The organism is Nonomuraea sp. NPDC049141 (assembly GCF_040648415.1).
In the GTDB taxonomy this organism is placed as follows: Bacteria; Actinomycetota; Actinomycetes; order Streptosporangiales; family Streptosporangiaceae; genus Nonomuraea.
In genome coordinates, this window is sequence record NZ_JBEZDR010000007.1 from 1 (window position 1) to 57671 (window position 57671).

Below are 57671 nucleotides of genomic sequence, written 5' to 3' on the forward strand. Positions count from 1 at the left end.
CTTCGGCCATGGTCTTCACCATGGATCGCAACATGTCGGGGTCGTCGGTCTCGATCTGCCGCGCCAGCCACTGCGCGGGCGTCACACTGTTGTCTACGGCCATCGCCTGATCTCCTTCGATCTTGATCTTGCTACTCGAAGGATCACGCGATGGCCGCCTTCATTTCACGACGCCACGCCTATGACCAGGCCAAACTCGTACACCACTCCCGTGGACGCAACCTCGCCGTCCTACGTCGTCAGGTCGCCAGGCCGCGACCGGACTGGGCCGACCAGGCGCTGCTGGCGGCGCTGGCACGGCAGTTGCCCAAGCGACTTCGGCTCCATCGGACCGTGACGCCGGGCACCTGTCGGCCTGGCACCGCCGGCTGGTCACCATGAGAACCGGACTCTAGCCATCCGAGCCTTCTGTGCGACACCGAATATCGCCTGCGGTTTCTCGCCGGCCTTGGCAGACAACGAGTAACCGAACGCCTTCAGCTACCCAACCGAAACGGAAGGATCACGACGACTCTGTGCCTGCCGATAATGTCATCCGCGCAGGTCATCCAGCTTGCCCAACAGGCGGACCCGCGTGCTCGGTACCACCCCTCACCCGACCGCGGCCTGGGTCAGTCAGGTGTTCAAGAATCTCGTGATGGACCTACAGGACGCCGGCTGCCGGGCGCACTATCTGATCCGAGACCAGGACGGGAAGTTTCCGGCCCTGATGGAGGAGATCCTCGCTGACGCTGGTATCCACACGGTTCTCACCGGCGTCCGCGTGCCGCGCATGAACGCGCTCATGGAGCGATGGGTACAGTCCTGCCACCGCGAACTCCTGGACCGCTGCCTGCTCTGGAACGAACGCTACCTGCGGCATGCCCTACACGAGTACGAACACTTCTACAACGAGCACCGAGCCCATCAGGCCTTGGCTCAGGCAGCACCGCTACGTCCTGTCCCGCTCGAAAACACGATTTCGTACTGTGAGCTGGGCTTTCGCTGCGCGATCAGGGCAGCGGCTGCGACCATCTCAAGGTGGTGTTGTCGCTTGTCTACCGGTTGGTGAAGGGCTTGTTCGGCCTGCTGGCGGTGTTGGTCCGCTCGGACCTGTCCAAGGACATTGAACTGCTAGTGCTCCGTCACGAGAACCAGGTGCTGCGCCGTCAACTCGGTGACCGGCCGCGGTGGGATCACGCCGACAAGGTCTGGCTTGCGGCGTTGTCAGGATTGGTCCACCGCCGCCGGTGGGCGGAGGTATTCACGGTCACCCCGGCGACAATCTTGCGCTGGCATCGCAACCTCGCAGCACGCAAATGGACCAGCACCAACCGGCAGCGTCCGGGACGGCCCGGCACCCGTCGGCCGATCAGAGGACTGATCGTGCGAATGGCGCGGGAGAATCCGACCTGGGGGCATAGGAGAATCCAAGGCGAGTTGGCCCGCCTGGGCTACAACATCGCGGCCTCCACCGTGTGGGAGATCCTGCACACATCAGGTATCGATCCGGCGCCCCGCCGGGCCGGCCCGAGCTGGCGGCAGTTCCTGGCCGCTCAAGCCCACGCGATCATCGCGTGCGACTTCCTGGTGGTCGAGACCGTGCTGCTCAAACGGCTGTATGTGCTGGTCTTCATCGAGCACGGCACTCGGCGACTGCACCTGGCCGGAGTGACCGCGCACCCGACCGGGGCATGGACGGCGCAGCAGGCCCGCAAACCTCGCCATGGACCTGAGTGACCGCATCGCCGAGCTGCGGTTCTTGAACCACGATCGGGATCCGCTCTCCACCTCCGCCTTCAGGGCGGTCTTCGAAACCGAAAGACTACGGATCATCACCACGCTGCCGCGGACGCCGAGGATGAACGCCATCTGCGAGCGCGTCATCGGCACCCTGCGGCGTGAGTGCCTCGACCATCTCCTCATCTACGGAGAGCGGCACCTCCGGCACGTGCCGGCATGCTACGAGCCTCACTACAACCATCACCGACCGCACCGCGCTCGAGAACCAAGGCCGCCACTGCATGACTCTCAGAGGTGGTCGACCTGAGGGCCCGCCGCGCGCATGCTCGCCCACGACGCCGACCTCCTCGTCATCGACGACCTCTCAGCCGCTCTCGACATCACCACAGAAACCCTCCTGTGGCAGCGCATCCTCGACCACGAGCCTGACCGCACCGCCCTTGTCGTCTCCAACCGCCGATCCCTCCTGCGCCGCGCGGACCACGTCATCGTCATGGATGATGGCCGTATCGCCGCACAAGGCCCGTACGAAGAGCTCTTCGCTTCTTCTGACGACGTCACGAACCTGTGGAAATAGCCCGGATGTCGTCGCTGGTGAAAATCCAGAGACGTGGGTGGCGACGACCGGTAAGTTCCGGGACCGGTTCGCGCACGAACTCGAACAGGCTCTGTGCTATTCAGTGCACATGAGCCGTTCGGCTGCGGCGATGGCGTCGGCCGGTTGGCCGGAAGCCAGCTGGACGACCACCTCCGTCTCGCCGTCCGCACTGCTCATCGCCATCCCGCTGTAGCCGAAGATCCACCCGGAATGGCTGAACACGCGCCGCCCGCAGCCGAGCGTCTCGGCGAAGATTCCGAACCCGCCGGTCTGCAGTTGCCTGCCCACCCCCTGAGTGAACACCCAGTGGTAGAAGCTCGACACGTCGGCCGCGGTCGAGATCAGCCCGCCCGCGGTCCAGAAGATCGACGAGTCTAGCTCGGCGTTGTCCACTCCGTCGGTGTGGTTTCCGTGCGCGAGATCCTTGGGCAGGTCGTCGGTGGGCAGCTCGGTCGCGGTCAAGCCCTGCGGGCCCGTGATGCGCTCGCTCAGCAGCTCCCTGTACGACTTGCGGGACACCTTCTCCAGAATCATGCCGAGCAGGATGAAGTTGGTGTTGGAATAACCCTGCGCCTCTTTATCCGCATATTTCAGCAGTTCTCGGGGTGGCCAGTGCCGGAGGTGGGCGCCGTTGCCTAAGTCCTTGACGAAACGCTCGTCGCGCAGGTAGTCGGAGATGCCGCTGGTGTGCCTGAGCAGGTCCGCCACGGTCGCCTTCGTCTTGATGACACCGGGCAGCAGTTTGTCCACCCGGTCGGTGAGCGCCAGCCGCCCCTCCTCGACCTGCTGCAGAACGAGCGTCGCGGTGAACGTCTTGGTGATGCTCGCGATCCTGAACCGATGATCCGTCCGCATCGGCACCCCGGTGTCCGCCTGCCCTGCCGCCGCTTGCCACGTCTGATCCCCCTTCCTGACGTGCACCACCGCGCCCGACGATCCGGCCTCGACCAGCCGCGTGGCCTCCGCCTGCACCCCTGGCGCCGGGGAGGGCCGTACGGACGGCGTCCGGGGGACGGGAGAGCTGCACGCGACCGCGCAGAGCAGGGCGAGGATGGCTGTGATCCGCATGACTTCATAATGATGTTCGAGCTCTTCGGGGGAAGGCCGGCACGGTCATCGTCTCCCGGCAAGGGAACGGGGCTTGAGGGTCCCCGCCCCCTCGGCCGTCGGGTACTGCGCTATTACCACCGGGCCCCTCGATCAGGCACCGCCACCCCCGCCCCGCACCGGACGCGGAAGGATCCCTGACATGCGCTTCTACGAGGGAGCGTGCCTCACTTGTCCCCAGAATAGGGCAGCGCTTGGCGCAGCAGAGGTGCTCATTCTTGAGCATCTGATCAGGCCACATCTCGACCCCTCGCATGGGCGGACCGGCGGCTGTCAACATCCCGCAAGGCAACTGCCAGCAAGATCACCGATTGTCTGACCGATATGCCGGATAAAACTCGACTCAATCAGTCAATGCGGTCGGACGTCGCATGACGCAAAGACCGAAACACTGATTACGGACATTCCGCAAATGAACAAGATCCTCACGCAGCGTGACAGGCGCCCCTGACGCAGGGGTGGGGTAGAGATCATCCGCCCAGCCTGAGAGGTGCACCTCCCACCGACGCGCCCGCAGGCAGCGAAATTTCCCGATAGCCGAAACCTCCATTCCGTCATAGATTGAAATTTCGCCACTTGACTGGCTTTCGGACAACCCAATAGGAATGGCGTGGCTTTAACCGGTCCTCGCCAGGACGAACCCCTGACGAGCGGTCCATACTTCCTGCTGCCCGCGCGACGACCTCGCACGGCGCGGCGGACCTGTCTGGGGGGGGTGACTTGGCGTAACAATGCGAGACGAACACGTGCTGGCCGAGACACCGTTCACCTCGCTGAGGCGATACCCGCCCGGCGTTCCGCTCCTCTTCTGCCTCCCCTACGCCGGTGGAGACGTCTCCGCCTTCTGGCCATGGAGGCAGGCGTTCGACGGAGTCTTCGACGTACGGGTGGTGATGCTCCCCGGTCGTGAAGGCCGGGTTGCTGAACCCGGGGCCCTCTCCCCGGAGCTGATCGCACGGTCCATCGCCGCCCACCACCGCACGCCGTACTCGATCTATGGGCACAGCATGGGCGGCCGGGTCGCCTTCGAGGTGGTGCGCGAGCTGCGGCGGCTGGGCGTGCGAGCGCCCGAATGCCTCTACGTCGGCGCCGCGCACCCGCCGGAGCGCCAGGAGACGCTGGGGCGGTGGACGGGCCTGGGTGACGAGGACCTGATCGAAGAGCTGATCCACCGGCTGGGCGCGCCCGCGGAGTTACGGACGCAGCCCGAGGTCAAGGCTGTGCTCATCCCCGCCCTGCGGACGGACATGGAGTGGCTGCGCCGTTACCGCTTCGCCAGGCAGGAGCCGCTCGACGTCCCCATCGTCGCCTTCGCCGGCGCTCATGACCGAGAGGTCACCCATCCCGCCATGCTCGGCTGGGCCCGCCACACCTCCTCGACCTTCCGCCTGCACACGCTCGACGCCGGGCACCTCTTCCTCGCCACGCACGGCGATCAGGTGGCGCGGACGATCGCAGCGGGCCCCCAGCAGCGCCTAGCCTCGGACGAGGTGCACGTGTGGCTGGCCAACCTCGAGGAACTGCCCGAGATGTGCGCGGCCGTCGACGAGCTGTCGCCCAGGGAGGTGGCACGAGCGGCCAGGTTCCGGCAGGAGGACCACCGGCGCTGGTTCGTCGGCAGGTCGGTGCTGCGGCGGCGGCTGCTCAGGGAGTACGGGGTCGAGCCGGGCGTCGACGAGCTGCCGACCCGGCCCGGCGGCAAGCCGTACACCGGGACCGAGCTCACCTACAGCCTCAGCCAATCGGGCGGGCTCGTGCTGGTCGCGCTGGCGACGGGCCGGGAGGTGGGCGCCGACCTCGAGCGCTTCCGCCCGCCGGCCGACGAGCAGGCCTTCTTCGAGGGCGTGCTGGACGAGCGGGAGCGCGATGAGTTCGCCGCGCTGCCCGAGGAGCTGCGGTTGCACAGCGCGCTGCGCACGTGGACGGCGAAGGAAGCGGTGCTGAAGGGTGACGGGCTGCGGGTGGATCCGGCGCTGTTCGGGTTCGCCGGGCAGCGACCGGGCACGACCTGGGCGCCCGAGGCGGCGCCTGAGGCGGCGCGGCTGGCGGAGTGGCGGGTGACGCACCTGCCGCTGGGCCGGGCGATCGCCGCGATCGCCGTCCGCGCGCCGCGCTTCCTGCTGCGTTTCGAGACGGTACGGCAAGGCCGGCTGGTACGGCAGAGCGTGGAGGCCGGAGGATGACGCTCCTCAGCAGTCTGATCACGGCCCAGGCCGCGAAGACCCCGGATGCCCCGGCGGTCCGGCAATGGGAGAACGTGCTGACCTACGCCCAGCTGGTCGAGCAAGCCGGGGCGCTGGCGGGCCGGCTCCGCGAGCTCGGCGTCGGGCCGGAGACGCGGGTGGGCCTGTGCGCCCGCCGTACCCCGCTGATGCCGGTGGCGGTGCTGGGGATCATGCTCGCCGGCGGTGCCTACGTGCCGCTGGATCCCGGTCATCCGCGCAAGCGCCTGGAGGAGGTGCTGGAGGACGCCGGGATCGCGGTGGCGGTCGTGGACGGGCGCGGCCGTGAGCTCCTGGACGGCTGCGGCCGTACCCTCGTCCCGGCTTCGGCCGGCACCGCGGCACCTCAGGAGAGCGACGCCGTGCCGGGCAATGCCGCCTACGTCATCTACACCTCGGGCTCCACCGGCCGTCCCAAGGGCGTGGTGGTCAGCCATCGCAGCGCGGTCGCCTTCGTCACCTCAACGGCCGCGCACTTCGGCCTGGACGCGAGCTGCCGCTCGGTCGCCTTCTCCGCGCTGGGCTTCGACGTTTCGGTGCTGGACATGCTGGCCCCGCTGACCACCGGTGGCTGCGTGCAACTGGTACCGGACGAGGACCGGGTGGATCCGGCTCGGTTGCAGCGCTTCCTGGAGGAGCACGACGTCACTTGGGGATTCATCCCGCCTGCGTTGCTGCCGCTGGTGGATCCGGCGCGTCTGCCGTACCTGAAGGACGTGGTGACGGCGGGCGAGCCACCCGGGCCCGAGCAGGTGGCGCGGTGGTCAGCGCACGCGCGCTTCCACAACTGGTACGGGCCGACCGAGTCGACCGTCTGCGTGGTGGGCGGCGAGTTCGACGGCGTGTGGGAGCGGCCGCTGCCGATCGGGCGGCCGCTGCTCGGCTGTCGGGCGCACATCCTCGACGAGGACCTGAACGAGTGCCCGCCCGGTGTGCCCGGTGAGCTGTTCATCGGTGGGCCGCAGGTAAGCCGCGGGTACCTGGGCCGGCCCGGGCTGACGGCCGAGCGTTTCGTGCCCGACCCGTTCGCGGCGGAGCCGGGCGCGCGGTTGTACCGGACCGGCGATCACGTGGTGTGGGAGGAGGATGGCCAGATCTCGTTCATGGGCCGCCTCGACCGCCAGGTGAAGGTCCAGGGGCAGCGGGTGGAGATCGGCGAGGTGGAGTCGGCGCTGCGCGCGCATCCCAGGGTGCTGCAGGCGGTGGTGGACTTCGCGGGCGAGCTGGTGGCCTACGTGACGCCCGAGGACGCGCCCGACCTGGCCGAGCTGCGCAAGGAACTGGCCGTGCGGCTGCCGACGTACATGCTGCCGAGCAGGCTGGTACGGCTGGCCATCCTCCCGCTGAACGCCTCGGGCAAGGTCGACCTCGCCACGCTCCGGGCGCAGTCCCAGCCGGAGCGGGGAAGCGGCACAGGACTGGCCGGGATCTGGGCGCGGGTGCTGGAGGCGCCCGCCCCGGACGACGGAGACGACTTCTTCCAGCGCGGCGGGCACTCGCTGCGGGCGATGCGGCTGGTGGCCGCGGTACGCGCGGAGCTGGGCCGGGCGGTGTCGGTCGAGGACGTGTACGCGGCCAGGACCTTCGGCGAGCTGCGTGCGCTGGTGGAGCGCGCGCCGCGGGAGACCGCTGCGGCGCCGCCTACCGGGAGCCCTGCCGCGCTCTCCCCCGCCCAGCGCCGGATGTGGTTCGTCGAGCAGCTGGCGCCGGCGTCCACCGCGCACAACATCGCGATGGCCGAGCGGATCCGCGGCCCACTCGACACCGCCGCACTCCAGCGCGCGCTCACGGCCGTGGTGGTGGTCCACGAGGCGTTGCGCTGGCAGGTGGGCACGCGCGCAGGGGTCCCCGAGGTGACGGTCGCGCCGCCGGGCGAGGTGCCGCTGCCGATCGACGACCGCTCCCCTGAGGAACTGGCCGAGGCGTTGCAGGCGGAGGCGCGGGCGCGTTTCGACCTGGCCGCCGGACCGCTGTTCCGGGCGCGGCTCATCCGGCTCGGCCCGGACGAGCACGTGCTCTGCCTGACCGCGCACCATCTGGTGTTCGACGGCTGGTCGCAGGATGTGCTCTACCGGGACCTGGCCGTCGCCTACCGCGGCGAGCAGGTCGAAGCGCCAGGGCACGGGTTCGCCGACTATGTGCGCTGGCTGCGCGGGCACGGCGACGGCCAGGCGCTGAGCTGGTGGCGAGAGCACCTGCGCGATGCCCCGCTGGTGCTGGATCTGCCGAGGGATGGGGCCAGGCCGCCCGCGCAGACCTTCCACGGCGCCTCCTGCGGGGGTGTGCTGGATGCGACGCTCGCCAAGCGGGTGGCCGAGCTGGCTGCGAGACTGGGGGCCACGCCGTACGCGGTGCTGCTGGCGGCCTTCGGCCGGCAGCTGTCCAGGCTGTCGGGGCGGGACGACCTGGTGGTGGGAGCGGCGTACGCGGACCGGCCGAACGTGGCGTTCGAGTCGTTGGTGGGGATGTGCGTGCAGGTCCTGCCGCTGCGGCTACGCCCTCAGGGGGACTTCGCGGAGCAGGTGACGGCGTGCGCGGCCGAGCTGGGTGCGGCGATCAGGCACCGGGACGTGCCGCTCGGGCAACTGTTGGAATCGCTGCGGCAGCCGCGCGACCTGAGCCGCAACCCGATCACGCAGGTCATGTTCAACATGTACAACTTCGCGCAGGCCCGGCTGGAGCTGGCCGGTTGCGCGAGCGAGCCGTTGCGGCCCGGGCTGCCGGGGGCGCTGTTCGACCTGACCATGTACGTGAGCGAGCAGCGCGACGGTTACGCGCTGGAGCTGGTCTACAACCCCGACCTCTATACGGCCGAGCGCATGGCGGCTCTGGTAGACGGCTACGTCGAGCTGCTCGATGAGCTGCTGACGGGGCGGGTGGGACACGACTCCCCCGACGTGGAGCTCCCGGGCTGGGCCGGGCCCGGACTGCTGGAGCTGGTCGGCGACGCGCATGCGGGCGCGCGGCGGCGGACCGAAGCGGCGCTTCGGAAGGCGGGTGTCGAGCCGGGAGCCGTGGTGGCCGTCGTCGCCTCTCGGGTGCCCGAGCTGCCGGGGATCCTGCTCGGCGTGCTGGCGGCGGGGGCGCGGTGGGTGGTGATCGACTCGGCTTATCCTCCTGCCGTACAGGAGAGGCAGATCACCGCCGCGGGAGCCCGGGCGGTCCTCCGGGACCACGAGATCGAGCTGCGCGAGGGCAGCGCTGATCTGCCGGGGCCCGGTTATCTCTCGATGACCTCAGGCACCACAGGGGATCCCAAGCCGGTTGTCACCGCCGAGAGGCCACTGGCTCATTTCATCTCCTGGTATGTCCGCACCTTTGCCATCGAGCCGCACGATCGGTTCGCACTCCTGTCCGGGCTGGCCCACGATCCGGCGCTGCGCGACATGTTCGTCCCGGCCGCGGCGGGCGCCGAGCTGTTCGTGCCCGAGCAGGAGCTGACCCGCGATCCCGCCAAGCTCGTCACCTGGCTGCGCGAGCATGCGATCACCGTCCTCCACCTGACGCCACAGCTCGCGGCGATGCTGGCGGGCACCGGCGCCACGCTGCCCGACGTGCGGCTGGCCGGCGTTGGTGGCGACCGCTTCACCGGTGCCGAGGCGGGCAGGCTGCGCACGCTCGTGCCCCATGCCCGGCTCGTCGCGTTCTACGGCACGACCGAGACGCCACAGGTGCACGCGTGGCACGAGCTCGCGGAGCCGTATCCGGAGATCGTGCCGATCGGGCGGCCCGTCGAGGGCAGCGAGATCATCGTGGTGGCGCCGGACGGCAGGCGGGCCGGTGTGGGCGAGCTCGGCGAGGTGGTCGTCCGCAGCCACCATCTGGCTACAGGCTACCTGGATCCGGCGCTGACCAGCCGGCGCTTCGCCGGCGACCGCTTCCGCACCGGGGACCTCGGCCGGCGCAACCCCGACGGCACGATCACCCCGGCGGGGCGCGCCGACGACCAGGTGAAGGTGCGCGGGTTCCGGGTCGAATTGGGCGAGGTGGAAGCGGCGCTCGCCGCCTGCCGGGACGTGCGTGCCGCCGCGGCCAGGGTCGAGGGCACCATGCTCATCGGCTACGTGGTGCCCGCCCGACCGGGGCTGGCGGCGCATCGAATCCTGGAGGAACTGCGCCGCGTGCTGCCCGAGCACGCTGTACCCACCGAGGTGGTGGCGCTGCCCGCGCTGCCGCTGACGCCCAACGGCAAGGTGGACCGCGCCGCGCTGCGCGGACGGCCGTTCGAGCAGCCGAAGGCCAACGGCCGCCTCGGCGGTCCCACGCAGAAGGTCGACGGTCCCACGCAGAAGACGGTCGCCCAGGTGTGGCACGCCGTGCTGGGCCTGCCGCGGCTCGGCCCCGACGACAACTTCTTCGAGATCGGCGGCCACTCGCTGGCCATGGCCGCCGTGCAGGCGCGGCTGAAGGCGGCGACCGGCCGCGAGATCCCGATCATGGAGCTGTTCAAGCACCCCACGATCCGGACACTCGCCGCGCATCTCGATGGCGCGGGCGGCAGTCCGGGGCTGGACCGGGCGGCGCGCCGCCTGGCCGTACGACGAGACAGGTTGAGGAACCGCAACGAGAAGGGGACTGCCCCATGACGGACGAGCCCACGGCTGAGCCGATCGCGATCATCGGCTTGTCGTGCCGGGTCCCGGGAGCAGGTGACGCGCAGCAGTTCTGGCGCAACCTCGCCGACGGCGTGGAGTCGCTGACCACCTACACCCTGGAGGAGCAACGGACGCTGGGCGTCGCGGAAGGCATGCTGGCCGACCCGAATTTCGTGCCGGCCGCCATGGTGCTGGAAGACCATGAGGACTTCGACGCGGCGTTCTTCGGCATGTCGATCAGGGAAGCAGAGGTCCGCGATCCACAACATCGGTTGTTCCTCGAGTTGTCGCACACGGCGTTGGAGGATGCGGGCTACGACCCGTTCCGCTATCCGGGCGAGATCGGGGTCTACGCCGGGACCGGGACGGACGCCTACCAGTGGCGGAACATTCGCAGTAACGCCCAGGCCCACAAGAACGCCGGCTGGCTGGCGGTCATGGTGGGCAACCACGTCGACTACTGCGCGACCCTCACCTCCTACAAGCTCGACCTGCGCGGTCCCAGCTACACCGTGCACACCGCGTGCTCGAGCGCGCTGGTGGCGTTCCACATCGCGTGCGAGGCGCTGCGCAACGGCGAATGCGACATGGCGCTGGCCGGCGCGGCCATGCTGGACCTGCCGCAGGGCGAGGGGTACGTCTACGACCAGGACGGCATCGTCTCGCCCGACGGGCACACCCGCTCCTTCGACGCCGACGCCGGCGGCACGATCTGGGGCAGCGGCGGCGGCGTCCTCGTGCTGAAGCGGCTGTCCGAGGCGATCGAGGACCGCGACAACATCCGCGCGGTGGTCCTGGGCAACGCGATCAACAACGACGGCGCGAGCAAGGTGGGCTTCTCCGCGCCGAGCCTGGACGGGCAGGCCGCAGTGATCGCGCAGGCGCTGGGTGTGGGCGGCGTGGATCCTCGTACGGTCACCTACGTCGAGGCGCACGGCACCGGCACGGGGCTCGGCGACCCGATCGAGGTGGCCGCGCTGTCCAGCGTGTTCGCGGAGCATACGACCGACACCCAGTGGTGCGGCATCGGCTCGGTCAAGAGCAACATCGGCCACCTCGGACAGTCGGCTGGCATTCCCAGCGTGATCAAGACAGTGCTGGCGCTGGAGAACAAGCTGATCCCGCCGACGCTGCACTACACGAGTCCCAACCCGAAGATCGACTTCCCGGCGAGCCCGTTCTACGTCGTCTCCTCGCCGACGAAGTGGGAGCGCGACAGCTTCCCGCGCCGCGCCGGGGTCAGCTCGTTCGGTATCGGCGGCACGAACGCGCATGCCGTGCTGGAAGAGGCGCCGCCGCGCCCGCCCCTTCCCCGCGAGCAGCCCGCGCACCTGTTGAAGCTGTCGGCCAGGACGGAGTCGGCGCTGGCCGCCGCGCGGGAACGCCTGGCGGCGCACCTGGCCGCGCACCCCGAGACGGACCTGGCCGACGTGGCCTTCACGCTGCGCGTGGGCCGCCGCGAGCTCAAGCACCGGGCCGCCGTCGTCACCACGTCACCGGCCGACGCGGTGGCCGCGCTGGCCGACCCCAAGCGGATCGTCGCCGGTGCCAAGCCGAAGCGACCTCCGCAGGTGGCCTTCCTCTTCTCCGGTCAGGGCTCTCAGTACGGCGGCATGGCCGCGGAGCTGTACCGGAACGAGCCGGTCTTCCGCGAGGCGATCGACGAGTGCGCGGCCATCCTGGACGTGCGTGAGCAGATCTTCGCCACCGGCGAGGAGGCGGACGAGGCGCTGAGGCAGACCTCACTCACCCAGCCCGCCCTCTTCACGGTCGAGTACGCGCTGGCCAGGCTCTGGCTCTCGCTGGGCGTCGAACCGGCCGCGATGATCGGCCACAGCATCGGCGAGTACGCAGCGGCCACCATCGCCGGCGTCTTCACACTGCCCGACGCATTGCGGCTGGTCGCGGCGCGCGGGCGGCTGATCCAGGGCATGCCGCCGGGCTCCATGCTGGCCGTGCAGCTCATGCCCGACGAGATCGCGCCGATGCTGCCCGACGACGTCTCCGTGGCCACCATCAACGGCCCCGGCACGTGCGTCGTGTCCGGTCCGTCCGAGTCGATCAGGGAACTGGCCGAGATGCTGGAGGAGGAGGGCATCGGCTGCACCCCGCTGCGCACCTCGCACGCCTTCCACTCGGCGATGATGGAGCCGATGCTCGGCGAGTTCCGCGAACTGGTCGCGGCCACCGAGCCGGCTGCCCCGAGCCTGCCGTTCCTGTCCAACGTGACCGGCACCTGGATCACCGCCGCGGAGGCCACCGACCCGTCCTACTGGGCCAGGCACGTGCGCGAACCGGTCCGCTTCGGCGACTGCGTCTCGACGCTCCTGGCCGACGGCGAATGGATCATGATCGAGTGCGGGCCGGGACGGCAACTGTCCGGCCTGGCAGGCACCCAACTGCCGGCCAGTGCGATCGCCCCGCTGCCGTCGCTGCCCGGCCCGCGCGATCGGGCCGGTGACGTCGCGGTCTTCTCGCAGGCCGTGGGCACGCTCTGGGTCCACGGCATCGAGCTGGACGACTTCGGCGGCCCCGGCTTCCGCGTGTCGCTGCCGGGTTACCCGTGGGAGCGGCAGCGCGCCTGGATCGAACCCGACCCGCAGGGCGCCTTCGTCGGCGGCGTCGCCCGCCCGCAGCAGGCCGACGGGCCCCTGCCGCCCGAGCAGTGGTACGGCGTGCCCGTCTGGCGCCAGGCACCCGCCCGTCCGGCCCAGGCGACGGCGGGGCCGTCGCCGATCACGCGCTGCCTGGCCTTCGTGGACGAGGACTCGGCCGCGCTGGCTGACGCACTGCGCGCTTCCGGGGCCGAGGTTCTGGAGGTACGGCCGGGCACGGCGTTTGACACCGCGTCCGGCGCTTCCGACGGATATTTCACCGTACGGCCGGCCGTACGGGAGGACTACGACGCGCTGCTCGAAGCGGTCGGCGAGATTCCCGAGCGGATCGTGCACGCCTGGGCCCTCACCGGCGGCGAGCAGACGTGGGCGGCACAGGACCGCGGCTTCTTCGGTGTCCTGGGTCTCGTGCAAGCGCTGTCGGCGGCCCAGCCTCCGGGGGGTGTGCAGCTCGATCTGGTGACCGCGGGCACGATGGACGTCGTCGGCGACGATCTGACCAGGCCGGAGCACGCGACGCTGGCCGCCTTCGCCCGGGTCGTCCCCCTGGAGACGCCGTGGCTGCGGGTCCGCCACATCGACGCGCCGGATCGGGATGCGGTGCGTGGCGTCGCCGCCGAGCTGGGCCGCGAGGCGGAGCCCGGCGAAGCCGGGCTGCTGGCCCCGGTCGCCCTGCGCGGCGGGAAGCGGTGGCTGCTCGGATACGAGCAGGTGGAGGTGGCGAGCGAGCCGGGTGAGCCGCGCGACGGCCAGGTGTATGTGATCACCGGCGGTCTGGGCGGCATCGGCATCTCGCTGGCCGAGGATCTGGCGGCGCGTGCCCGCGTCAACCTCGTCCTGTTGTCCAGGACCGGGCTGCCCGACGGCCCGCCGCGGTCGGCCCGCGAGGCGCGCGCCGTCGAGGCGATCCGCCGGATGGAGGCCGCCGGGGCGCGGGTGCTGACCCTCGCCGCCGACGTGACGGATCCGGCGGACATGCGCCGGGTCAGGGACGAAACGCTCGCCGCCTTCGGCCGGGTGGACATGCTCGTGCACGCGGCCGGCCTGCCCGGCGGCGGCATGGCCCAGATCAAGGAGAGGGAGGCGGCGGAGGCCGTGCTCCGCCCCAAGGTGCTCGGCACGCTGGCGCTCCAGGAGGCCTTCGGCGACCTGGAGCTGGAGGCCGTGGTGCTCTGCTCGTCGATCACCGCGGTGGCCGGCGGGTTCGGGCAGATCGACTACTGCGCGGCCAACAACTTCCTCGATGCGCACGCCCGCGCCGGACGAGGCTGGAACGCGGCCCAGATCGTCAGCGTCAACTGGGGCAGGTGGCTGGAAGTCGGCATGGCGGCGGAGACCGCGGCGCCCGCCGGATTCGTCGCGTTGCAGCGCGGCGACCGGATCAAGGCGATCGACCACCCGGTCCTCAACGCGCGGCACGCCGGGGAGGGAGGCAACGGACTCGACTGGTGCAGCGGCACGCTCTCGCCGAGCACGCACTGGGTTCTGGACGAACACCGCATCGCCGACGTACCGGTGCTGCCGGGCACCGGTCACCTCGAGCTGGCCAGGACGGCGGCTGAGGCGGTGCTGCCCGGCAGCGGGCTCGTCGAGCTGCGGGACGTGGTGTTCGTCGAACCGCTGTCGGTGGCCGACGGGGCGACCGCCGAGGTACGGGTGATCTTCACACCGGAGGCGGACGGCGCGGAGTTCCAGGTGCAGAGCATCATCGGCGGGTCACACCGCACCCATGCCAGAGGCATCGCGGCCAAGGTGAACCCGCCGCCTGCTGACCGCGTGGACCTACGCGCGGTCATGGATCGCTGCGTGCCTTCGGCGGATGGGCAGGGCGGCGTCCCGCTGTCGGGTCTGCTCACGCTGGGCGGGCATTGGAGCAGGACCCTGACCGCCACGCATATCGGCCAGCAGGAGGCGCTCGGGCTGTTCGAGGCCAACGACGTGATGCTGGTCGATCTCGACCGCTGGGGGCTGCACCCGGCCCTCCTCGACGCCGCCACCACCTTCAGCTGGGTCCAGGTCGAGGGTCACTACCTGCCGCTCGGCTACGGCCGCATCACCGTGCGCGGGAGCCTGCCCGAGGCGTTCTGGAGCCACCTGCGTATCACCAGCACCGACACCGACGAAGTGCTGGTCGTCGACGTCACGTTGATCGCGCCCGATGGCACTGTGCTGGTGCAGGTCTCCGACTACGTCCTCCGGAGGATCGACACCGATGCCGTGGTGTCCGGGGTCGTCGCCAGCGCCGACTCTCAGCGCGCCGCCACGGCCCCGTCGGCCGACGACGCGGCCGGCATCAGGCCGGCCGACGGGGCCGTGTCCCTGCGCCGGCTGCTCGCCGCCCCGCTCGGCCCTCAGGTCGTGGTGGCAGCCAGTACGGTGGCCGAGCTCGTCGCCGGCGTCGGCTCGCTGACCCAGGAGACCGTCGAGACCGAACTCGATCCGGCAGCGATCGCCGACCGGCAGGACAAGGCGCCTGCCGAGGGTTACGTCGCTCCGCGCAACGACGCCGAGGCCACGATCGCCCGCCTGTGGGGCGAGGTGCTCGGCGGCGACCACATCGGCATCGACGATGACTTCTTCGAGCTGGGCGGCAACTCGCTCATCGCGGTCCAGCTCATCGCCCTCGTCCGCAAGGAACTGGGGGTGCGGCTGCCGATGCGCAGCCTCTTCGAGGAGCCGACCGTGGCCGGGGTCGCAGCCCTGATCGACGCCGCCGCTCAGCCCACTCCTGGGCCCACCCCTGGGCCCGCCGCCCAGACCATCCCCCGCCTTCCCCGGAGTTCCGCATGAGCGCAGATACCAAGGTCGTTCTCAACGACGAGGAGCAGTACTCCATCTGGCCCGCCGACCGGGACAACCCCTCCGGCTGGTACGACGCCGGCTTCTCCGGCACCAAGGACGAATGTCTGGAACACATCGAGCAGGCGTGGACCGACATGCGGCCGAAGAGCCTGCGAGAGGCGATGAACAGTGAGTGATGCCTTTCCCGCATCCTCCGGCCAGGAGCGGATGTGGTTTCTTTCGCGCTTCGAGCCCGACCTGGCCGTCTACAACATCGGGATGCTCATGCCGATGGCGGCCAGGCAGCCGGTGGACCCGCGCCGGCTGGAGCGGGCGATCGATCTGGTGGTGCGGCGCCATGAGGCGTTGCGCACCACGTTCGAGTTCCGGGACGGGCAGGTGGTGCAGATCGTCAGCCCCGACGCGCCGCCCACGGCGCTGACGGAGACAGACCTGACCCACCTTCCGCGGGCCGGCGCCGAGGCGGAGCTGGCCCGCCTGGCCAGGACGGACGCGGTCCTGCCTTTCGACATGGAGCGGGCGCCGCTGTACCGTGCCAGGCAGGTCAAGCTGGCCGAGGACGATCTGCGGCTGATCATCGTCTTCGATCACACGGTCTTCGACGGCGTCTCCTCCATGATCTTCATGGACGAGGTGGGGGAGTGTTACGACGCGCTCGGCGAGGACCGGGTGCCGAAGCTGCCTGAACTGCCGATCCAGTTCGCCGACTTCTCCGTGTGGCAGCGCGGCAGGTTGTCCGGCGAGTTCCTGGAGACCGAGCTGGCGCACTGGCGCAAACGGCTGGCCGGGGTGCCCGCCGACCTCGCTCTGCCGGGCGATCGGCCGCGGCCGGCTCGCCGTACCTATCGGGGCGAGATGCGGCTCGGCGTCTACTCCCCCGAGCTGTCGGCGGGCGTGGAGCGGCTGGCCAAGGACCTCAACACGACGTTGTTCACGGTGATGCTCACCGCGTACGCGGCCGTGCTGTCGCGCTGGTCCGGGATCGACGACATCGTGGTGGGCACGCCGATCGCGGGACGGCTGCTGCCCGAGACCGAGCCGGTCATCGGCATGTTCGTCAACGCGGTGCCGCTGCGCGTGGATCTGTCGGGCGCGCCCAGCTTCCGCGAGGCCGCCGCCCGCGTGCGGGCGACGGTGGCCGAGGCGCTGGACCATCAGGAGCTGCCGTTCGAGCGGCTCGTGGAGGACCTGCAGCCGACCCGGGATCTGAGCGTGCCGCCTCTCTATCAGGTGATGTTCAACCTGGCCGTACTCACCAACGAGGGGCAGATCGCCAACGGCACCGCGAAGGTGGACATCCAGCTCGACCTCAACATGCGCGACGGGCAGCTGCACACCCGGCTGGAGTACGCCACCGACCTGTTCGATCCGGAGACGATCGAACGCTTCGAGACGAACCTGCGGACGCTGGTCGAGTCGGCCGTCGCCGACCCCGACCGGACGGTTTCCGCGCTTCCGGTGCTCGCGGGGGAAGAGCGTGAGCAGGTGTTGGCCCTCGGGGCCGGTGCGCCCCAGGATGCGCCCGGGACCCTGCACGCGTTGATCGAGGCCCAGGCCGCCGCGACTCCCGACGCTCCCGCGGTGCTCTTCGGCGATGTCACGCTCACCTACGCCGAGCTCAACGGCCGCGCCAACCGGCTCGCCCGGTGGTTGCGGCACATCGGCGTCGAACGTGGCCGACCCGTCGCGGTCTGCGCGGAACGCTCGCCCGAGCTGGTCGTCGCGCTTCTCGCCGTCCTCAAGGCGGGCGCGGCGTACGTGCCGCTGGATCCCGACTACCCGCGGGACCGGCTGGAGTTCATGCTCTCCGACTGCGGCGCACGGGTGCTGCTCACCCAGCGCCACCTGCTGCCCGGCGGGTCGATCAAGGCGGTGCTGCTGGAGGACGACTACGACCTCGACTCCGGTGATCTCGAGCCGGTGACCGGACCGGACGACGCCGCGTATCTGATCTATACCTCGGGCTCGACCGGCCGGCCGAAAGCCGTGGTCAACACGCACCGCGGCATCGTCAACCGCCTCGCCTGGATGCAGGAGACGTTCGGCCTGACGGCCGGCGACGTGGTGATGCAGAAGACCCCGACCAGCTTCGACGTGTCGGTGTGGGAGTTCTTCTGGCCGCTGCTGCAGGGGGCCTGCCTCGTCCCGGTACGGCCGGGCGGCCACCGCGACCCCAGCCACCAGCGCGACCTGATCAAGCGGCACGGGGTCACCACGATGCACTTCGTGCCGTCGATGCTCGCCCTCTTCCTGGAGGAGGCGAACATCGAGTCGTGCACGTCCCTGCGGCGCGTGGTGTGCAGCGGCGAGGAGCTGCCGCCCAGGATGGTGGCCCGCTTCTTCGACCGCCTACCCGGCGTGGAGCTGCACAACCTCTATGGCCCCACCGAGGCGGCCGTCGACGTCTCCTGGCACGCCTGCCGGCCGGGCGAGACGGTGATCCCCATCGGCCGCCCGATGCCCGGCTGCCGCCTGCACGTCCTCGACGAGCACCTGGAGCCGATGCCCGTCGGCGTACCCGGTCACCTGCACATCGGCGGCGTCCAGGTGGCCCGCGGCTACGCAGGACAGCCGGGGCTGACGGCCGAGCGCTTCGTCCCCGACCCGTACGGCCCGCCGGGCGCGCGCCTGTACGCCACCGGCGACCTGGCCAGGCTGCGCGCCGACGGGGAGCTGGAGTTCCTCGGCCGCATCGACGACCAGGTGAAGGTGCACGGCTGGCGAGTCGAGCTAGGCGAGATCGAGGCGGCGATCGCCGAGGACACCCGGGTGCGCAGGGCCGTCGTGGCCCTGCGTAATGACGCACCGGGCGGCCGCGGGCTGGTGGCCTACGTGGACTGGACGGGCGAGGCGAACCAGCTGTCGCACGAGATGCGGACCGGGCTGGCGCGCAAGTTGCCGCCGGCGCTGGTGCCGCAGGCGTTCGTGCAGGTCACCGAGTTCCCCCTGGGCCCGAGCGGGAAGCTCGACCGCGCCGCGCTGCCGCCGCCCACCGGGCCCGGCCGCAGCGATCTGGGCACCACATACGTCGCGCCGGAGACGCCGCTGGAGGAGGAGCTGTGCGCGCTCTGGGGCGAGCTGCTCGGCCGTGACCGGGTGGGCATCGAGGACGACTTCTTCGCGCTCGGCGGGCACTCCCTGCTGGCCGTCCTGCTGATCACCAGGTACCGGGAGGCGTACGGGATCGAGATGGACCTGCGGGTCTGCTTCGAGCTCACCACGGTGGCCGAGCACGCGCTGGCCGTACTGGAACTCCAGCTCGGCGACGTCGAGCTGGACGATCTCCTGGCGGAGGACGCGGACGGATGAGTGAGGTGAGAGGGCGGCTGGCCCGGCTCAGCCCGGAACAGCGTGCGGCGCTGGAGCGCAAGCTCCTGCGGCAGCCGAAGGCGCGGCCCACCGGCATTCCCGCGCGCAGCGATCCGAACGCGCCGGCGCCGCTCTCCTACGGACAGGAGCGGCTCTGGTTCCTGCAACGGCTCGACCCTGCCGATACCTCCTACAACATGTACATGGTGCAGCGGCTGCGCGGTGAGTTGTCCACCCAGGACCTCGCCAGGGCGCTGACCGCCGTGGCGGCGCGACACCCGATGTTGCGGGCCCGCTTCCCCGCCGTAGAAGGCAGTCCGGTCCAGGTCGTCGAGCCGGAGCTGAGGCTCGATCCGGTGCTGGTGGACCTCGCGGACCTGCCTGCGTCCGAACGCGAGGCGCGCGCCACGGCGATCGTGGCCGAGCTGACCAATACGCCGTTCGACCTGGCCACGGGCCCGCTGGTGCGGGTGCACCTGATCACGCTGTCGGCAACCGATCATGTGCTCTGCCTGGTCCTGCATCACCTGGTGGCCGACGGCTGGTCCCTTAAGATCATCTTTTCCGAGCTGGCCGCCTGCTACGCCGGGAACGCGGCCGGGCTGAGCGCTCCCTCGGTCGACTACCGCGACTATGCGGCCTGGCAGCGTGGCCGCGAGCCGTCGCTGGCGTCTCTGGACTACTGGCGCGCCCAGCTCGACGGCGTGGAGCCGCTCGACCTGCCTACGGATCGGCCGCGGCCGGCCGTACGCCGACCCAGTGGCGACTACTGCGCGCGCCGCATCGGCCCCGAGCTGACGGCCCGCCTGGAGCAGCTGGCCAGGGAAGAGCGCGGCACGCTCTTCATGGTCCTGCTGGCCGCCTACCAGCTCCTGCTGGCGGCGCACTGCGGCACGAACGACCTCACGGTCGGCTCGGTCATCGCCGGGCGCGATCGCCCGGAACTCCAGGACGTCGTCGGCTTCTTCCCCGAGACGCTCGTGCTGCGCGGTGATCTGTCCGGCGACCCGTCCTTCCGCACGCTGCTCGCGCGGACCAGGGCAACGGTCCTGGACGCCTTCGCGCACCAGGACATCCCCTTCGAACGCCTGCTCAACGACCTCGGCATCCGCCGCGACCTGAGCACGACGCCGCTGTTCCAGGCGATGCTCGTGATCCAGGACAAGGAGGCCTCCGCCCTTCCGCTGCCCGGCATCGAAGTGGAGATGTTCGACCCGGGGGCGACACAGGTGAAGTTCGACCTGATGCTGGACATCACCCAGTTCGACGGCTCCCTCTGGGCGATGCTGTCCTACGCCGGCGACCTGTTCGAGGAGGAGACCGCGACGCGGTTGCTGCGGCGGTGGGAGCGGGTGCTGGAGACGGTCGCGGGCGACCCGGGCGCGCCGCTGTCCGCGCTGCGCGCGGCGATGATGCTGCCCGAGGACAGGCTGCCGGTCCTCGACACCCCGCAGCCGCCCGCGCGCGACGTGCTCGACCTTTTCCAGGAGCGCGTACGACTGACGCCCGGCGCGCCGGCGGTGAGCCACGGCACCCGCCGGGTCACCTACGCCGAGCTGGACGCCATGGCCACCGCGCTGGCGGGGCGCCTGTCCGAGGCCGGAGTCGGCCCGGACACGGTCGTGGGCCTGCGCGCCAAGCGCTCGGTGGAGCTGATCGCCGGGATGCTCGCCGTCGGCAAGGCAGGCGGCGCCTACCTGCCGCTCGACCCGGCCTACCCGCCGGAGCGGCTGCGGTGGATGGCGGCGGACGCGGGCGCGGCCCTGGTGCTGGACGAGGACGATCTACGCGAGTCGGGAAAATCGCTCAATGGCACAGCGCCGGGCTCGCTGGCCTACGTGATCTACACCTCGGGTTCGACCGGGCGCCCCAAGGGCGTGGAGGTGCCGCGCGAAGCACTCGCGTCGCGGGTGAGCTGGATGCGGAAGCACTACGAGCTCGGGCCGGGCGACCGCGTCCTGCAGTTCGCCTCGCCGAGCTTCGACACGCACGCCGAGGAGATCTACCCGGCGCTGGCCGCCGGCGCCGAGCTCGTCCTGTGCCCGGACGACCCGCTGCCCGACTTCCTGAAGACTCCGGAGGGTTCCGCGCTCACCGTGCTGGACCTGCCCACGTCGTACTGGCAGGAACTGGTGGCCATGGGCGTCGCCTGGCCGCCCGGTCTCCGGCTGCTCATCCTGGGCGCCGACCCGCTGCCCGGCCCCGCCCTGGCCACCTGGTACGAGTCCGGGCCCCCGGGCGTTCGCCTGATCAACAGCTATGGCCCCACCGAGACCACGATCATCGCCGCCACCGCCGAGATGGACCCCGCCGAGGCGCTGCGCCGCCCGACCGTGGGCGTCGCCCTGCCTGGCACCACGCTCCAGGTGCTGGCCCCCGACGGGCTGCCGGTTCCGCCCGGTGTCGCAGGCGAGCTCCACATCGGCGGCAGCGGCCTGGCTCGCGGTTACCGGGGCGCACCCGCCCTCACTGCCGAGCGCTTCGTCCCCGGCCCTGACGGCTCGCGCCGCTACCGCAGCGGCGATCGGGCCCGCTTCCGCCTGGACGGCAGGCTGGAGATCCTCGGCCGCCTGGACCGGCAGGTGAAGGTGCGCGGTTACCGCGTGGAGCCGGGCGAGGTGGAATCCGTGTTGCTCGCCCACCCGTCAGTACGGCAGGCCACCGTGGTGGTCCGCGACGACCGCCTGATCGCCTACGCCGTCCACGACGCCGGAGACGCGTTACGCGATCACCTCGCCGCCGAGCTCCCCCCGCACATGGTGCCCAGCGCGATCGTCTCGCTCGATCGCATCCCGCTGACCCCCGGCGGCAAGGTCGACCAGGACGCCCTGCCCGCACCGGGCCAGCCGCAGAGCGCGACGTACGAGCCGCCGGCCAGCGCGGCCGAGGAGCTCGTCTGCATGGTCTGGTCCGAGGTGCTGAGGCTGGAGCGGGTGGGCGTGCTGGACGATTTCTTCCAGCTCGGCGGCCACTCGCTGCTGGCCACCAGGACCACGGCCCGCATCGCCGCGGCCACCGAGCTGGAGGTGCCGCTCAAGCTGGCCTTCACCCACCCGACGCCACGCCTGCTGGCCGCGGCGCTGGAGCACCTGGCCGAGGAGGCCGACGAGCGTGGATGAGCGGCGTGCGCGCATGGAGGCCCGCTTCCGCAAGGCGGTGGCGGGCTTGGGCGCTGCGGAGGAGATCCCGCGACGTACCGAGGGCAGCGATCCACCGCTGTCGTTCGCGCAGGAGCGGCTGTGGTTCATGGAGCAGTTCGCCCCCGGGACGAGCGCCTACGTGCTACCCGTGTCGGCCAGGCTCCGAGGCCCGCTCGACACCGAACGGCTGCAGCAGTCGCTCGACACCGTGGTCGCCCGGCACGAGAGCCTGCGCATGACCTTCCCCGCCGGCCCCGATGGGCGGCCGGAGGTGCAGGTGGCGGATCGGGTGCATGTCCCGCTGCGCGTCGTGGACGTGACGACGGAGGCGGCGGCCAGACAGGTGCTCAGCACCGACGCCGCGCTCCCTTTCGAGCTGGCGACCGGTCCGCTGCTGCGCGCCACCCTGGTACGGCTGGCGCCCGACGACCACGCGCTGCTCGTCGCCGTCCATCACATCGTCGCCGACGGCTGGTCGGCCGACCTCATCCTCCGCGAACTCCTGGCGCCACCGGAGAGCGGACCGCGGCTGGGTTTCGGCGACTACGCGTTGTGGCAGCGTGAGCGGCTGAGCGGTGCGCGTTTGGCCGATGACCTGGCGTTCTGGCGCGGCGAGCTGGACGGGTTGCAGGTGCTTGAGCTGCCCCTGGATCGGCCACGCCCGCCTCGGCAGGGCTTCCGGGGCGGCTGGCACGACCTCGAGCTGGACGTGGCGGCGTTCCGCGAGCTGTGCCGGGCCGAGGGGGCAACGCTCTACATGGGGCTGCTCGCCGCCTTCCAGGTGCTGCTGGCCCGCTGGTCCGGCATGACCGGCTTCGCGGTGGGGTCGCCGGTGGCCGGGCGGACCAGGCCGGAGTTCGAGGAGATGGTGGGGCTGTTCGTCAACCTGCTTCCGCTGCGGGCGCGGCTGGCGGGCGATCCCGGATTCGCCGAGTTGCTTCGCCGGACGCGGGATGGGGCGCTCGAGGTCTACGACCACCAGGAGTTGCCCTTCGAGAAGCTGGTCGCCGAGCTGGACCCCGAACGCGATGTCAGCCGCTCGCCGCTGGTACAGGTGCTGTTCGCGCTGCAGAGCTATCGCGAGGGCGGCGAGGGCTTCGAGCCGGACAGCACGACCACCCGGTTCGACCTGGAGCTCTACGCCGCCGAGCGGGGTGAGCTGCTGGAGGGGCGCTTCGTCTACAACAGCGAGTTGTTCCAGCCGGAGACGATCGAGCGGCTGGCGCGGCGGTTCGCCGCACTCCTGCGTGCGGTGGTGGCGGCGCCCGACGTGCCAGTGGGGCGCCTGGACATCCTGCCGGCCGAAGAGCGAGAGCAGATCTCGCGGTGGAACGCCACTGCCCAGGAGCATCCGGGCGTGACCCTGCACGAGCTGGTCTTCGAGCAGGCAGAGCGGACACCGGAAGCGACGGCGCTGGTCTTCGAGGGCGACCGGCTGACCTACCGCGAGCTGGCCGAGCGGGCCCGCGAAGTGGCGGCGAGGCTGGGTCCTCGGGTGGACCAGCCGGTCGGCGTGTGCATGGAACGGTGCCTGGACCTCCCGGTTGTGCTCCTCGGGGTGCTGGCGGCCGGTGGCGCCTACCTGCCGCTCGATCCGGGCCACCCGGCGGAGCGGACGCGCGGCATGCTGGCCGACGTGGGGGCCGACCTGGTGCTCACGGCAGCGGACGTGCATGCGGCCCCGGCACCCGTCGTGCGGGTGCACGAGGACAACCTGGCCTACGTCATCTTCACCTCCGGCTCCACCGGACGGCCCAAAGGAGTGGGCGTCTCCCACCGGGCGATCGTCAACCGGCTGCGCTGGATGCAGGACACCTTCCAGCTCACCCCCGAAGACCGCGTCCTGCACAAGACACCCACCACCTTCGACGTCTCGGTCTGGGAACTCTTCTGGCCACTCATCACCGGCGCCACCATGATCATCGCCCGGCCCGGCGGCCACCGCGACACCGCCTACCTCCGCGACCTCATCAAGACCGAGCAAGTCACCACCGCGCACTTCGTCCCCTCCATGCTCCAAGCCTTCCTAGAGGAAGAAGACATCCAGCCCCCGCCACGGATCATCTGCTCCGGCGAAGCCCTCCCACCCGGCCTCGACCTACCCGGGCTGCACAATCTCTACGGCCCCACAGAGGCGGCCGTCGACGTCTCCTGGCACCCCTGCCAGCCGGAAGAGACCGTGGTCCCCATCGGCAGACCGGTGGACAACACCACCCTCCACGTCCTCGACCGGCACCTCCGCGAAGTCCCCATCGGCACACCCGGTGAGCTCTACATCGGCGGCGTCCAACTCGCCCGCGGCTACCTCAACCGGCCCGGCCTGACCGCTGAGCGATTCCTGCCCGCGCCCGGAGGCGGGCGGCTCTACCGGACCGGTGACCTGGCCCGGTGGCTGCCCTCGGGCGAGCTCGAATACCTCGGCCGCACCGACCACCAGGTCAAGATCCGCGGCATGCGCGTGGAGCTCGGCGAGATCGAAGCCGTCCTGCGCGGACAGCCCGGCGTCACGGGAGCGGCGGCCAAGCTCGTGGACGGCCGCCTGGTCGGATACATCGTCGGCGACATCCCCGATTTATCCGATTTGCTGCCAGATTTCATGATCCCGACGGCGTGGGTGCGGCTGGACCGCCTGCCCATCACCCCCAACGGCAAGCTCGACCGCGCCGCCCTCCCCGCCCCCCACCGCCCGGCCGACCTGCCGTGGGAGCCGCCATGCGGCGAAGCGGAACGCGCCGTCGCGCGGGTCTGGCAGGAGGTTCTCGACCTCGACCGGGTCGGCAGGAACGACACCTTCTTCGCCGTGGGCGGCGACTCGATCAGCAGCCTCAAGGTCGTGGCCCGGCTGCGCGCCATGGGCTACGGCGTGGAACTGCAGCACCTGTTCACCCACCAGGCGGTCGCCGAACTGGCCACCGTCCTGCGGCCGCGGCAGGCCGTACCGGAACCCACGGCGGGAGCCTTCGACCTGCTCAGCCCGGCGGACAGAGAGAGGCTCACACGATGATCATCGACGCCTACCCGCTCAGCGCCCTCCAGGCCGGGATGCTGTACCACAGCGAGCTGGACGGCGTGACCTTCCATGACCACACCACGCTCACCCTGCGCGGCACGTTCGATGAAGTGGCGCTGGTCAGGGCGCTGGGCGAGCTGTCGGCTCGGCACGAGGTCCTGCGGACCTCCTTCGACCTGACCGGGTTCAGCGAGCCCGTCCAGCTCGTGCACGACCGCGCGGAAATCCCGCTGACCGTTTCCGACGGCGAGCCGGAGTACGGGCCGTTCGACTGGACGCAGGCTCCCCTGCTTCGCGTCCATGTGCGGTCCGAAGCCGACAGGTTCGCGCTGACCGTCTACTTCCACCACGCGATCCTCGACGGGTGGAGCGTCGCGACGCTGGTCAGCGAACTGCTGGCGCGCTATGCGACACCGGGGCTGCCGGTGGAACCGCCGGGGGCGCGCTTCCGCGACCTGGTGGCGGCCGAGAAGGCCGTGCTCGCCCGGCCGGAGGCGGCGGAGTTCTGGCGGGAGGCGATCGACGAGGCGCCGGAAGGCCGGCTGCCCCGGATGCCCGGCTACCCCACCGGCGGACCGCGCAAGGTCGAGGTCCTCGCCACGGCACTCCCCGACGACCTGGCGAAAGCGCTGGCGGAGGAGGCGGCCGCCGACCGGGTGCCCTTGCGCTCGGTGCTGCTCGCGGCGCACGTGCGCGTCATGGCACTGCTGACCGGCGACCCGGACGTCCTCACAGGGATGCTCACGCACAGCCGCCCGGAGAGCGAGGCGGGCGACGAGGTGCTCGGCCTGTTCCTCAACACCGTCCCGCTGCGCGTGCGCGCCGACGCTCCCGAACTAGTCCAGCGGGTTTTCCAGGCGGAAGTGGCGGCGCTGCCGTACCGGCACTTCCCGCTCTTCGAGATCCAGCGGGCCAGCGGTCGCGCGCGCCTGCTGGACACGCACGTCGACTTCCGCGACTTCCACGTGTACGGCGACGCCGCCACGCCCATCGAGGGCCAGGACTTCTTCGAGCAGACCGACTTCGCGTTCAGCGCGGCCTTCGTCCGGACTCCCGGCCAGGGACTGACGCTGACCATCTCCTACGACACCACGCAGTTCCCCACCGACCAGATCGCGGCGATCCGGGATCACTACCTCCGCGCATTGTCAGGAAATATTGGCATCTCGCCGGAGAACGCGGCTCTGCTCGCGCTCTGGAACTCCACCGCGTGCGACCACCCGGGCGGGATGCTGCACGAGTTGGTCTTCGAGCAGGCAGAGCGGACACCGGAAGCGACGGCGCTGGTCTTCGAGGGCGACCGGCTGACCTACCGGGAACTGGCCGAACGGGCTCGCGACGTGGCGGCCGGGCTGGACGTGCGGGTGGACCAACCGGTCGGCGTCTGCATGGAACGCGGGCTGGACCTCCCGGTCGTGCTCCTCGGGGTGCTGGCGGCCGGTGGCGCCTACCTGCCCCTCGATCCGGCCGACCCCGAGGAACGGCGCCGCGGCATGCTCGCCGACGCCGGAGCCGAGATCGTCCTCACCGCCGCGGGTTCCGGGGGTTGCTTCACTCGGCCGCTGGTGCACGAGGACAACCTGGCCTACGTCATCTTCACCTCCGGCTCCACCGGACGGCCCAAAGGAGTGGGCGTCTCCCACCGGGCGATCGTCAACCGGCTGCGCTGGATGCAGGACACCTTCCAGCTCACCCCCGAAGACCGCGTCCTGCACAAGACACCCACCACCTTCGACGTCTCGGTCTGGGAACTCTTCTGGCCACTCATCACCGGCGCCACCATGATCATCGCCCGGCCCGGCGGCCACCGCGACACCGCCTACCTCCGCGACCTCATCAAGACCGAGCAAGTCACCACCGCGCACTTCGTCCCCTCCATGCTCCAAGCCTTCCTAGAGGAAGAAGACATCCAGCCCCCGCCACGGATCATCTGCTCCGGCGAAGCCCTCCCACCCGGCCTCGACCTACCCGGGCTGCACAATCTCTACGGCCCCACAGAGGCGGCCGTCGACGTCTCCTGGCACCCCTGCCAGCCGGAAGAGACCGTGGTCCCCATCGGCAGACCGGTGGACAACACCACCCTCCACGTCCTCGACCGGCACCTCCGCGAAGTCCCCATCGGCACACCCGGTGAGCTCTACATCGGCGGCGTCCAACTCGCCCGCGGCTACCTGGGCAAACCGGCGCTCACCGCCGAACGATTCCTCCCCGCACCCAACGGTCAACGCCTCTACAAGACCGGCGACCTCGCCCGCTGGCTCCCCACCGGCGAACTCGAATACCTCGGCCGCACCGACCACCAGGTCAAGATCCGCGGCATGCGCGTCGAAACCGGAGAGGTCGAGGCCGCCCTGCGCGCGCAGCCGGGAGTCCGCGACGCGGCCGTCACGGCGTACGAGCACAGCCTGGTCGGCTACATCGTGGGCGATGTACCCGACCTCCGCGACGTCCTGCCCGCCTACATGATCCCGCGCCGGTGGGTGCACCTGGACGCCCTCCCCCTCACCCGCAGCGGCAAGCTCGACCGGGCCGCGTTGCCCCCGCCGGAGGCAGCGAGCGGCCGGCCGTACGTGCCGCCTCGTGATGAGGTGGAAGCGCGCCTTGCCACGCTCTACGAAGAGGTGTTGAAGGTGCCCGCGGCCGGGATCCTTGACGACTTCTTCGAACTCGGCGGCCACTCGCTGAGCGCCCTGCGGCTGGCTGCCCGCATCCGCCAGGAGCTGGGGCGGAGCCTGCCTGTCGCCACCGTCCTGACCGCGCCGACGATCAGTGCGCTGGCCAGGGTGCTCCGCCAGCCCGAAGACCTCGCGCCACCGAGCCACGTCGTGCCGCTCAACCCGGACGGTGACCGTACGCCGATCTTCTTCATTCACGCGCTCGGCGGCCAGGTCTTCCGCTACCACCCGCTGGCCCGCCGCCTCGGCCCCGACCAGCCGGTGTACGCCATCGCCGCGCGCGGGCTCGTACCCGGCGAGGAGCCGCACGCCACGCTCGCCGAGATGGCCGACGCCTACGTGGCCGACCTGCTGGAGGTACGGCCGGCGGGGCCGTACGTGCTGGGCGGATTCTGCATCGGCGGGAACATCGCTCTGGAGGTGGCCAGGCGCCTGCGCGAGCGCGGCGAGCAGGTGCCACTCGTGGTGCTCTTCTACGCCAATGCCGAAGAGCCCGTGGCCAGCGCGTCGCTGGAGGACGACACTGTCCTGCTGTTCCATGCGCTGGCCGGCGGACCCGAGGAGACCCTCGGGCTGGACCCGGCCGAACTCGCCGCCCGGCCACCGGAGGAGCGGCTGCTGGCGGTCATGGGCGCCGCCTCGGCCGCAGACCGGCTGGCCCCCGACACCACCGAGGTCGAGCAAGCGCGCCGCTACCTGGCCGTGTTCCGGGCCAACGCGCACGCGGTCGGCGGCTACCGGCACGAGCCCTACGACGGCGACGTCGCGCTCTTCGCGCCCAAGCGCGAGGACGGCAGCTGGTCCTCCGTCGCCAAGGGGCGATTCGCTCACGTCCCGATCCCCGAGGAACGCGTCCCGATCCTGTACGAACCCCTGGTCGCGGGAGCGGCCACCGAGATCAGAAGATGGATGGATCATGGCATCCCCGACCAGTGAACAAACCAGCCTGTGGCGCAACGCCGACTTCATGCGCCTGTGGTCCGGGCAGAGCCTGTCGCAGTTCGGCTCGGCGATCACCTACTTCGCGATCCCCGTCATCGCGGTCACCGTCCTGCACGCCTCCGAGGAGGAGATGGGCGTCGTCGGCTTCCTGCTCCGGGTTCCGATGGTGCTCTTCCTGCTCTTCGGCGTGCTGGCCGACCGGGTGCGCAAGCGGCCCATCCTGATCTGGACGGACGTGGCGCGCTTCGTGCTGCTGATGTTGATCCCCGTCGCGTGGTTCGCCGACATGCTCACGCTGGCCTGGATCTACGGCGTCATCTTCGGTATCGGGCTGCTCAGCACGCTCTTCCAGACGGCCTACCGCAGCTACTTCCCGTTCCTGGTGCGGCCCGAGAACTTCCTGGAGGGCAACTCCAAGCTGCAGCTGACCGAGTCGGTCGCCCAGACGTTCGGCCCCGGCCTGGCCGCGGCGCTGCTGAAGGTGCTCGCCGCGCCCGCGCTGCTGGTCATCGACGCGATGTCGTACCTGGCCTCCGCGATAGCGGTGGCGCTGATCAAGCGGCCGGAAGCGCAGCCGGAGCCGGATGACACCACCGCCGGGCAGGTGCACAAGGCGATCTGGCAGGGCATGGGCTGGGTGTTGCGGCACGAGCTGATCCGGCCGCTGGCCATCTCGTCGGCCGTGTACTCGCTGTTCATCCTGGGCTCGATGAACTCGATCTACGCCCTGTACGTGATCCGCGACCTGGGCGTGCCCGCAGCGTGGTTCGGCAGCATCCTGGCCGGTGGCGGCGTGGGCTCGATCATCGGGGCGTTGCTGGCCGTAAAGGTGATGCGGCGCTTCGCGATCGGCAAGGTGCTGCTGTGGTCGATCGTGTACGGCAACCTCGCCCTCTTCCTCATCCCGCTGGCCACCGGGCCGGTCTGGGTCTCGGTGACCATGCTGGTCGCCGCGCAGCTGATCAGCGGTATCACCTCGCAGATCTTCTTCGTCACCAACACCACGCTGGTGCAGACGGTCACCCCGCCGCAGTTGCAGGGCCGCGTGGTGGCGTCGATCTACTCGCTGGGCCTGATCCCCGCCCCGCTGGGTGCCCTGGGCGCGGGCCTGCTGGCCGGCGCCCTGGGAACGCGTACGACGCTGTGGGTGGTCGTCACCATCGGCGCGCTCGTGCCGATGGCGGCGATGGCCTGGTCGCCGCTGGCCAAGCTCAAGGAGATGCCGGAGCCAGGCCGGCAATGAGCCGCAGCTGGCGGCTGCGCAGCCGCCGGGTGGGCGTGACCAGGCCAACGATCAGCGTGGTCGCGCCCGCCTCCTGGTAGGCCGCCATCCGCTCGCGCACCTTGCCCGCGGGGCCGCACATGGTCATCGCGTCGACGAGCGCGTCGGGCAGCATCGCCATGGCCTCGCCCTGCCGCCCGTCCAGGAAGGCTTCCTGCATGCGGGCGGCCTCCTGCTCGAAGCCGAGCGTGGTGGCCAGGCGGTTGTAGAAGTTGGTACGGCGCGAGCCCATGCCGCCGAGGTAGAGGGCGAGCATGGGCCGCATCATGTCGTAGGCCAGCTCCTGGTCCTCCTCGACGTGCGTGAGCACCATGGGCGCGATGTCGAGGTCGCCGCGGTTCAGGTGCGTGGCCATCTTGGCCAGGTGATCGGGCGGGAAGTGGATGGCCAGCCAGCCGTCGGCGAGCTCGCCGGCCAGCGCGACGGTCCTGGGTCCCATCGCGGCCAGGTAGACCGGCAGCCGTTCCTGCACCGGCGAGACGGCCAGCGTCAGCTCCTTGCCCTCGCTGCCGGGCAGGGGCAGCGTCATCGTGGCTCCGTCGTGCTGCACCGGCTCGCTCCGCAGCGCCTTGCGCACCACCTGGAGGTAGTCACGAGCGCGGGCCAGCGGCCGGTCGAAGCGCTCGCCGTGCCAGCCCTCGACCACCTGCGGGCCGGACAGGCCCACGCCCAGCCGGGCGCGGCCGCCGGAGAGCTGGTCGATGGTGGCCGCCGTCATCGCGGCGACCACGGGTTTGCGTCCCGACATCTGGAGCACGCCGGTGCCCAGCGCGATGCGCTCGGTCTGGCCCGCGATCCAGGCCAGCAGGCTCGCCGGGTCGGTCCCGTAGGTCTCGGCCGCCCACACGGACGAATAGCCCAGAGCCTCCGCTTCTCGTACCAGCGCCAGGTGGTCGGCCGGGCCGAGGCCCGCGCCGCCCCAGTAGCTCATGCTGTAACCGAGGCGCATCCCATCTCCTCAACGATCGCGGCTGCCAGGGCGTCCGGAGTCTCCTCGGCCAGCCAGTGAGTGGAGTCGAGCCCCTTCAACGCGGGCCTGTGCACACTCTGCCGCCGCCAGCCCAGCAGGCCGCCCCTGGTCAGCGAGGCGTCCCGGATGCCGTACAGGACAGAGACAGGCACCGGCAGCGGTAGCCCGGGCCGGTGGTGATATTCGGCCAGTAGCCCGAAGTCGGCGCGGAGCGCCGGTTCCAGCACCGGCCAGAGCGCCTCCCGATCGGCCAGTTCCGGCGGGACACCGCCGAGAGCGATCAGCTGCTCCCAGAACAGCCACGACGGCAGCGACGGCAGGCGGCGCAGCAGCAAGGTCACATCCGGCGCGGCGAACGAGCCCACGATCAGCCGTTCAGGCCGCCCGCCCAGCTCGACCACGCGACGGCAGACGAGGAAAGCCAGCAACGCCCCGCTGCAGTAGCCGAACAGCGTGTACGGCTCGCGCCACCCGGCAAGGTCGCGCGCCAGGTCCTCGACCAGCCCGTCGAGGTCAGTCCGTGGTTCTTCGGCGAGCCTGGCCTGACGCCCCGGCAGGTTGACCGACCACAAACCCACCTCGGGCGGGAAGTGTCCGGCGAGCTCACCGAGCGAAGCCGGACCGCCACCCGCGTGCGGGAAGGTGACCAGCGCCCGCTCCCCCTCCTTGACCTGAACGAACCACGGCGTCATCGGGCGTCCCCCAGGTGTTGGGCCAGTTCGGCCGGCGTCGGATGGTCGAACACGGCCCGTACCGAGACGGCACGCCCCGCCAGCTCCTCCAGTGGACGGATCAGCCGGACGGCCAGCACGGAGTGGCCGCCGTTGAGGAAGAAGTTGTCGTGCGGCCCCAGCCCAGGCCGCTTCAGCGCGTCGCGCCACAGCGCCACCACCTGCTGGACCAGCCCGTCGCCCACCTCCTGCGCCGGGGCGCCACCCTCGTCAGGCACCACCAGCTCGCGATAGGCGATCTTCCCGTTGGCGGTGGTGGGGAGCCTGTCGGTGACGATGTAGCGGGTGGGGACGGCGTAGTCGGGCAGCCGCGTCCTGGCGAAGCGCCACAGCTCCCCATCAGCGGCTTGGTCGGTGACCTCGAGAAAGGCGACGAGCCGTCCGTCGGTCTGCGGGTCGCCGTCGAGGATCACCGCGGCCGTCCGTACCGCCTCGTGCTCGTGCAGCGCCGCCTCGACCTCGCCGAGCTCGATGCGGTGGCCGCGTAGCTTGATCTGCCTGTCGTCGCGGCCGAGAAGCTCGAGCGTGCCGTCGTGGCGGATCCGCGCGCGGTCGCCGGTCCGGTAGAACCTGCCGTACCGGTCGTGGCGCCCGAAGCGCTCCGCCGTCAGCTCGGGCCGGTTGAGGTAGCCCGCACTCACCCCCGCACCGGCGACGCACAGCTCACCCGGCACGCCCGGCGGCAGCTCGCGGCCCGCGGCGTCGGTGACGAAGATCTGGGTATTGACCAGCGGCTCCCCTGCGGGGACCGGATCGAGCGGTGGCTCGCGCAGCTCGGCGGCGGTGGACCAGATGGTGGTCTCCGTCGGGCCGTAGACGTTGAACACCCGGCAGCCCAGCTCCAGCAGGTCCCGGGCCAAGGCGGCGGGCATCGGCTCGCCGCCGCACAACACCGTGCGTCCGGCCAGCTCCGGCCCGGCTTCCGGCGCGATCAGCCGCCACGCGGTCGGCGTGGCCTGCACGACCTGGATGTCGGCCGCGGCGATCAAGTCCAGGAACTTGCCCGGCTGCAACTGGTCCTCGTCCGAGGCCACGACCACGGTGCCTCCAGAGGCCAGCGGCAACAGCAATTCCAGCCAGGAGATGTCGAAAGAGGTGGTGGTGGACCACAGAACGCTCGTGGGCGCACCGAGCCGGTCGGTGAAGTCGAGCACCAGGTTCGTCAGGTTTCCGTGCGTGACCTGCACACCCTTGGGCCGCCCGGTGGAGCCGGAAGTGTAGATGACATAAGCGATATTTCCGCACTCGGGTGGTACGGGTTCCCCCAGCGTGCTGGGCATCGGCGCGACCGGCGTTTCACCCGCCCACTGCGGCGTGCCCGCCGCGACGACCAGCCGCGCACCCGAGTCGGCCACCTGGTAGGCGAGACGCGACTCCGGTTGCCGCACGTCCAGCGGTAGAAACGCCGCTCCCGCCTGCCACACTCCCAGCACCGCCGCCACCAGGTCCGCCGAACGATCCAGGGCCAGGGCGACGACGTCGCCGTGCCGTACCCCTCGCTCGTGCAGCAGGTCGCGGACCGCGGCCGCGCGCCCCAGCAGTTCGTCATAGCTGACCTCGCGCCCGCCCTCCCGCACGGCCACGGCCGGCCCTGGCACGATGCGCTCGACCAGCGTGCCGGGCCAGGTGCGGCGCGTGTCGTTGACCCGGTCGAGCAACTCCCGGTCCGCCGGCGAGAGCACGTCCAGCACCCTGCCGCGCGCCGCCTGCCGCACCACCGCGCACATCCTGGCCGCGAACGCCGCGATCTCGTCCTCGTCGTGCACCTCGGTGCTGTGCCCCATGCGGATGGTGAGCCGATCCGGCTCCTGGATGACATTGCACTGCATGTCCAGGCGGCTGCGGTCGATGAGGTTCTCGACGTACCCGGGCACCTCACCCTGGATGTGTACCTTCTCGTCGCTCCAGGGCCGGTAGTTGAACATGTGCCGGAACAGCGGGACCCGCCAGTCGTCCGTGCCGTGCCCGCGGCGGGTCAGCACCGCCTCCACCGAGGCGTCGGCGTGCTCGATCCCCTCCGCGAAAGCCTCCTCCACGCGCCTGGCGACCTGCTCGAAGTCGTCGTCCAGCTCGACGTGGACGCGCAGCGGCAGCGTGCTCACGGCGTAGCCGACGTGCTTGCGCTCCTCACCCGTCCTGGTGCTGACCGGCATGCCGATCACCAGGTCCGGGCCGGCACCGTGCCCGCGCAGCGTCAGCAGGAAGGCGGTGGCCAGCACGATGTTGCCGGTGGTGCGCAGACTGGCCCGCAGCTCGTCCAGGGCCGCCACCGTCTCGGCGTCGACCCGCCACGAGCAGGTGTGGCCGGCGAACGTCGGATGGGGCGGCGAGTGCCTGCTCCCCGGCAGCACCATGGCGGCGGGGTCGACGCCGTCGAGCCGGTCCAGCCAGTAGCCGATCGACTCATCTGACGGCTCCCCCGCCTCCAGCACCGGCGCGGGCCCCGCCAACTCGGGCGGCAGCGTGCCGTGCCCGGTCTGGCTGTCGTAGAAGCGGCCCAGTTCCTCCACCAGGAGCTGCAGGGAGGCACCGTCGATGATGATGTGGTGGCCGACCAGGCACACCACGGTCCCGGCGCCGTCGGGCAGGGTGAAGTGTCCCACCCTGATGAGGAGGTCGCGGCCCAGGTCGAAGGGCTCGTCCAGAAAGGACTGCAGGTCTGCGACCAGCGTCTCCTCCGTCGTGGCCCGCGTCTCGACCTTCAACTGGGCTTCCTGGGGCGCGACCAGGTGCCTGACGGGCGCCCTGCCCACCACGGGGAACCGCAGGCGCAAGGCCGGATGCCGCTTGACCAGCCGGCTCACCGCGATCTGCAGCGGCAGCCTGCGCAGCGGTGTCTCGAACCTGAGCGCCACCGCCAGGTTCGACACGCCGCTTTCCGGCGCGAGCTGCTCCAGAACCCAGAAGGAGTACGGCACCGCCGACAGCGGATGCGGCTCCTCCACGGAGGCGGGCAGCTCCGGCTGCGGCCTCGGGATGGGGATGCGTTGCAGCGGGTGATCGGGATCGAGCGCGGCCCAGTCCACCCGGCCGCCGCCCGTCCAGAACCTGGCCACGGCGGCCAGCAGCCCCGCGAGATCGTCACCCACCCGGACCTCGGCTCCGGCCGTTTCTTGCGTGAGGCCGGCGAGCGCCTCCTTCAGCGGAGGGTCACTCGCGAGGAGGGCCGGGTCCGGTGCTTCCGCGCGGATGCCCCAGGCGGCGAGGGTGGCGGCCAGCCCGTAGGCGGTGGCGAAGGCGGGTGGCACCTCGACGCCGCGCGCTTCGAAGGCCTCTTCGCACACGTCCACGGCCTCGGTGAACACGCGCTCCACGCCGTACAGACCGGCCGCCTCATCGGGGAAGGACAGGCGGACCGGCCCCTGCTCGTAGATGTGCTCGCGGCCCAGCGCGAGAGCGGCTTCTGCGGCGCTCCGGCAGACCAACGCACCTCTCACGGGGTGGTGGACGCGTCCCTGCTGCAGGGTGCCCGCCGCGTCGGCATAGCGATCCTCCGACAGTCCGGCGAAGAAACCGGCCAGGCTCCTCCGTGCTGACTCCGCCTCTTCGTGGGTGCGGCCGGACCACACCACCACGCGCGGGCGGCCGTCACCCAGAGCGTGCACTGGCGGATAGCCCTCCTCCACCTCGAGGTCGTCGGGCCAGATCACCCGGTGTACCAGGTCGCCGTCGAGCAACGCCCGGTCGAGGAGCCGCAGGACCAGGGTGCCACGCAGCGTACCCGGTGGCAGCTCGCCGACGTCGGTCACGGCCAGCTCGCACTCCCCGGCCAGCAGCGCCGCGCAGGCCTTGCCCACTCCGCCGTACAACCGGACGACCTGCGTTCCAGGATCGTGTCCGGCCTCCTCGGCCGCCCCCACCTCCTGCGGGAAGCGCCCTATCGCGATCACAGCGATGGGCTGTTCGTGAGGGGTCACCGACCGTCCTTACGGATCCTGGCACGCACGTCGCGGCGGCTGCCGCCCAGCGGACGGCGACGGGCGCCGTCCTGCCTGGCGGGCGCCTGGGCCTGCGTGATCAGGTGCGAGAGGGCACGCAGGTTCGGGTGGGTGAACATCGCGGTGGCCGGCAAGCTCAGGCCCAGCACGCTGGTGATCTCCTCGTGCAGCTCGACCAGGGCAAGCGAATCGAGACCGGCTTCGAAGAAGTTGAGATCGGGATCGAGAGCGCGGCCTAACCTTCGCTCCACGAGAGATGCAACCGCGTCGGCCTGGGTCATCCGCGTCCTTTGTCTAGCCTGCGATTGGACGGGATCGCCGTCCGCCTCCCAGCATCCTTGCCGAGCGCCGTAATCCACCACAAGCCCGTATTTTTCGGGCTTCCGGAGCCACGCGCATGGCTCCGCAGTCCGGTGGGCTACTGCCTGGTAGCGCCCGAGGGCTTGCGGTAGGAGCATTATGTACTTCGTGGGATGAGGTGGCGCTGGTGCAGCCCAAGTCCAAGGTCGCACTCACCGCCTCCTCGCGGCGAGGCGGGGCCGCTGCTCTTCCTGCAGAACCGCAGGTCAGGCCATGATCAAAGCGCGCCCTGCAGGATTCGAACCTGCGACCGTCGGATTAGAAGTCCGATGCTCTATCCAGCTGAGCTAAGGGCGCTCGAATTCGGCGTCTGACCAGCACGTCAGCCGACCAGGTGAGACGGTAGCATAATCATACACCGATCGAACAGTATCGGATTTGGAGAGGCCCATGGCGCGATCCCGAAGACAGCTGCCCCCTTCGCCTCCCCTGCTCGACATGGTCCCCTCCTGGGAATTGTCCCTTCAGGCGGCTGACAAGTCACCCGGAACGATCCGCAGTTACCTCGACAGCGTACGCGTCCTGGCCCGGTTTCTCTCCGAGCGCGGGCTGCCCGTGGAGGTGGAGGCGGTCGAGGCCGCGAACGTGCGGGCGTTTCTCGATGCCAGTACGGCCACGACCAGTCCGGGGAACGCGCACAAGCATTTCCGGAACCTGCGGGTGTTCTTCAACTGGCTGATCGCGGAGGAGGAGCGGACCGCGGGGACGCCGATGGCCGGGATCGATCCGCCCAAGGTGGCCAGTCGTACGGTCGAACTGCTGGCTGATCGGGAGCTTGAGGCGTTGCTGGAGGTGTGTTCCGGGGGGTCTTGGGTGGATCGTCGGGATACCGCGATCGTGCGGGTGCTCATGGACAACGGGATGCGACTGTCTTGGCTGGCCGGGCTTCGGCATAGTGCCGACGTCAGCGACGAGGGCGGGGACGTGTGGTTGGATCGGCGGCTGCTGCGGATCGTCCGTAAGGGGGAAGACGCGCATCTGGTGCCGATCGGGCCGAAGACCGCCGCGGCGATCGATCGGTATCTGCGGGCCCGCGCGCGGCATCCGCACGCGGCCTCGCCCTGGCTCTGGCTTCCGGTACGCGGCATCACGGCCGAAGGTGGGGAGCGGCGGCTGACCGCCACGGGGATCCAGCAGATGCTGGAACGGCGGGGACGGCAGGCGGGGATCTCGGGGCGGCTGCATCCGCACCGGTTCCGGCAGACGATGGCCGACGACTATCTGGGCAAGGGCGGCGATCCGCTCGATCTGATGCGGATCACCGGGTGGAAGAGTGTGGAGATAGTGCGCCGGTACCTCGAAGCTGGGGCAGGCGTGCGGGCACAAACTGACGTCGCCCTCGGCGACCGCCTCTGACCGAAGTCAGTCCGTCAGCGCGATCACCACCCACATGAACGCCGTCCCCGCCAGCGTGGCCAGCAGCGTCGGAGCGGCGGCACGGCTCGTGGTGTGGGCCTCGGGCAGGATGTCGGACGTCGCCAGATACAACAGGAACCCGGCGAACATCCCCAGGTACGCCCCCAGTATCCCGGCCGGAATCGCGATCAGGGACGTCAAAGTCGCCCCGGTCACCGGTGCGAGCGCATCCAGACCCAGCAGAAGCACCGCCCGGCGGCGCGCGTTCCCGTACAGGGAAGTGATCGTGTACGTGTTGAACCCGTCCGTGAAGTCGTGCGCGATGACGCCGATCGCGACGGCGACGGCGAGCGTGGTGTCGGTCTGGAAGGCGGCGCCGATCGCGGCACCGTCAAGGAAGCTGTGGACGACGAGCCCAGTGCCGGCGACGAGGCCGACGCCCGCGTGCGAGTGGCGGTGTGAGGCGTAGTCGCCTTCGTGGGCGTCGTGCATGCCCATCGAGCGTTCGACGGCGTGGATGCCGAGGAACGCCAGCGCGAACATGAGCATCGGCACCGGCACCCCGCCGAGCTTGGCCGGTTCGCGTGAGAGCGCCTCAGGCAGCAGGTCGAACGCCACCACGCCGAGCATGACGCCGGCGGCGGCGCCGAGGACGAGGTGACGGCGTTCCTTGACCCGATGCGCGACCAGCCCGCCGAGCAGCGTCATCAAGAATGCCGCGAACGACAGCAGGATCGGCATGACGCTCCAGGCTAGGGGGCGCGGGTGCGCCGCAGTGTCTCGACACGCTAAAACGCCAGGCGGGAGGGTTATAAAAGGGTCTAAGCTCTCTTGGCATGGTCGCGACGCTCCTGCACGAGATCCCCTTGCAGGGCGGGGATGTGACAGACGGGGTGGTCCGGGTCGGTGACACCGTGCGCAGGCCGGTGCGCCCGTCGACGCCCGCCGTGCACGCCCTGCTCCGCCACCTGGAAGCCGCCGGGTTCGACGGCGCGCCGCGCGTGGTGGGCGTGGACGGGCTCGGGCGGGAGATCCTCACCTATGTTCCGGGTACGACCGGGCTCGGCCTGGTGACGGTCACCGACGAGGCTCTGGTACGCCTGGCCGAGCTGCTGCGCGACTTCCACGACGCGACGGAGGGCTTCCCGCTGACCCGCGGCGGCTGGGAGGGCGGTTCGAACGACGACGCCGCCCCCGAGGTCATCGGTCACTGCGATATAACCCCCCAAAACGTGATATTTCGTGATGGAAGACCGCGGGCGTTGATCGACTTCGATCTGGCCCGGCCGACGACCCGGCTGTTCGACGTCGTCACGACGCTCAGGCACTGGGCTCCCATCGCCGACCCCGTGGACCTGGCTCCGCTCCAGCGCGGGCTGGACGTAGGGGCGCGGCTCCGCTTGTTCTGCGACGCGTACGGAGTGCCGCCCCGTGATCGCCGACGGCTGCTGGAGCTGGCCAGGCTCCGGTTCCAGCGCTCGTACACGGTCATGCGTGGCCGGGCGGCGGCGGGCGGGAGCTGGGCCAGGATGTGGGCGGGCGGCGCGGGCGAGCGCATCCGCCGGGCGGCCGCCTGGCTGGACAAGCACGAAGATAAGCTCCATGCGCATTTGGTCAGCTAAGTCCCACCCAACCAGGCCGCTGGGCATCGCGTTGGGGGTCGTGCTCGACGCCGTTGTCGGCGATCCGCGCACGGGCCACCCCGTCGCGCTGTTCGGCCGCGCCGCCACCAGGCTGGAACAGGCCCTGTACGGCGATGCCAGGCCGAACGGCGTCGCCCACGTCGTCGTCTGCGCGGGCACGGCCGCGGGCCTCGGCGTGCTGGCCGAGCGGGTGGCGAACCCGGTCGTCCGTACGGCGTTGACGGCCGTCGCCACCTGGGCGGTGCTCGGCGGCACCACGCTGGCCCGCGAGGGCGCCTACCTGGCCGAGGCGCTGGAGGACGACGACCTGACCAGGGCACGCGCCCGGCTGCCGCACCTGTGCGGGCGCGACCCGGCCCGGCTGGAGGCGCCCGAGATCGCCAGGGCCACCGTCGAGTCGCTGGCCGAGAACGCCTCCGACGCCGTCGTGGCCCCTCTCTTCTGGGGCGCTGTGGCGGGCGTCCCCGGGCTGCTGGCCTACCGGGCGATCAACACGCTCGACGCGATGATCGGCCACCACTCGCCGCGTTATGAGCGTTTCGGGTGGGCGGCGGCCAGGCTCGACGACGTGGCCAACTACCTGCCGGCTCGGCTGACGGGTCTGATCACCGTACTGGTGGCCCCGAACCGGGCGCGGGCGCTGGCCGTACTGCGCAGGGACGGCCACCGCCATCCCAGCCCGAACGCGGGCAGGTGCGAGGCCGCGTTCGCCGGGGCGCTCGACCTCACGCTGGGCGGCACGAACGTCTACGGCGGCCGGACCGAGCACCGCCCGACCATGGGCGACGGCCCCAAGCCCGAGGCCGGGGACATCCGGCGCGCGGTACGCCTCACCCGAGCGGTGAGCCTGACCGCCGCCGGCATCGCGGTGCTGGCCGCCTGGGGCCTGCGCCGCCGAGGATGAGGTGCTACGTCAGGCTCTGCAGGTTCGTCACGAACCAGAACGCGATCACCACGACCACGCCCAGCCCGAGCATCACCTTGACCGAGCTGCCCGTGGACTGCCGCCTGATCGGTACGGCCCGCATGGAGTGCCGCCAGGCCTGCCGGGCCGAGACCATCGACTGGAAGCGGCGTCCCGCGACGAACAGGGCTAATGCCACGATAATGAATAAGACGACAACGCGGCTGTCGGACGTGTCCATAGAGCCGCTCCTCCGTAAGTCAAGGAGATGTGCCCCCGCACAAGCTGAAAGCCCCAGAATACTCAGCTGTGCCGCTTTGTGAAGTTGTCAATTCCGAGGGTGCAAGAGCAGGAGAAGGGCGGGCAACCCGGCCAGTGCGGCCATGAGGACGGCGGTCAGCGTCAGGTTCCCGGCCGCCAGGAGCGGGGCGACGGCCGCGGCGCCGAGGGGCGGCGTGGCCTGCATGAGCGTACGGAGCACACTGAACGCGCGGCCGCGCAGGGCGGGCGGGATGAGCTCCATGCGCAGCGACTGGGCCCAGACGGTCATCACCACCCCCGCCGCCCCGATCAGCAGGAAGCCCGCCGCCAGCACCCACCGGTCGGGTACGGCCAGCACCGCCAGGAATCCGGCCGCGGCGACGAGCTGCGCCAGCCCGATGGCCCGCATCCGGCCGGTGTTCGGCTTCCATGATCCAGCCAGGAACCCGCCCGCCAGCTCGCCCACCGACAGGGCGCTCAGCAGCAGCGCCAGCGTGGCCGGTCCGCCGGGCAGCCGGTCCTTGGCCAGCCACGGCCCGGCGACCAGCACCAGGGCGCCCTCGGCGATGTTGAACGCCATGAACGCCAGCGTCGTGCGTACCAGCGCCCGGTCCCGCAGCAGGTGGGCCAGTCGCGGCCGGCCCGTCTCCGCCGTCACGTGCGGCCGCAGCGGGGTGCGGACCAGCAGCGCGGCCACGGCGAAGCACAGGTAGCTGGCCGCGTCGAGCGCGAGCACGTTCACCGCGCCGATGGCGTCGATCAACGTTCCGGCCAGGGCGTAGCCCACGATTCCGGACACGGCGTACGCCAGGGACTCCAGCGCGTTGGCCTTGTCGAGCTCGTCCGGCTCGACGAGGTCCGGGATGGCCGCGGGTACACCGGCCATGGGCACCATCTTGAGCAGGCCGTGCAGGGCGGCCACCACGAACGGCAGCCAGCCCGGCATCCCGCCACCCAGCACCGCCGTCAGCGGCACGGTGGCCACCGCGACCCCTCTGACCAGGCTGTCGGCGGCCAGCACGTGCCGCTTGTCGAAGCGGTCGAGCAGCGGGCCCACGGCCAGCCCGCCGGCCAACACCGGGGCGGTGTAGCAGGCGGCCAGCAGGCTCAGCGCGGCGACGCCGCCGGGGCCGTTGAGCACCAGCCAGGACAGGGCCACCAGCGTCATGCCGTCGCCGACCAGCGAGATGGACGAGCCGATCCACAGCCGGCGGAAGTCCCGCGTGGCCAGAACGGTGAGCGTCATGCCGCGGCCCACAGGTGGTGCAGGGCGTAAGAGCGCCAGGGGCGCCAGCTCGCGGGCGCCTGCCGTACCTGCCGGGTGGGCAGGAAGACGTCGGGGTCGGCGAGCGCGCGCATGCGGATGTAGGCGGCGGTCCGCTCGTCCACACCGGGCACGGTACGCAACTGCCGCTCGGCCGCGTCCCGGTCGGCGCCCGGATCGAGCGTGAGCCGCCCGGTGGCCAACGCCTTCGCGAGCGGGGCGGCCTTGGCCAGCGCCGTCACCGGCGGGAAAAGCCGGATGACGCCACCCGCCGGGCTGCCGAGCGGCTCGCCGAAGCGTTCGACCAGCTCCGCCAGTTCGTCGCCCGGCCCGCACACCGCGCGCACGGCCAGCTCGGCGGGGTCCACGTGACCGGGCGCGCGCAGCCCCGGACGGGCCGCGACCAGCGGGGCGAGCATCGGGTCCGCGCCGAGCACCTCCGCGATCTCGCGCGGGTCGGCGTCCAGGTCGAGCAGCACCCGGCACCGCCGTACGGCGACCGCCAGGTCCCTGACGTCCGCCAGCAGCAGCCCGCACCGCATGTGATCGCCGCCGTCCGTCACGTCCACCACGCCGGTCCCGTACGGCAGACGCAGCGACCTGCGGTAGAAACCGGCCCCACCCTCCTCGACCCCGGGCACGGCCCGCGCGGCCAGGTAGCCGAACAGCGCGTCCGCGTCCAGCGGCGGCCGATAGGCCAGCCGCACCTGGACCCGCACCGCCCGCGAACTCGGCACTCCCGCCGAGCCCAGCACTCTCGGTGAGCCTGACGCGGCCTCCGGGCCCAGCGCGGTCGCTGAGCCCAGCTCAGTCTCCGAGCCCAACGCGGTCGCTAAGCCCAGCGCGGTCGCTGAACCCGGCACAGTCGCTAAGCCCGGCACGGTCGCAGAGCCCGGCCGGTTCCCGCCTTTTCCTGGGACGCGGGACCGCAGCTCGGTCGGGGTCAGACCGTACAGCTGCCTGATCGTCTGGTTGAACTGCCTGATGCTCGCGAACCCGGCCGCGAACGCCACCTCCCCCGCCCCCAGCCCCGTCGACTCCAGCAGGATCCGCGCGGTCTGCGCCCGCTGCGCCCGAGCCAGCGCCTGCGGCCCGGCGCCGAGCTCGGCCAGCAGGAGCCGGTGCAGCTGCCGCTCGCTGTAGCCGAGCCGGGCGGCCAGCCCCGAGACGCCCTCCCTGTCCACCAGCCCGTCGGCGATCAACCGCATCGCCCGCCCGGCCACGTCGGCCCGCAGGTTCCACTCGGGCGAGCCGGGCGCCGCGTCGGGACGGCAGCGCTTGCAGGCCCGATGTCCCGCCTGCTGGGCGGCCGCCGCCGAGGGGTAGAGGCGTAGGTTCTCCGGTTTGGGCATGGCCGCCGGGCAGCTCGGCCGGCAGTAGACGCCCGTGGTGGCCACCCCGACGAAGAACCGCCCGTCGAAGCGCCGGTCGCGGCTCCTGAGCACCGCGTACAGGTTGTCAGCATCCATCACCCGACCCACTGTGACGTGCGCCGGGGCGCGGCGGCTAGCCACGATCGGACGCCAACGGCAACGCCCTACAGGAGCCCGGTACGGCGGGCCAGGGCCGCCGCCTCGACCCGCGAGCCCACGCCGAGCTTGGCCATGATGTTGGACACATGGACCCCCGAGGTCCTGGCCGAGATGAACAGCCGCTCGGCGATCTGCTTGTTGCTCAGCCCCTCGGCCACCAGCTCCAGCACCTCCAGTTCCCGCGCCGACAGCCCGGGATCGGCCGTCAGGCTCACCCTGCCGCTGGCCGCCGCGGCCTCGACCTCGCGCCGCAGCGGCTCCGAACCCAGCCGCCCGGCGATGGCCGCGGCCTCACGCAGCAGTTCGCGCGCCGCCTCGGTGTCCTGTTCGGCCGCTCTGACCAGGGCCTGCCCCAGCGCGTACGGCTGACCGACCGACCGCCACGCGGCCACGGCGGCCGGCCACGAGCCCCCGCACTCGGCCTCGAAGGTCGCCCGGTACGCCTCCTGGACCCGGCCCGTCGTCTCCATGCCAGGAGGCGCCTGCCGTACCCGGCCCGTACGCGCGGCGATCACCAGCAGCGGCCAGGCATAGCGGCGGCTGAGCGTCACGTCGTGCGCGGACAGCACGTGGTCGGCCAGCCGCCCGGCCCGCTCCACATCACCCGCGGCGACGGCGAGCCTGCCTTCGAGCAGGTCAGGCTCCAGGCACGAGTCATAACCGCGCGAACGCCCGCGCATCAGCGGCCTGGCCCGATCCAGCACGCCGGCCGCCTCCTCCAGCGAACCCTCCCAGACCGCCACCGTGCCGAGCACCATCAGCAGCCAGGCTCGGTGGATCGGCGGCGGCTCCAGCGCCAAGGCCGCGTCGATGACCTCGCGCGCCTCCTTCCAGCGACCGAGGGAGGCCAGGGGCTCGGCCAGGTTCGCGGCGATGTGGGCGCCGCGCGAACGGGCCATGCCCATGCGCCTGGCCTGCGCCATGCCCCGGCGCGCGATCGCCTCCGCCCTGATGTGCTCCCCCGCCGCCTCCAGTACATCGGCCTCGCCGGCGTACGCGACCAGCACCGTATCGTCGTCGGGAGCGGCGGCCCGCGCCTCGGCGTGCAACCTCGACGCGGTCGCCAGGTCGCCTTCGAGCGCGGTGAGCGCGGCCAGGGTGACGAGGGACCTGGCGTCGCCGAGCGCCAGCGCGTCCTCGGCGCGGGCACGGGCCTCGGCGTCCTGGCCGTTCCAGGCGAGCGTGTTGGCGAGGGCGCCGATCAGCCGGGCCTCACGCGGCGCCAGCCGTACCGCTTCGCGCAGATCCGCCAGGCCGTCCTCGCCGAGCAGGTCACGGATCGCCACCCGCAGCTCCAGCAGATGCGCGGCCCGCAGCGGATCGCCGCCCACCTCGTCGAGCGCCAGACTCGCCAGCTCCTCGGCCCGCTCGGCGTCACCCACGTGCAGCGCGTCCTTGGCCGCCAACTCCAGCACCGCGGCGTGATCCATGCCATCGCCGCCGTGGTGCCCTTCTGGGTCGGCGTGGTCCCACAGTTCCAGTACGCGGTCCCAGCGGTGTGCCCGCCAGGCCGCCTGGAAGGCGCGGCGTCTGTCGCCCGCCGCGTACCAGTGGTCGGCGGCCAGTTCGGGCCGCGCCTCGGCGCAGCGGATGTGCAGGCGGATGCGCTCGCCCGGCAGCAGGTCGTCATAGACGGCGTCCCGGATCAGCGTGTGCCTGAACACGTAGCCGTCACCATCCACCAGCAGCAGCCGAGCCCGGACGACCGGCCGCAACGCCTCGTCGAGTGCCAGGTCGTCCAGCCCGGCCACGGACCGCAGCACCTCGTGCGGCGTCCTGCTCCCCTCGTACAGCGCCGAACGCGACACCGAAGACGACACGGCGGCGATCCGCAGCACGTCCAGGCTGGCCCGGCCGAGCCGCTCCGCACCGGCGAGCAACAACTCGCGCAGCGAGGCGGGCGTGGTCGGCGTGGCGGTGCCCGCGTCGGCCAGCGCCTCAGCGAACAGCGGATTGCCCTCACTACGCGCCACGATCCGCTCGATGTCGGTACGGGCAAGCCCAGGCACTTGATCGCCGTCGGTGCCGCCCAGCATGCGCGCCACCTCATCGCGACCCAGTGGCGGGACCTTGAGGACCTCGGCCACAGGCAGACGCAGCGGCTCACGCGAGGTCGCGATCACCAGCACGCCGGGCCGCGTCAAGTTACGCAACAGGAACACCAGCAGGTCGCGAGTGGCCTGATCGGCCCAGTGCAGATCCTCCAGCACGAGCACGACGGGCCGCCGCTCCGCCACCCGCTCGACCAGCAGCAGCACCTCTTCGAACAGCCTGGCCCGCCCCAGCTCCGGGTGTTCCTCCAGTTCGCCGAGCTCGGGCAGCAGCCGCGCCAGCCCCATCCGGCCACCGCTGGGGATGAGCTCGGCACCGTACTCCCGGACCAGGCGGCGCAACACCGGCACGAACGGCGCATACGGCATCACACTCGGACCAGCCATCGGCTGAACAGCCGTTCCCGGGTCGGCGCCGCCCTCGGCCACCAGCGCGTCGACGCCGCGCGTGAACTCGCGTACCAGCGACGATTTGCCGATCCCCGCCTCGCCGACGACGAGCACCGCACCTGGCGTCCGCTCCAGGGCGGCCGCCAGCGCGGCAAGCTGCTTCTCACGTCCGACGAACACATTCCCACACTATGAAGAGGTGGCTACGCATCATGCCCGATGTGCCTGAGGCGAGCCTCCGGCACTGTCGGAATTATGCTGACTCACCCAATGTCGTCACCTTCTGGTTCGCTGCTCACCCGCCCGCTGCTCCTGGCCATGGCCGCCGCGGCCAGTGGGCTGCTGGGGTTCTATCTGCTGTTCGCGACCATGCCGCTGTACGCCGCGTGGGGTGGCGCGGGCGAGACCGGCGTGGGCCTGACGACCGGCGCCATGATGCTGTCCACGGTCCTGCTGGAGCTGGCCGTCCCGTGGCTGCTGTCGAGATACGGCTACCGTGCCGTGCTGGCGCTCGGGCTGGTGCTGCTCGGTCTGCCCGCCTTGCTGCTGCCCCTGTCCGCGGGGTTGCCGCTGGTCTTGGGGGTGGCGCTGCTGCGTGGCGGCGGGCTCGGCATCCTGGTCGTCGCGGGCACCGCGCTGGCCGCCGAGCTGGTGCCGGCCGAACGGCGTGGCGAGGGAATGGGCCTGTACGGCGTGGCGGTGGGGGTTCCGTCCGTCATCGGGCTGCCGCTGGGCCTGTGGGCGGCCGGAGCGCTCGGCTTCACCCCGGTGCTCGTCGTGGGCGGCCTGATCCCGCTGGCCGGACTGGTCACGGTGCTCGCGCTGCCTGCCATAGCACCCAACACCGGAAGGACCGGAAACACGGAAAATGCTGGGACGTTCGAGCTGCGTGTCCAGGTGCGGCCCACGCTGATCTTCGCCGCCGTCACGCTGGCCGTCGGCGTGCTGGTGACGTTCCTGCCGTTGGCCGGGTCGCCGGGGCTGGCCTCGGCGGCGCTGCTCGCCCAGTCGCTCGGCACGCCGCTGGCCCGCTGGTGGGCGGGGCGGATCGGGGACGGGCACGGCTCGGAGCGGCTGCTGGTGCCCGGCGTTCTCGTCACCGCCGCCGGGGTCGCGCTCCAGGTCTGGGCCGGCGAGCCGGTCGCGGTGGTGGCGGGGATGGCGTTGTTCGGGGTCGGGTTCGGGGTGCTGCAGAACGCCACGCTGGCGCTGATGCTCGAACGCGGTCCTTCTGGCCCGGTCAGCGCCCTGTGGAACCTCGCCTATGACGCGGGGATGGGCGTGGGCGCGATGGGGTTCGGGCTGTTCATCGGCCACACCGGCTACCCCGTGGGCTTCGCCGTGACCGCCGCGCTGGTCGCCGCCACCCTGCCGCTGGCCCTGAAGCGCACCCGGCCCATGGCGCACCGCTGAACGCGGGTCAGCCGGCCCGCTCGACGCCCACCGTGATCTCGTTGCCCAGCTTGTGCCGGCCCACGAGGTCGAGATCGTCGCCGCTCCAGAACCTGCCCGGGTCGTACCAGTTGGGCCGGCGCCCGCCGGGCAGCAGCCCCATCTCCTCGTACGTGACCGCGACGATCTCGGCGCAGTAGGCGCTCTCCAGCGTGCGCTCCCCCATCCGGCGCCGCAGTTGCGGGACCCGTCCCCTGGCCCAGCGGGCCGCCAGCCGCGCGGTGGAGGGGAACGGCGTGCCGTCGAGCCGGGCCACCGCGCGCAGGGCGGCGTCCTCCATCTCGGGCGTCGCCTCGGGTTCGAGCTGGCGGAGCCAGGCCCGCTGACCGTACCTGTTGGCCCAGACAGTGACCGCGTCGCGCAGGTCGTGGAGTTGCACCCCGCGCTGGTGGGTGCCCGACCAGAGATCGGGCAGCGACCTGCCGAGCTCGGCGTGCCACATCATGGGCGGCAGGTCCTCGACCACGATCGCCATGCCGACATGGTTGATCGGGCTGTTGGTCATCGTCTGGATGGCGCGGTCCGGCACCGAGCGCCCGCGGAAGACCCACACATCGCCGGTCCTGGTCAGGCTCACGGCCTCGTCGAGAGTCAGCACACCGCTAGCCTAGGCACATGCGCTGGTGGAAGATAATCGGACTGGCCGGGGTCGCGGGAGTCGCGGCCACCGGGGTGGCGATCGCGCGGGCCGAACGCCGCCGCCGCGCCTACACCCCGGAGGAAATCAAGGAACGGCTGCGCGACCGCGTCGAGGGAGCGCCGACGTCTGGAGGAGGAGCGACGGGAGCGTAGCGACCAGAGCGACGGGGGAAGACGGCGGCATCAGGCGACCGAGACCGCCTCACGAAGTGAGGCCGTGAACACGAAGGTCAGCCAGCGGGTCGCAAGTCGTAGACGAAGACCACGTCGGGATAGGCCGGGTTGTCGTCGTAGCCCTGGATGCCGCCGAGGTAGGCGCGCTGGTAGTTGACCACCCAGGGCAGCGCGCCGGCCACCCGCTGGTCCAGCACCCGGCTCGTGGCCTGGGCGAAGGCGCGCTGGGCGGCGGCCTTGTCGGTCACCGTGAGCTCGGGCAGCGTGTCGAGCAGCGCGTCCGTCCGCTTGTCCTTCAGGTAGGCCAGGTTGAAGACCGGCGGCTCGGCGCTGTGGAAGACGTTGCCGAACCACGAGTAGCCGTCGGCGTAGTCGGGCCACCAGTACATGACGAAGATGTCCTGGCCGCGCTTCTTGCCGAGCTCCCATTGGGCGTTCCACGGCATCGCCCGCGCCTCCAGCGTGACGTTGAGCGCCTTGAGCGTGGCCTGCAGCCTGGTGACGAGCAGCCGCTCGTCGTTGTCGCCCTCGGCGTAGGTGAGCCGCAGCCGCAGGGGCTTGAGGCCAGGACCGTAGCCCGCGAGCTGGAGCTGCCGCGCGGCCTCCACGAGGTCCTGCTTCGGTACGCGCCCAGGGGTGTGGCCGGGCAGCCCCTCCGGCACGATGCCGCTGGCCGGTGAGGCCGCGCCCTTGAGCGCCCGGATGATGCCCTCGTAGTCGACGGCCTTCTGCACCGCGCGCCGTACCCGCACGTCGGCCATCGGGCCCGCGGCCGTGTTGAACAGCAGCATCGCCGTCTGGAACGACGCCCGGGCGGACGTACGCAGGCCCGGTGTGACCGACGCCCTGGCGAACAGCCGCGGGTTGAGCCGGTCCACGAAGCTCACGTCACCGCGGAGCAGCAGCTTCCAGGCCCGGTCGGCGTCGGGCACGACGCGGTACTCGACCGTGCGGTAGTGAGGCTGGCTCCAGCCGCCCCAGTAGCCGTCGTACGACTTGAGCGTGAGCTCCTTCTCCTTGCCCTTGCGCCAGCTCGCGACCGTGTACGGGCCCGAGCCCGCGTCCCTGCCCGCCTGGAACCACTTGCCGAGGTCGGGAGCGGCCTGGGTGTCGTAGATGTAGGCCGCGTAGCCGGAGGAGGCGACCAGGTCCAGCGGGACCGGGTACTTGAGGGTGAAAGTCACGGTCTCCATGTCGTCGGCCCGGATGGCGGACACCGCGTCCCAGATGTACGACGCCCCGGCCTTGGTCTTGATCGTCCGCTCGATCGACGCCTTCACCGCCGCGGCGTCCAGGGCCCTGCCGGTGTGGAAGGTGACGCCGGACCTGAGGGTGAACGTCCACGTCTTGCCGTCGGCCGACGAGCGCCAGGAGGTGGCCAGCCGGGGGCTGGACTTCTTGGTCACCGGGTTCCAGACGGTCAGCGTCTCGTAGATGTTCTGCAGGGCGATGATCTCGTTGGAGTACGAGTGGCTGGGATCCCAGTCGGAGATCACGTCCAGATTCTGAACGTAGACGAACGGCGACTCGCCGGCCGGTGCCTGCCGTACCACCTCTGGAGGGGTCGAACACGCGGCGATGGAGAGCACCAGCGCGGCGACCGCGGCGATACGACGGCGCAACGCATCTCCCTCTGTGACGGATGTACGCCGAAACTTACTGCACGATGCCTGTCAAAAGTCCAAAAGTCCCGAAAAATTAGCCATTCCAGAGATCGAATTGCTATCCTCTGGGCTTGTCCCGTCCGGGGTTGCCAGCAGGGGACCGACCGGAATGAGGTGCCATGGGTCGTAGCCGAACGATCCGCATGAAGATCATCGGTCTACTGCTGGTTCCGCTTGCCTCGATGGTGGTGCTCTGGGGAGTCATCACCGCCGTCACCGCGAGCGAGAGCCTGGAGCTGCGCCAGTACAAGACGCTCTGGACCAACCTGCGACTGCCCGCGTACAAGCTCATCAACCAGATCCAGCTCGAACGCCTCGCCTCGGTGAAGCTGCTGCGTACGAAGAGCCCGGCCGACCGGTCGGCCACCGCCGCGCAGCGCACCAAGACGGACGCGGCCGACGCGGACTTCAAGAAGCTCTCCAGCACGTCCATGAACGCGTCGGAGACGATCCGGACGCAGGTGGACGCGGTGCTCACGCAGATGGACCGGCTGGACGCGGTCAGGGCCGAGATCGACGCGGGCCTGTCCGACCGGCTGCGCGCGGTCGAGTCCTACAACGCGATGACCGACGCGCTGTTCGGCCTGCACCGGCGGGTGGCGTTCATCGACGACATCCCGATCTATGAGCAGTCGCGCATCGTCATCGACATGGGCTATGCCAAGGAGCTGCTCACCAGGGAGCAGGCCATCGCGGTCGGGCCGACCACGGACGCCGAGCGCAGGCTGTTCACCCAGTGGGTCGGCAACCGGCGCTTCATCATCGACCAGGCGCTCGGCGAGCTCGACCCGCGCCTGCGCGACACGCAGGTGTCGCTGATCACCTCGCCCGCCTACCAGCGGATGCGGCTCATGGAAGACCAGATCATCGCGGGCGCCGCCCCGAAGTCCTGGCTGACCACGGCCGACACGCTGGCCAAGTCGTTCCAGGAAGCCCAGATGCAGGCGAGCACGATGCTCTCCGTGCGGGCGGAGCCGGTGGCCGACTCGGTGCTCAACCGGGCGTTCCTGCTGGCCGGGACCTGTTTCATCCTGGTGATCGTGTCGATCGCGTTCTCGCTGCGGATGGGCACGCGGCTGTCCAAGGAGCTGGGCGCGCTCCGGCTGGCCGCGCTCGAAGTGGCCCGGGAGCGGCTGCCGCAGGTCGTGGCCAAGCTGCGCAAGGGCGAGACGGTCGAGGTGCCGGAGCTGTCGGTGGCGAGCACGACCGCCGAGATCGCCGACGTCGGCCAGGCGTTCTCCATCGTCCAGCAGACGGCCGTGGAGGCCGCGGTCGGGCAGTCGCAGCTCCGCGACGGTGTCGGCTACGTCTTCCGCAACCTGGCCAGGCGCAGCCAGACGCTGCTGCACCGCCAGCGGATCCAGCTTGAGGGCATGCAGCACCGTACGACCGACACCGACGCCCTCGACGACCTGTTCCGCCTCGACCACCTGACCACGCGCATGCGCCGCCACGCCGAGGGCCTGATCATCCTGTCGGGCGCCACCCCGGGCCGCGGCTGGAGCAAGCCCGTGCCGCTGCTCGACGTGGCGCGCGGCGCGGCGGCCGAGGTCGAGGACTACCAGCGGGTCACCGTCGAGCCGATGCCCGGGCAGCGCCTGGCCGGGCCGGTCGTCGGCGACGTGATCCACCTGATCGCCGAGCTCATCGAGAACGCCACCGTCAATTCCCCACCGCACACCACGGTCATCGTGCGCGGCGAGGCGGCGGCCCGCGGCTTCGTCTTCGAGGTGGAGGACCGCGGTCTCGGGATGAGCGAAGAGGAGCTGGCCGACTTCAACGAGCGGCTGGCCAGCCCCCCGGAGTTCGACCTGGCCGACAGTGACCGGCTCGGCCTTTTCGTCGTCTCCCGCCTGGCCGCCAGGCATGACATCCGCGTGACATTACGCGGTTCACCATATGGAGGGACCACCGCGATCGTGTTGATCCCGGCAGAACACGTGAGCGACCCGCCGGCCGAGCCGGAGGACCGCGCCCAGGAGCCCGCCCCTCGCACCATGCGGGTGGTGCCAAGTGAATGACGAGCGGTGGCTGGATGAGGACGCGGGTCCCATCGTCCCCGCGTACTTACTGACCCGAGGCCGTACCGTCCCCGCGAGCGAGGCCATCGACCTCATCGCGGTGATCATCACGGCCGGTGGCCTGGCGCCGCCCGCCGGGCTCGGCCCCGAGCATCTGATCATCATGCAGAAGTGCACGAAGCCGACCCGGCTGGTTGACGTGGCCGCCGAGCTGAACCTGCCCATCGGTGTGGTCAGGGTCCTCTGCGGCGACCTGCACGCGCAGCAGCTCATCCAGGTCGAGCCGCCGCGCGCCGCGCCGGACGCCACGGTGCTGCTGGAGGTGATCAGCGGCCTGAAGGCGCTCTGAGGCGCCTTCAGGCCGCTGATCACGCTCCTGAGCGCCGCCTTACGGCGTCGCGATGGCGACGCGCCGGTTGAGCAGGCCGAACACGGCCGCGAACACCGCGGCCACCGCGCCCGCGACGGCGGCGACACCGAAGACCCACTGGTACCCGAGCACGCCCGGCTGGGCGGCCAGGAGCGCGGCGATGACGGCGCCCGCGGTGCTGCCGCCCACAATGCGCACCAGTGCGTTGACCCCGGCGGCCAGCGCCGTCTTGTCCGGGCTGACGTGCTCGACCGCCATGGTGCCGAGCGCCGCGTAGCCCACGCCGAGCCCGATGCCCAGCAGGGACGTCGCCACGTAGATGTCGCCGCCGGTCCGGTGGGCGAAGACCAGCCAGAGCGCCGCGAGCCCGACGACGCCGCCACCGGCCGCCACCATCGACGAGGCCGAGAACCGGCGCATGAACCGCCCGGCGAACAGCGAGATCACCAGCATGAACAGCGTGCTGGGCAGCAGGTAGAACCCCACCTGCAAGGTCGAGGCGCCCAGACCCGAGGCCGGCGCCTGGGTGAACCCGGACACGCCGGTCATGACGGTGAAGAAGGCGAACCCGAGCAGCATCGAGGCCACCGTAGCGCCGATCGTGCCCCGCTGGACCAGCATCGACATCTGCACCAGCGGCTCGGTCACCCGCCGCTCGACGGCCACCCAGGCCACCGCGCCCACCACCGTGACCGCGAACAGCCCGAGCACCCCCGGCGAGCCCCAGCCCCACGAGCCGCCCTCGCTGATGGCCAGCAGCAACGCGACGAGCCACACGGTCAGCAGGAACGCCCCGGCCAGGTCGGGACGCCCGCCGCCGCCCGGAACCAGGTCGCGCACCAGGAAGGCGACGATCACCGCGGCGACCACCGTGATCGCGGCGGTGATCCAGAACACCGCGTGGTAGTCACCCGAGGCGAGCCCCGCGAGGATCATCCCGCCACCGCTGCCGAAGCCCATCGTGGCGCTGACCACCCCGATCCCGGTGGCCAGTTGCTCCCTGGGCAGCAGGTCACGGACCACACCGATCGACAGTGGCACCAACGCCGCCACGAACCCCTGCAGGACCCGGGCCACCAGCAACATCGGCAGCGAGGTGGCGAGCCCGGCCATGACGGAGCCGATCACCAGGAGCGCCAGCGCGCCGAGGATGATCGCCCGTCTGCCGTACATGTCGCCGAACCTCGACAGCAGCGGCGTGGACACCGCGCCGACCAGCAGGCTGAGTGTGAGCGTCCAGCTCACGGCGGAGAGCGAGGTATGCAGCTCGCGCTGGAGCACGGGAAGCAAGGGAACCACCGCGGTGTTCTGCAAAGCGGCGATGGAGGCCGCGATCGCGAGCGCGACCACCGCGGGCCATGGGCTCTTGTTCGAGGTCTCGTGCCTTGGAGAAGCGACTACTGTCGCCATGACCGCTCCTTTAGATAACTTGGGTAAGTAACCGAGAGACGATAATACATACGTAAGTTAGGTAAGCAAAGCGATGGGCGAAGACCTCAACAAGACCGTGGCGGCCTTCAGACGGTTGGTGACCACCCTCAACCGCGCCAAGACGCACGAGCGGCTGACCGAGGCGGCCGGTGTCCGGCTCGACCGGCCCGACGTGCAGATCCTCGTCTATCTGCTCGACTCGGGCGAGCCGCGCAGGGTGGGCGCGATCGCCGAGGGCCTGCAGGTGGAGAGCCCGCACGTGACCCGGCACGTCTCGTCACTGGAGCAGCGCGGGCTGCTTTCCCGGGTCAAGGACCCCGACGACGGCCGGGCCTGGCGGATCGCGCTCACCGATGAGGGCGCCGCGGCGGCCGCCAGCTGCCGCCGCATCACCACGGAGTGGTTCGACGCCGCGATCTCCGACTGGCCCGATGCCGAGCGGGCCGAGCTGGGGCGGCTGCTGTCCAAACTCTCCGACGACCTGTGCACGCACCTCAATGACCGCTTCGCCGACACCGCCGCCAAGTGACCGTCAGCTGAGCGACATGACGGTCAGCCCAGCACGTCCTCGGCGCGGTGGCAGGCCACCTGACGACCGCCCACGTCCCTGAGCGCGGGCGCCTCCGCGCACTCCGGCGCCGCCAGCGGGCAGCGCAGCCGGAACGGGCAGCCCGTTTCGGCGGGCCGCGCCTCGGTCCTGCCCGTGGTCACGGGCGGTTCGCCCCCGAGCTTCGGTACGGCGTCACGCAGCGCCAGCGTGTACGGGTGCGCGGGCCTGTCCAGGAGGTCGGCCGTCGGGCCCGACTCCACGACGCGGCCCGCGAACAGGACGTGCGAGGTACGGCAGAGCCGGCCGACCACGGCCAGGTTGTGGGTGATGAGCAGGCGTTCGGTGTCGAGGCCGGCCAGCAGGTCGAGGATCCTGGCCTGGACGGTCACGTCGAGCGCGCTGGTGGGCTCGTCGAGGATGAGCAGCCGGGGACCGACCGCGAGCGCCCTGGCGATGACCACGCGCTGCCGCTGGCCACCCGAGAGCTGGTGCGGGCGCCTGGTGGCCAGTTCCGGGGAGAGGCCGACCTGTTCCAGGAGTTCGGGGACGCGGTGCCTGGCGTTCCTCGGCAGGGCTTCGGCTATGGAGCCGCCGACGCGCATCCGGGGGTCGAGGGCTTCGGCTTGGAAGACCGGTTGAACGTCCCTGCGAAACGCCCTCATATCCGCATTTTTCAGGGTTTGTTTGCCGTACCAGATATTTCCGGATGTGGGGGTGAGCAGGCCGAGGAAGGCCCGCGCCAGCGTGGTCTTGCCCGAGCCGCTCTCGCCGATCAGGCCGACGCCGCCCTCGACGAGGTCGAGCGTGACGTCGTGCACGACGGGCGTCCGGCCGTACCCGAGCGTCACCCCCTCCGCCCTGAGCATCGTCACGGCAGCGCCTCCAGCAGCTCACGGGTGTACGGATGGGACGGCGCGGCGAGCACCTCGGCGGCCGGGCCGCTCTCCACGACGGCGCCGTCCTTCATGACCAGCACCCGGTCGGCGATCGTGGAGACCAGGGCCAGGTCGTGGGAGACCAGCAGCAGGGCCAGGCCGCGTTCCGCGCGCAGCCGCCGCAGCACGCCGACGACCTCGGCCTGCACGGTCACGTCGAGCGCGCTGGTGGGCTCGTCGGCCAGGATCACCTCGGCGCCGAGCGCGATGGCCAGCGCGATCGCGAACCGCTGCGCCTGGCCGCCCGAGATCTCGTGCGGATAGCGGCGCAGGATGCCCGGGTCGAGCATGACCGCCTCGACGGCCTCCACCATGACCCGGTCGGCGCTCAGGCCGTGCAGCTTCAGCGCGCGGCGCATCAGGGTGCCCAGACGGGTCGTGGGGCTCAGCGCGGCCTGGGGTGACTGCATCACGAGCGCCACCCGGGCGCCCCGGATCTCGCGGAGCCGCCGTTCCGGCGCTTGGAGCACCTCGACTCCACAGACCCGGATATTTCCGGATACGTGGGCGCCTTCGGTGAGGCCCAGCAGCGAGAGCAGCGTGGTCGACTTGCCCGACCCGCTCTCCCCCACGATCGCCACGCACTCCCCTTCACGCACGTCCAGCTCGGGCACGTCGGCGACCAGCCGCTCGCCGTACCGCACCTGAAGATCCCTGACCTCGATCACTTCACGACCCTTCGTGGGTCGAGGGCGTTGCGCAGCCCCTCCCCCAGTACGTTGAAGGCGAAGGCCGTGACCAGGATCGCCAGCCCGGGGAAGGTCACGACCCACCAGTTCGTGGTGAACAGCGTCTGCCCCTGCTCCACCATCAGCCCCCACTCCGCCGTCGGCTCCTGCGCGCCGAGGCCCAGGTACGACAGCGCGGCGGCGGTGAGGATCACCCCGCCCGCGTCGAGGGAGATCTGGACCAGGACGGGGGTGAGCGAGTTCGGCAGGACGTGCCTCAGGATGATCATGGGCGCGGGCACGCCCAGGCAGCGGGCGGCGTCCACGTAACTCCGGGTGGAGATGGAGGCCGCCACGGAGGCGGCCAGCCGGGCGTACCAGGGCCACCAGGTCACCGCGATGGCCACGATCGCGGTCGTCACGCTGGGCTCCAGCACCACGGCCAGGGCCAGCGACAGCAGCAGCGCGGGGAAGGCCAGGAAGACGTCGGTGACGCGCATGATGACGTCCCGCAGCCAGCCGCCCGCGTAGCCCGCCACCACGCCCAGCGTGACGCCCACGGCCGCCGACATCGCCAGCACGGCCACGGCGATGGTCAGCGAGGTCCGCCCGCCGTACAGGACCTGGGTGAGCACGTCGCGCCCGACCTTGTCGGTCCCGAACCAGTGCGTGCCGCTCGGCGGGAGCAGGCTGTGGACGGGATCGAGCCGGTCCACGGGGTACGGCGCGAGCCACGGCGCCAGGGCCGCGGCCAGCAGGATGAGCACGATGAGCACCGCACCCGCGGCGGCGAACCGGTCGGTGACCTTCGGCAGCGTTCGGCGCAGCCGCACCGGCTCCTCGGCCACCCGCGTCTCGGTCATCGGGCCCTCGCTCTCGGGTCGACCACGCCCTGGAGGAGGTCCACGATCAGGTTGGCCAGCACGTAGACCATGGCGACCAGCAGCGTGACGCCCGCGATGGCCGGAGTGTCACGGCTGGAGATCGACTGGACGGCGTAGCGGCCCAGCCCCGGCCAGTTGAACACCGCCTCGACCAGGAACCCGTTCACGATCGCGTACGCGAAGACCAGGGCGATCAGGGACAGCACCGGGTTCAGCGCGGGCCGCAGCGCGAACCTGGTCAGGATCGACGTCTCCCCGAAGCCGAGCGCCCGCTCCAGCCGGGCGTGGTCCTGACCGGACTCCTCGATGAGCGCAGCCCTGGTCATCTGCGCGATCACGCCCGTCGGGTAGGCCGCCACGACCAGGGCGGGCAGCACCAGGTGTTCGAGCGTGCTGGTGAGGATCGGCCAGTTGCCGGTGATGAGCGCGTCGACGAGGGTGATGTTGGTCCAGAGCGTCAGGGGGCTGGTGGTGTCGAGCGTGGAGTCGTACTCGCCGGCGATCGGGAACCAGCCGAGGTTGCTGGCGAACACCGTCTGCAGGGCCAGGGCCAGCCAGAACACCGGCACCGAGACAGCCAGCATGCTGGTGATCCGCACCCCAAAGTCCGGAAATTTCGTCTTATAGCGGGCGGCGAGCACGCCGACCGGAATGCCCACCGCGATCGCGATGAGCAGCGCCGTGCCGACCAGCTCCAGCGAGGCGGGGAAGGCGAGCAGCAGATCGTCGCGGACCGGCTGCCGGGTACGCAGGCTGGTGCCCCAGTCGCCCGTCACCAGGTCCCTGACGTAGTTCCAGAGCTGCACCGGGATCGCGTCGTCCAGCCCGAACCGCAGCCGGGCCGCCGCGAGCTCCTCGGGAGTCGCCTTCGGCCCGGCGAACGCGACCGCCGGATCGCCGGGTACCAGCCGCATGACGGCGAACGTGAGCACGATCACGCCGGCCACGACCAGGACGGCCTGGCCGAGGCGGCGGACCAGATAGCGCGGCATGGGTCAGCTTGCGGGCTTGAGATCGTAGAAGAAGACCACGTTGGGATAGGCCGGGTTGTCGACGTACCCCTGCACGTCCGCCGTCAGCGCGCGCTGGTAGGTCTGCACGTACGGCACCGCCACCGCGGCCTGATCCTGGATGATCTGCTTCTGCAGGGTCGCGTACGACTGCTCGGCGGCGAACCTGTCGGTGGCCGTGAGCTGCGGCAGCGCGTCGATCTCCTTGTCGATCTCGGCGTTCTTCAGATAGGAGAGGTTGAACTGCGGCTTGTCCGCGCTCCTGAACACGTTGAGGAACCACGAGTACGCGTCGGCGTAGTCGGGATACCAGTACATGACGAAGATGTCCTGACCCTGCTTCTTGCCCTGGTCCCACTGCGCGTTCCAGGCCATCGGCTTGGCCTCCAGACGCACGTTGAGCTCCTTCAGCGCCGAGCTGAGCAGCGTGACCAGCAGCTTCTGGTCCTCGTCA

40 protein-coding genes and 1 tRNA gene (1 of these 41 running past the window's edge) are annotated in these 57671 nt (G+C 70.9%); 22 read left to right on the forward strand and 19 right to left on the reverse strand.

Annotation, left to right across the window (positions count from 1 at the left end; genetic code table 11):
* Positions 1-150: 150 nt before the first annotated feature.
* The 5 genes from AB0B91_RS21660 (at position 151) to AB0B91_RS21680 (ending at position 2299) form a co-directional block, all read left to right on the forward strand.
* Positions 151-381 carry a hypothetical protein gene (locus tag AB0B91_RS21660; RefSeq protein WP_358322230.1) on the forward strand — a complete coding sequence of 77 codons (231 nt, stop codon included), beginning with the start codon at positions 151-153 and terminating at the stop codon, positions 379-381.
* 193 nt (positions 382-574) lie between these two features.
* On the forward strand, positions 575-1051 hold the full coding sequence (locus AB0B91_RS21665; protein WP_358322233.1) for an integrase core domain-containing protein: 477 nt from the start codon (positions 575-577) through the stop codon (positions 1049-1051).
* A 5-nt stretch (positions 1052-1056) separates the two neighbouring features.
* Positions 1057-1719, forward strand: a complete 663-nt coding sequence (locus tag AB0B91_RS21670; RefSeq protein ID WP_358322236.1) for a hypothetical protein — start codon at positions 1057-1059, stop codon at positions 1717-1719.
* The gene (locus AB0B91_RS21675; protein WP_358322238.1) at positions 1706-2029 is read left to right on the forward strand and encodes an integrase core domain-containing protein; all 324 of its coding nucleotides are present in this window, start codon (positions 1706-1708) and stop codon (positions 2027-2029) included. The genes AB0B91_RS21670 and AB0B91_RS21675 overlap by 14 nt, the downstream gene beginning before the upstream one ends.
* Before the next feature lie 15 nt (positions 2030-2044).
* Entirely contained in the window at positions 2045-2299 is a 255-nt protein-coding gene (locus tag AB0B91_RS21680) for a hypothetical protein (protein ID WP_358322241.1), read from the forward strand.
* A 96-nt stretch (positions 2300-2395) separates the two neighbouring features.
* Here AB0B91_RS21680 and AB0B91_RS21685 read toward each other — a convergent pair whose 3' ends face one another.
* A complete protein-coding gene (locus AB0B91_RS21685) occupies positions 2396-3388 on the reverse strand; it encodes a serine hydrolase domain-containing protein (RefSeq protein ID WP_358322243.1) in 993 nt (330 codons plus the stop codon).
* Between the two features lie 770 nt (positions 3389-4158).
* Between AB0B91_RS21685 and AB0B91_RS21690 the strand changes: the two genes are divergently transcribed.
* The 9 genes from AB0B91_RS21690 to AB0B91_RS21730 are packed head-to-tail and all read left to right on the forward strand — an operon-like array spanning position 4159 to position 29980.
* A complete protein-coding gene (locus tag AB0B91_RS21690) occupies positions 4159-5610 on the forward strand; it encodes a thioesterase domain-containing protein (protein ID WP_358322245.1) in 1452 nt (483 codons plus the stop codon).
* On the forward strand, positions 5607-10235 hold the full coding sequence (locus tag AB0B91_RS21695) for an amino acid adenylation domain-containing protein (protein ID WP_358322248.1): 4629 nt from the start codon (positions 5607-5609) through the stop codon (positions 10233-10235). Before AB0B91_RS21690 ends, AB0B91_RS21695 begins: the two co-directional genes overlap by 4 nt.
* Positions 10232-15649 carry an SDR family NAD(P)-dependent oxidoreductase gene (locus tag AB0B91_RS21700; protein ID WP_358322251.1) on the forward strand — a complete coding sequence of 1806 codons (5418 nt, stop codon included), beginning with the start codon at positions 10232-10234 and terminating at the stop codon, positions 15647-15649. The genes AB0B91_RS21695 and AB0B91_RS21700 overlap by 4 nt, the downstream gene beginning before the upstream one ends.
* Complete coding sequence (locus AB0B91_RS21705) at positions 15646-15837, forward strand: MbtH family NRPS accessory protein (RefSeq protein ID WP_358322254.1); 192 nt, start codon at positions 15646-15648, stop codon at positions 15835-15837. The genes AB0B91_RS21700 and AB0B91_RS21705 overlap by 4 nt, the downstream gene beginning before the upstream one ends.
* Positions 15830-18970: an amino acid adenylation domain-containing protein gene (locus AB0B91_RS21710; protein ID WP_358322256.1), complete on the forward strand. Its 3141-nt coding sequence runs from the start codon at positions 15830-15832 to the stop codon at positions 18968-18970. The genes AB0B91_RS21705 and AB0B91_RS21710 overlap by 8 nt, the downstream gene beginning before the upstream one ends.
* Positions 18967-22089: an amino acid adenylation domain-containing protein gene (locus tag AB0B91_RS21715; protein ID WP_358322259.1), complete on the forward strand. Its 3123-nt coding sequence runs from the start codon at positions 18967-18969 to the stop codon at positions 22087-22089. Before AB0B91_RS21710 ends, AB0B91_RS21715 begins: the two co-directional genes overlap by 4 nt.
* Positions 22082-25114 (forward strand): amino acid adenylation domain-containing protein, encoded by a 3033-nt coding sequence (locus AB0B91_RS21720; RefSeq protein ID WP_358322262.1) that lies wholly within the window; start codon positions 22082-22084, stop codon positions 25112-25114. The genes AB0B91_RS21715 and AB0B91_RS21720 overlap by 8 nt, the downstream gene beginning before the upstream one ends.
* Positions 25111-28731, forward strand: a complete 3621-nt coding sequence (locus AB0B91_RS21725; protein ID WP_358322265.1) for an amino acid adenylation domain-containing protein — start codon at positions 25111-25113, stop codon at positions 28729-28731. The genes AB0B91_RS21720 and AB0B91_RS21725 overlap by 4 nt, the downstream gene beginning before the upstream one ends.
* The gene (locus tag AB0B91_RS21730) at positions 28712-29980 is read left to right on the forward strand and encodes an MFS transporter (RefSeq protein WP_358322268.1); all 1269 of its coding nucleotides are present in this window, start codon (positions 28712-28714) and stop codon (positions 29978-29980) included. Before AB0B91_RS21725 ends, AB0B91_RS21730 begins: the two co-directional genes overlap by 20 nt.
* On the opposite strand, the gene AB0B91_RS21735 is transcribed toward AB0B91_RS21730, so the two are convergent.
* From AB0B91_RS21735 to AB0B91_RS21755, 5 genes are all read right to left on the reverse strand, one after another.
* On the reverse strand, positions 29949-30968 hold the full coding sequence (locus AB0B91_RS21735) for an LLM class F420-dependent oxidoreductase (RefSeq protein ID WP_358322270.1): 1020 nt from the start codon (positions 30966-30968) through the stop codon (positions 29949-29951). The genes AB0B91_RS21730 and AB0B91_RS21735 overlap by 32 nt on opposite strands.
* Positions 30947-31681, reverse strand: coding sequence for a thioesterase domain-containing protein (locus tag AB0B91_RS21740; RefSeq protein ID WP_358322273.1), 735 nt, complete (start codon positions 31679-31681; stop codon positions 30947-30949). The genes AB0B91_RS21735 and AB0B91_RS21740 overlap by 22 nt, the downstream gene beginning before the upstream one ends.
* Entirely contained in the window at positions 31678-35637 is a 3960-nt protein-coding gene (locus AB0B91_RS21745) for an amino acid adenylation domain-containing protein (protein ID WP_358322276.1), read from the reverse strand. The genes AB0B91_RS21740 and AB0B91_RS21745 overlap by 4 nt, the downstream gene beginning before the upstream one ends.
* Positions 35634-35939, reverse strand: a complete 306-nt coding sequence (locus tag AB0B91_RS21750) for an acyl carrier protein (protein ID WP_358322279.1) — start codon at positions 35937-35939, stop codon at positions 35634-35636. The genes AB0B91_RS21745 and AB0B91_RS21750 overlap by 4 nt, the downstream gene beginning before the upstream one ends.
* Before the next feature lie 302 nt (positions 35940-36241).
* A tRNA-Arg gene (locus tag AB0B91_RS21755) sits at positions 36242-36315 on the reverse strand.
* Positions 36316-36408: 93 nt separating this feature from the next.
* Between AB0B91_RS21755 and AB0B91_RS21760 the strand changes: the two genes are divergently transcribed.
* Positions 36409-37374, forward strand: a complete 966-nt coding sequence (locus AB0B91_RS21760) for a tyrosine-type recombinase/integrase (RefSeq protein WP_358322282.1) — start codon at positions 36409-36411, stop codon at positions 37372-37374.
* Between the two features lie 6 nt (positions 37375-37380).
* On the opposite strand, the gene AB0B91_RS21765 is transcribed toward AB0B91_RS21760, so the two are convergent.
* Positions 37381-38115, reverse strand: coding sequence for a ZIP family metal transporter (locus tag AB0B91_RS21765; protein WP_358322285.1), 735 nt, complete (start codon positions 38113-38115; stop codon positions 37381-37383).
* Positions 38116-38210: 95 nt separating this feature from the next.
* On the opposite strand from AB0B91_RS21765, the gene AB0B91_RS21770 reads away from it, so the two are divergent.
* Together AB0B91_RS21770 and AB0B91_RS21775 are read left to right on the forward strand one after the other, a co-directional pair.
* The gene (locus AB0B91_RS21770) at positions 38211-38996 is read left to right on the forward strand and encodes an aminoglycoside phosphotransferase family protein (RefSeq protein WP_358322288.1); all 786 of its coding nucleotides are present in this window, start codon (positions 38211-38213) and stop codon (positions 38994-38996) included.
* Positions 38977-39921, forward strand: a complete 945-nt coding sequence (locus tag AB0B91_RS21775) for a cobalamin biosynthesis protein (protein WP_358322291.1) — start codon at positions 38977-38979, stop codon at positions 39919-39921. The genes AB0B91_RS21770 and AB0B91_RS21775 overlap by 20 nt, the downstream gene beginning before the upstream one ends.
* A gap of 4 nt (positions 39922-39925) precedes the next feature.
* On the opposite strand, the gene AB0B91_RS21780 is transcribed toward AB0B91_RS21775, so the two are convergent.
* The 4 genes from AB0B91_RS21780 to AB0B91_RS21795 all read right to left on the reverse strand — a co-directional run bounded on the left by AB0B91_RS21780 (position 39926) and on the right by AB0B91_RS21795 (position 45599).
* Entirely contained in the window at positions 39926-40120 is a 195-nt protein-coding gene (locus tag AB0B91_RS21780) for a hypothetical protein (protein ID WP_358322294.1), read from the reverse strand.
* A 129-nt stretch (positions 40121-40249) separates the two neighbouring features.
* Positions 40250-41428, reverse strand: a complete 1179-nt coding sequence (locus AB0B91_RS21785; RefSeq protein ID WP_358322297.1) for an MFS transporter — start codon at positions 41426-41428, stop codon at positions 40250-40252.
* Positions 41425-42915, reverse strand: a complete 1491-nt coding sequence (locus tag AB0B91_RS21790) for an AlkA N-terminal domain-containing protein (RefSeq protein ID WP_358323545.1) — start codon at positions 42913-42915, stop codon at positions 41425-41427. Before AB0B91_RS21790 ends, AB0B91_RS21785 begins: the two co-directional genes overlap by 4 nt.
* A 68-nt stretch (positions 42916-42983) precedes the next feature.
* Positions 42984-45599, reverse strand: coding sequence for an AAA family ATPase (locus AB0B91_RS21795; RefSeq protein ID WP_358322300.1), 2616 nt, complete (start codon positions 45597-45599; stop codon positions 42984-42986).
* 90 nt (positions 45600-45689) lie between these two features.
* Between AB0B91_RS21795 and AB0B91_RS21800 the strand changes: the two genes are divergently transcribed.
* Complete coding sequence (locus AB0B91_RS21800) at positions 45690-46832, forward strand: MFS transporter (RefSeq protein WP_358322303.1); 1143 nt, start codon at positions 45690-45692, stop codon at positions 46830-46832.
* A gap of 7 nt (positions 46833-46839) precedes the next feature.
* Here the strand turns inward: AB0B91_RS21800 and AB0B91_RS21805 are convergent, their stop codons facing one another.
* Positions 46840-47466 (reverse strand): hypothetical protein, encoded by a 627-nt coding sequence (locus AB0B91_RS21805; RefSeq protein WP_358323547.1) that lies wholly within the window; start codon positions 47464-47466, stop codon positions 46840-46842.
* Between the two features lie 20 nt (positions 47467-47486).
* On the opposite strand from AB0B91_RS21805, the gene AB0B91_RS21810 reads away from it, so the two are divergent.
* Positions 47487-47663 (forward strand): hypothetical protein, encoded by a 177-nt coding sequence (locus AB0B91_RS21810; RefSeq protein WP_358323609.1) that lies wholly within the window; start codon positions 47487-47489, stop codon positions 47661-47663.
* A gap of 77 nt (positions 47664-47740) precedes the next feature.
* Here the strand turns inward: AB0B91_RS21810 and AB0B91_RS21815 are convergent, their stop codons facing one another.
* A complete protein-coding gene (locus AB0B91_RS21815) occupies positions 47741-49306 on the reverse strand; it encodes an ABC transporter substrate-binding protein (RefSeq protein WP_358322306.1) in 1566 nt (521 codons plus the stop codon).
* 161 nt (positions 49307-49467) lie between these two features.
* Between AB0B91_RS21815 and AB0B91_RS21820 the strand changes: the two genes are divergently transcribed.
* Together AB0B91_RS21820 and AB0B91_RS21825 are read left to right on the forward strand one after the other, a co-directional pair.
* Positions 49468-51369 (forward strand): nitrate- and nitrite sensing domain-containing protein, encoded by a 1902-nt coding sequence (locus AB0B91_RS21820; RefSeq protein ID WP_358322309.1) that lies wholly within the window; start codon positions 49468-49470, stop codon positions 51367-51369.
* A complete protein-coding gene (locus tag AB0B91_RS21825) occupies positions 51362-51718 on the forward strand; it encodes a DUF742 domain-containing protein (protein WP_358322312.1) in 357 nt (118 codons plus the stop codon). The genes AB0B91_RS21820 and AB0B91_RS21825 overlap by 8 nt, the downstream gene beginning before the upstream one ends.
* A gap of 39 nt (positions 51719-51757) precedes the next feature.
* Here the strand turns inward: AB0B91_RS21825 and AB0B91_RS21830 are convergent, their stop codons facing one another.
* On the reverse strand, positions 51758-53149 hold the full coding sequence (locus AB0B91_RS21830; RefSeq protein ID WP_358322315.1) for an MFS transporter: 1392 nt from the start codon (positions 53147-53149) through the stop codon (positions 51758-51760).
* A gap of 73 nt (positions 53150-53222) precedes the next feature.
* Here AB0B91_RS21830 and AB0B91_RS21835 point away from each other — a divergent pair, with 73 nt between their 5' ends.
* Positions 53223-53699, forward strand: a complete 477-nt coding sequence (locus AB0B91_RS21835) for a MarR family transcriptional regulator (RefSeq protein WP_358322318.1) — start codon at positions 53223-53225, stop codon at positions 53697-53699.
* A gap of 23 nt (positions 53700-53722) precedes the next feature.
* On the opposite strand, the gene AB0B91_RS21840 is transcribed toward AB0B91_RS21835, so the two are convergent.
* The 5 genes in view from AB0B91_RS21840 to AB0B91_RS21860 are tightly spaced (at most 3 nt apart) and all read right to left on the reverse strand, a layout consistent with a single transcriptional unit that may run on beyond the window.
* Positions 53723-54586 (reverse strand): oligopeptide/dipeptide ABC transporter ATP-binding protein, encoded by an 864-nt coding sequence (locus AB0B91_RS21840; protein WP_358323550.1) that lies wholly within the window; start codon positions 54584-54586, stop codon positions 53723-53725.
* 2 nt (positions 54587-54588) lie between these two features.
* Entirely contained in the window at positions 54589-55323 is a 735-nt protein-coding gene (locus AB0B91_RS21845) for an ABC transporter ATP-binding protein (RefSeq protein WP_358322321.1), read from the reverse strand.
* On the reverse strand, positions 55320-56186 hold the full coding sequence (locus AB0B91_RS21850) for an ABC transporter permease (RefSeq protein ID WP_358322324.1): 867 nt from the start codon (positions 56184-56186) through the stop codon (positions 55320-55322). The genes AB0B91_RS21845 and AB0B91_RS21850 overlap by 4 nt, the downstream gene beginning before the upstream one ends.
* A complete protein-coding gene (locus AB0B91_RS21855) occupies positions 56183-57199 on the reverse strand; it encodes an ABC transporter permease (RefSeq protein WP_358322327.1) in 1017 nt (338 codons plus the stop codon). The genes AB0B91_RS21850 and AB0B91_RS21855 overlap by 4 nt, the downstream gene beginning before the upstream one ends.
* A gap of 3 nt (positions 57200-57202) precedes the next feature.
* Positions 57203-57671 carry the final stretch of an ABC transporter substrate-binding protein gene (locus AB0B91_RS21860; protein WP_358322330.1) on the reverse strand. The gene runs 1151 nt beyond the window's last position, so 469 of the gene's 1620 nt are visible here — the last part of the coding sequence; the start codon falls outside the window, past its right edge; its stop codon occupies positions 57203-57205.

What these genes read in the sequence shown, in the direction of transcription:
- AB0B91_RS21660 (WP_358322230.1), top strand. Translation starts at nt 151, where the DNA reads ATGGCCGCCTTCATTTCACGACGCCACGCCTATGACCAGGCCAAACTC.
- AB0B91_RS21695 (WP_358322248.1), top strand. Translation starts at nt 5,607, where the DNA reads ATGACGCTCCTCAGCAGTCTGATCACGGCCCAGGCCGCGAAGACCCCG.
- AB0B91_RS21835 (WP_358322318.1), top strand. Translation starts at nt 53,223, where the DNA reads ATGGGCGAAGACCTCAACAAGACCGTGGCGGCCTTCAGACGGTTGGTG.
- AB0B91_RS21690 (WP_358322245.1), top strand. Translation starts at nt 4,159, where the DNA reads ATGCGAGACGAACACGTGCTGGCCGAGACACCGTTCACCTCGCTGAGG.
- AB0B91_RS21770 (WP_358322288.1), top strand. Translation starts at nt 38,211, where the DNA reads ATGGTCGCGACGCTCCTGCACGAGATCCCCTTGCAGGGCGGGGATGTG.
- AB0B91_RS21820 (WP_358322309.1), top strand. Translation starts at nt 49,468, where the DNA reads ATGGGTCGTAGCCGAACGATCCGCATGAAGATCATCGGTCTACTGCTG.
- AB0B91_RS21685 (WP_358322243.1), bottom strand. Translation starts at nt 3,388, where the DNA reads ATGCGGATCACAGCCATCCTCGCCCTGCTCTGCGCGGTCGCGTGCAGC.
- AB0B91_RS21700 (WP_358322251.1), top strand. Translation starts at nt 10,232, where the DNA reads ATGACGGACGAGCCCACGGCTGAGCCGATCGCGATCATCGGCTTGTCG.
- AB0B91_RS21740 (WP_358322273.1), bottom strand. Translation starts at nt 31,681, where the DNA reads ATGACGCCGTGGTTCGTTCAGGTCAAGGAGGGGGAGCGGGCGCTGGTC.
- AB0B91_RS21715 (WP_358322259.1), top strand. Translation starts at nt 18,967, where the DNA reads ATGAGTGAGGTGAGAGGGCGGCTGGCCCGGCTCAGCCCGGAACAGCGT.
- AB0B91_RS21725 (WP_358322265.1), top strand. Translation starts at nt 25,111, where the DNA reads ATGATCATCGACGCCTACCCGCTCAGCGCCCTCCAGGCCGGGATGCTG.
- AB0B91_RS21750 (WP_358322279.1), bottom strand. Translation starts at nt 35,939, where the DNA reads ATGACCCAGGCCGACGCGGTTGCATCTCTCGTGGAGCGAAGGTTAGGC.
- AB0B91_RS21675 (WP_358322238.1), top strand. Translation starts at nt 1,706, where the DNA reads ATGGACCTGAGTGACCGCATCGCCGAGCTGCGGTTCTTGAACCACGAT.
- AB0B91_RS21785 (WP_358322297.1), bottom strand. Translation starts at nt 41,428, where the DNA reads ATGACGCTCACCGTTCTGGCCACGCGGGACTTCCGCCGGCTGTGGATC.
- AB0B91_RS21840 (WP_358323550.1), bottom strand. Translation starts at nt 54,586, where the DNA reads ATGCTCAGGGCGGAGGGGGTGACGCTCGGGTACGGCCGGACGCCCGTC.
- AB0B91_RS21775 (WP_358322291.1), top strand. Translation starts at nt 38,977, where the DNA reads ATGCGCATTTGGTCAGCTAAGTCCCACCCAACCAGGCCGCTGGGCATC.
- AB0B91_RS21850 (WP_358322324.1), bottom strand. Translation starts at nt 56,186, where the DNA reads ATGACCGAGACGCGGGTGGCCGAGGAGCCGGTGCGGCTGCGCCGAACG.
- AB0B91_RS21705 (WP_358322254.1), top strand. Translation starts at nt 15,646, where the DNA reads ATGAGCGCAGATACCAAGGTCGTTCTCAACGACGAGGAGCAGTACTCC.
- AB0B91_RS21855 (WP_358322327.1), bottom strand. Translation starts at nt 57,199, where the DNA reads ATGCCGCGCTATCTGGTCCGCCGCCTCGGCCAGGCCGTCCTGGTCGTG.
- AB0B91_RS21730 (WP_358322268.1), top strand. Translation starts at nt 28,712, where the DNA reads ATGGCATCCCCGACCAGTGAACAAACCAGCCTGTGGCGCAACGCCGAC.
- AB0B91_RS21830 (WP_358322315.1), bottom strand. Translation starts at nt 53,149, where the DNA reads ATGGCGACAGTAGTCGCTTCTCCAAGGCACGAGACCTCGAACAAGAGC.
- AB0B91_RS21760 (WP_358322282.1), top strand. Translation starts at nt 36,409, where the DNA reads ATGGCGCGATCCCGAAGACAGCTGCCCCCTTCGCCTCCCCTGCTCGAC.
- AB0B91_RS21680 (WP_358322241.1), top strand. Translation starts at nt 2,045, where the DNA reads ATGCTCGCCCACGACGCCGACCTCCTCGTCATCGACGACCTCTCAGCC.
- AB0B91_RS21800 (WP_358322303.1), top strand. Translation starts at nt 45,690, where the DNA reads ATGTCGTCACCTTCTGGTTCGCTGCTCACCCGCCCGCTGCTCCTGGCC.
- AB0B91_RS21790 (WP_358323545.1), bottom strand. Translation starts at nt 42,915, where the DNA reads ATGGATGCTGACAACCTGTACGCGGTGCTCAGGAGCCGCGACCGGCGC.
- AB0B91_RS21765 (WP_358322285.1), bottom strand. Translation starts at nt 38,115, where the DNA reads ATGCCGATCCTGCTGTCGTTCGCGGCATTCTTGATGACGCTGCTCGGC.
- AB0B91_RS21735 (WP_358322270.1), bottom strand. Translation starts at nt 30,968, where the DNA reads ATGCGCCTCGGTTACAGCATGAGCTACTGGGGCGGCGCGGGCCTCGGC.
- AB0B91_RS21810 (WP_358323609.1), top strand. Translation starts at nt 47,487, where the DNA reads ATGCGCTGGTGGAAGATAATCGGACTGGCCGGGGTCGCGGGAGTCGCG.